Origin of the sequence: Streptomyces sp. NPDC026672, assembly GCF_040638185.1 — a bacterium.
In the GTDB taxonomy this organism is placed as follows: Bacteria; Actinomycetota; Actinomycetes; order Streptomycetales; family Streptomycetaceae; genus Streptomyces.
This window is the reverse complement of record NZ_JBEZXS010000049.1, coordinates 1-57257: the sequence shown is the minus strand read 5'-3', so window position 1 is coordinate 57257 and position 57257 is coordinate 1. Positions and strand designations below refer to the sequence as shown.

Annotated in this window: 48 protein-coding genes (1 of these 48 running past the window's edge); 29 read left to right on the top strand and 19 right to left on the bottom strand. The window is 73.0% G+C overall.

Annotated features, from left to right (window positions below; genetic code table 11):
- Positions 1–2162, bottom strand: partial view of an HAD-IC family P-type ATPase gene (locus AB0F77_RS36680; RefSeq protein ID WP_361956996.1) — the 5' portion only. The gene continues 235 nt to the left of window position 1, outside the view; 2162 of the gene's 2397 nt are visible here — the first part of the coding sequence; it begins with the start codon at positions 2160–2162; its stop codon lies off the left edge, out of view.
- Between the two features lie 53 nt (positions 2163–2215).
- A complete protein-coding gene (locus tag AB0F77_RS36675) occupies positions 2216–2482 on the bottom strand; it encodes a DUF2530 domain-containing protein (RefSeq protein ID WP_361956993.1) in 267 nt (88 codons plus the stop codon).
- 189 nt (positions 2483–2671) lie between these two features.
- On the opposite strand from AB0F77_RS36675, the gene AB0F77_RS36670 reads away from it, so the two are divergent.
- Positions 2672–4123: an NCS2 family permease gene (locus AB0F77_RS36670; protein ID WP_361956990.1), complete on the top strand. Its 1452-nt coding sequence runs from the start codon at positions 2672–2674 to the stop codon at positions 4121–4123.
- A 7-nt stretch (positions 4124–4130) separates the two neighbouring features.
- Here AB0F77_RS36670 and AB0F77_RS36665 read toward each other — a convergent pair whose 3' ends face one another.
- Positions 4131–4313, bottom strand: a complete 183-nt coding sequence (locus AB0F77_RS36665) for a ribbon-helix-helix protein, CopG family (RefSeq protein ID WP_361956987.1) — start codon at positions 4311–4313, stop codon at positions 4131–4133.
- A gap of 154 nt (positions 4314–4467) precedes the next feature.
- On the opposite strand from AB0F77_RS36665, the gene AB0F77_RS36660 reads away from it, so the two are divergent.
- The 3 genes from AB0F77_RS36660 to thpR all read left to right on the top strand — a co-directional run bounded on the left by AB0F77_RS36660 (position 4468) and on the right by thpR (position 7003).
- Complete coding sequence (locus AB0F77_RS36660; RefSeq protein WP_361956984.1) at positions 4468–4905, top strand: MarR family transcriptional regulator; 438 nt, start codon at positions 4468–4470, stop codon at positions 4903–4905.
- A gap of 212 nt (positions 4906–5117) precedes the next feature.
- The gene (locus AB0F77_RS36655) at positions 5118–6389 is read left to right on the top strand and encodes an MFS transporter (protein WP_361956981.1); all 1272 of its coding nucleotides are present in this window, start codon (positions 5118–5120) and stop codon (positions 6387–6389) included.
- 41 nt (positions 6390–6430) lie between these two features.
- A complete protein-coding gene (thpR, locus tag AB0F77_RS36650) occupies positions 6431–7003 on the top strand; it encodes an RNA 2',3'-cyclic phosphodiesterase (RefSeq protein WP_361956977.1) in 573 nt (190 codons plus the stop codon).
- Positions 7004–7133: 130 nt separating this feature from the next.
- Here thpR and AB0F77_RS36645 read toward each other — a convergent pair whose 3' ends face one another.
- The 3 genes from AB0F77_RS36645 to AB0F77_RS36635 form a co-directional block, all read right to left on the bottom strand.
- Positions 7134–8126 (bottom strand): aldo/keto reductase, encoded by a 993-nt coding sequence (locus AB0F77_RS36645; protein ID WP_361956974.1) that lies wholly within the window; start codon positions 8124–8126, stop codon positions 7134–7136.
- A gap of 224 nt (positions 8127–8350) precedes the next feature.
- Positions 8351–8944 carry a Uma2 family endonuclease gene (locus tag AB0F77_RS36640; protein WP_361956971.1) on the bottom strand — a complete coding sequence of 198 codons (594 nt, stop codon included), beginning with the start codon at positions 8942–8944 and terminating at the stop codon, positions 8351–8353.
- A gap of 88 nt (positions 8945–9032) precedes the next feature.
- Positions 9033–9716 (bottom strand): SGNH/GDSL hydrolase family protein, encoded by a 684-nt coding sequence (locus AB0F77_RS36635; protein ID WP_361956968.1) that lies wholly within the window; start codon positions 9714–9716, stop codon positions 9033–9035.
- 89 nt (positions 9717–9805) lie between these two features.
- Between AB0F77_RS36635 and AB0F77_RS36630 the strand changes: the two genes are divergently transcribed.
- Positions 9806–10786: a WD40 repeat domain-containing protein gene (locus tag AB0F77_RS36630; RefSeq protein ID WP_361956965.1), complete on the top strand. Its 981-nt coding sequence runs from the start codon at positions 9806–9808 to the stop codon at positions 10784–10786.
- Positions 10787–10871: 85 nt separating this feature from the next.
- Here the strand turns inward: AB0F77_RS36630 and serC are convergent, their stop codons facing one another.
- Positions 10872–11990, bottom strand: coding sequence for a phosphoserine transaminase (serC, locus tag AB0F77_RS36625; RefSeq protein ID WP_361956962.1), 1119 nt, complete (start codon positions 11988–11990; stop codon positions 10872–10874).
- 198 nt (positions 11991–12188) lie between these two features.
- Between serC and AB0F77_RS36620 the strand changes: the two genes are divergently transcribed.
- The 10 genes from AB0F77_RS36620 to AB0F77_RS36575 all read left to right on the top strand — a co-directional run bounded on the left by AB0F77_RS36620 (position 12189) and on the right by AB0F77_RS36575 (position 26644).
- Entirely contained in the window at positions 12189–15044 is a 2856-nt protein-coding gene (locus tag AB0F77_RS36620) for an FAD-binding and (Fe-S)-binding domain-containing protein (RefSeq protein WP_361956959.1), read from the top strand.
- 104 nt (positions 15045–15148) lie between these two features.
- Complete coding sequence (locus AB0F77_RS36615; RefSeq protein ID WP_361956956.1) at positions 15149–16114, top strand: EamA family transporter; 966 nt, start codon at positions 15149–15151, stop codon at positions 16112–16114.
- A gap of 456 nt (positions 16115–16570) precedes the next feature.
- Positions 16571–17365, top strand: a complete 795-nt coding sequence (locus tag AB0F77_RS36610; RefSeq protein WP_361956953.1) for a TIGR03084 family metal-binding protein — start codon at positions 16571–16573, stop codon at positions 17363–17365.
- Positions 17362–19053 (top strand): acyclic terpene utilization AtuA family protein, encoded by a 1692-nt coding sequence (locus AB0F77_RS36605; protein ID WP_361956950.1) that lies wholly within the window; start codon positions 17362–17364, stop codon positions 19051–19053. The genes AB0F77_RS36610 and AB0F77_RS36605 overlap by 4 nt, the downstream gene beginning before the upstream one ends.
- Positions 19050–20648: a carboxyl transferase domain-containing protein gene (locus AB0F77_RS36600; protein WP_361956947.1), complete on the top strand. Its 1599-nt coding sequence runs from the start codon at positions 19050–19052 to the stop codon at positions 20646–20648. Before AB0F77_RS36605 ends, AB0F77_RS36600 begins: the two co-directional genes overlap by 4 nt.
- 8 nt (positions 20649–20656) lie before the next feature.
- Positions 20657–22498 (top strand): biotin carboxylase N-terminal domain-containing protein, encoded by a 1842-nt coding sequence (locus tag AB0F77_RS36595; RefSeq protein ID WP_361956944.1) that lies wholly within the window; start codon positions 20657–20659, stop codon positions 22496–22498.
- A 54-nt stretch (positions 22499–22552) separates the two neighbouring features.
- Positions 22553–23716, top strand: a complete 1164-nt coding sequence (locus AB0F77_RS36590) for an acyl-CoA dehydrogenase family protein (protein WP_361956941.1) — start codon at positions 22553–22555, stop codon at positions 23714–23716.
- 38 nt (positions 23717–23754) lie between these two features.
- The gene (locus AB0F77_RS36585; protein WP_361956938.1) at positions 23755–25323 is read left to right on the top strand and encodes a 4-coumarate--CoA ligase family protein; all 1569 of its coding nucleotides are present in this window, start codon (positions 23755–23757) and stop codon (positions 25321–25323) included.
- The gene (locus AB0F77_RS36580; protein ID WP_361956935.1) at positions 25320–26054 is read left to right on the top strand and encodes an enoyl-CoA hydratase family protein; all 735 of its coding nucleotides are present in this window, start codon (positions 25320–25322) and stop codon (positions 26052–26054) included. The genes AB0F77_RS36585 and AB0F77_RS36580 overlap by 4 nt, the downstream gene beginning before the upstream one ends.
- Complete coding sequence (locus AB0F77_RS36575) at positions 26042–26644, top strand: TetR/AcrR family transcriptional regulator (RefSeq protein ID WP_361956932.1); 603 nt, start codon at positions 26042–26044, stop codon at positions 26642–26644. Before AB0F77_RS36580 ends, AB0F77_RS36575 begins: the two co-directional genes overlap by 13 nt.
- Before the next feature lie 81 nt (positions 26645–26725).
- Here AB0F77_RS36575 and AB0F77_RS36570 read toward each other — a convergent pair whose 3' ends face one another.
- Positions 26726–27826: a citrate synthase 2 gene (locus AB0F77_RS36570; protein WP_361956929.1), complete on the bottom strand. Its 1101-nt coding sequence runs from the start codon at positions 27824–27826 to the stop codon at positions 26726–26728.
- Between the two features lie 232 nt (positions 27827–28058).
- Here AB0F77_RS36570 and pdxH point away from each other — a divergent pair, with 232 nt between their 5' ends.
- Both pdxH and AB0F77_RS36560 read left to right on the top strand, forming a co-directional pair.
- Entirely contained in the window at positions 28059–28748 is a 690-nt protein-coding gene (gene pdxH / locus AB0F77_RS36565; RefSeq protein ID WP_361956926.1) for a pyridoxamine 5'-phosphate oxidase, read from the top strand.
- A 472-nt stretch (positions 28749–29220) separates the two neighbouring features.
- Positions 29221–30633, top strand: a complete 1413-nt coding sequence (locus AB0F77_RS36560) for a PAS domain-containing protein (RefSeq protein ID WP_361956923.1) — start codon at positions 29221–29223, stop codon at positions 30631–30633.
- A gap of 83 nt (positions 30634–30716) precedes the next feature.
- Here the strand turns inward: AB0F77_RS36560 and AB0F77_RS36555 are convergent, their stop codons facing one another.
- The gene (locus AB0F77_RS36555) at positions 30717–31472 is read right to left on the bottom strand and encodes an SIS domain-containing protein (protein ID WP_361956920.1); all 756 of its coding nucleotides are present in this window, start codon (positions 31470–31472) and stop codon (positions 30717–30719) included.
- Between the two features lie 221 nt (positions 31473–31693).
- Here AB0F77_RS36555 and AB0F77_RS36550 point away from each other — a divergent pair, with 221 nt between their 5' ends.
- Both AB0F77_RS36550 and AB0F77_RS36545 read left to right on the top strand, forming a co-directional pair.
- Positions 31694–32386: a metal-dependent transcriptional regulator gene (locus AB0F77_RS36550; protein WP_361956917.1), complete on the top strand. Its 693-nt coding sequence runs from the start codon at positions 31694–31696 to the stop codon at positions 32384–32386.
- Between the two features lie 454 nt (positions 32387–32840).
- Positions 32841–33695 carry an alpha/beta hydrolase gene (locus tag AB0F77_RS36545; protein WP_361956914.1) on the top strand — a complete coding sequence of 285 codons (855 nt, stop codon included), beginning with the start codon at positions 32841–32843 and terminating at the stop codon, positions 33693–33695.
- A 21-nt stretch (positions 33696–33716) separates the two neighbouring features.
- On the opposite strand, the gene AB0F77_RS36540 is transcribed toward AB0F77_RS36545, so the two are convergent.
- From AB0F77_RS36540 to AB0F77_RS36530, 3 genes are all read right to left on the bottom strand, one after another.
- On the bottom strand, positions 33717–35303 hold the full coding sequence (locus AB0F77_RS36540; RefSeq protein WP_361956911.1) for a transporter: 1587 nt from the start codon (positions 35301–35303) through the stop codon (positions 33717–33719).
- Entirely contained in the window at positions 35300–36088 is a 789-nt protein-coding gene (locus AB0F77_RS36535) for an ABC transporter ATP-binding protein (RefSeq protein WP_361956908.1), read from the bottom strand. The genes AB0F77_RS36540 and AB0F77_RS36535 overlap by 4 nt, the downstream gene beginning before the upstream one ends.
- A 226-nt stretch (positions 36089–36314) precedes the next feature.
- Positions 36315–36968, bottom strand: a complete 654-nt coding sequence (locus tag AB0F77_RS36530; protein ID WP_361956905.1) for a bifunctional DNA primase/polymerase — start codon at positions 36966–36968, stop codon at positions 36315–36317.
- A gap of 261 nt (positions 36969–37229) precedes the next feature.
- Between AB0F77_RS36530 and AB0F77_RS36525 the strand changes: the two genes are divergently transcribed.
- Both AB0F77_RS36525 and AB0F77_RS36520 read left to right on the top strand, forming a co-directional pair.
- Positions 37230–38615, top strand: coding sequence for a transcriptional regulator (locus tag AB0F77_RS36525; protein WP_361956902.1), 1386 nt, complete (start codon positions 37230–37232; stop codon positions 38613–38615).
- A gap of 201 nt (positions 38616–38816) precedes the next feature.
- A complete protein-coding gene (locus AB0F77_RS36520; RefSeq protein ID WP_361956899.1) occupies positions 38817–40334 on the top strand; it encodes a hypothetical protein in 1518 nt (505 codons plus the stop codon).
- Between the two features lie 74 nt (positions 40335–40408).
- On the opposite strand, the gene AB0F77_RS36515 is transcribed toward AB0F77_RS36520, so the two are convergent.
- Entirely contained in the window at positions 40409–41710 is a 1302-nt protein-coding gene (locus tag AB0F77_RS36515; protein WP_361956896.1) for an ABC transporter substrate-binding protein, read from the bottom strand.
- 117 nt (positions 41711–41827) lie between these two features.
- Here AB0F77_RS36515 and AB0F77_RS36510 point away from each other — a divergent pair, with 117 nt between their 5' ends.
- Complete coding sequence (locus AB0F77_RS36510; protein ID WP_361956893.1) at positions 41828–42328, top strand: hypothetical protein; 501 nt, start codon at positions 41828–41830, stop codon at positions 42326–42328.
- Positions 42329–42374: 46 nt separating this feature from the next.
- Complete coding sequence (gene purU, locus AB0F77_RS36505) at positions 42375–43250, top strand: formyltetrahydrofolate deformylase (RefSeq protein WP_361956890.1); 876 nt, start codon at positions 42375–42377, stop codon at positions 43248–43250.
- A gap of 31 nt (positions 43251–43281) precedes the next feature.
- Here the strand turns inward: purU and AB0F77_RS36500 are convergent, their stop codons facing one another.
- Both AB0F77_RS36500 and AB0F77_RS36495 read right to left on the bottom strand, forming a co-directional pair.
- Positions 43282–44622, bottom strand: coding sequence for a maleylpyruvate isomerase N-terminal domain-containing protein (locus AB0F77_RS36500; RefSeq protein ID WP_361956887.1), 1341 nt, complete (start codon positions 44620–44622; stop codon positions 43282–43284).
- Positions 44619–45230, bottom strand: coding sequence for a sigma-70 family RNA polymerase sigma factor (locus AB0F77_RS36495; RefSeq protein WP_361956884.1), 612 nt, complete (start codon positions 45228–45230; stop codon positions 44619–44621). The genes AB0F77_RS36500 and AB0F77_RS36495 overlap by 4 nt, the downstream gene beginning before the upstream one ends.
- Before the next feature lie 278 nt (positions 45231–45508).
- On the opposite strand from AB0F77_RS36495, the gene AB0F77_RS36490 reads away from it, so the two are divergent.
- The 3 genes from AB0F77_RS36490 to AB0F77_RS36480 all read left to right on the top strand — a co-directional run bounded on the left by AB0F77_RS36490 (position 45509) and on the right by AB0F77_RS36480 (position 47948).
- Positions 45509–45889 carry an STAS domain-containing protein gene (locus AB0F77_RS36490; RefSeq protein ID WP_361956881.1) on the top strand — a complete coding sequence of 127 codons (381 nt, stop codon included), beginning with the start codon at positions 45509–45511 and terminating at the stop codon, positions 45887–45889.
- A 164-nt stretch (positions 45890–46053) separates the two neighbouring features.
- A complete protein-coding gene (locus AB0F77_RS36485) occupies positions 46054–46566 on the top strand; it encodes an EF-hand domain-containing protein (protein ID WP_361956878.1) in 513 nt (170 codons plus the stop codon).
- Between the two features lie 917 nt (positions 46567–47483).
- Positions 47484–47948 carry an ATP-binding protein gene (locus tag AB0F77_RS36480; protein ID WP_361957005.1) on the top strand — a complete coding sequence of 155 codons (465 nt, stop codon included), beginning with the start codon at positions 47484–47486 and terminating at the stop codon, positions 47946–47948.
- Between the two features lie 375 nt (positions 47949–48323).
- On the opposite strand, the gene AB0F77_RS36475 is transcribed toward AB0F77_RS36480, so the two are convergent.
- On the bottom strand, positions 48324–49331 hold the full coding sequence (locus AB0F77_RS36475; RefSeq protein ID WP_361956875.1) for a helix-turn-helix domain-containing protein: 1008 nt from the start codon (positions 49329–49331) through the stop codon (positions 48324–48326).
- A gap of 197 nt (positions 49332–49528) precedes the next feature.
- Between AB0F77_RS36475 and AB0F77_RS36470 the strand changes: the two genes are divergently transcribed.
- Positions 49529–50776 carry an MFS transporter gene (locus AB0F77_RS36470; RefSeq protein ID WP_361957002.1) on the top strand — a complete coding sequence of 416 codons (1248 nt, stop codon included), beginning with the start codon at positions 49529–49531 and terminating at the stop codon, positions 50774–50776.
- A gap of 1 nt (position 50777) precedes the next feature.
- Here AB0F77_RS36470 and AB0F77_RS36465 read toward each other — a convergent pair whose 3' ends face one another.
- From AB0F77_RS36465 to AB0F77_RS36455, 3 genes are all read right to left on the bottom strand, one after another.
- The gene (locus tag AB0F77_RS36465; RefSeq protein ID WP_361956872.1) at positions 50778–51965 is read right to left on the bottom strand and encodes an NAD(P)/FAD-dependent oxidoreductase; all 1188 of its coding nucleotides are present in this window, start codon (positions 51963–51965) and stop codon (positions 50778–50780) included.
- 127 nt (positions 51966–52092) lie between these two features.
- A complete protein-coding gene (locus AB0F77_RS36460; protein ID WP_361956869.1) occupies positions 52093–52761 on the bottom strand; it encodes a pyridoxal 5'-phosphate synthase in 669 nt (222 codons plus the stop codon).
- A gap of 116 nt (positions 52762–52877) precedes the next feature.
- Entirely contained in the window at positions 52878–53525 is a 648-nt protein-coding gene (locus tag AB0F77_RS36455; protein ID WP_361956866.1) for a TetR family transcriptional regulator, read from the bottom strand.
- A 371-nt stretch (positions 53526–53896) separates the two neighbouring features.
- Here AB0F77_RS36455 and AB0F77_RS36450 point away from each other — a divergent pair, with 371 nt between their 5' ends.
- Together AB0F77_RS36450 and AB0F77_RS36445 are read left to right on the top strand one after the other, a co-directional pair.
- Complete coding sequence (locus tag AB0F77_RS36450) at positions 53897–54571, top strand: VOC family protein (protein WP_361956999.1); 675 nt, start codon at positions 53897–53899, stop codon at positions 54569–54571.
- Between the two features lie 167 nt (positions 54572–54738).
- Positions 54739–57114 carry a PQQ-binding-like beta-propeller repeat protein gene (locus AB0F77_RS36445; RefSeq protein ID WP_361956863.1) on the top strand — a complete coding sequence of 792 codons (2376 nt, stop codon included), beginning with the start codon at positions 54739–54741 and terminating at the stop codon, positions 57112–57114.
- Positions 57115–57257: the final 143 nt, after the last annotated feature.

Genomic DNA, 57257 nt, shown 5'->3' with positions numbered 1-57257 from the left:
ATCAGGAACAGCGTCAGCGTGGCCGCGCTGGTCTCCGCGTCCAGCGCGCCGGGTCCGGTGTAGTAGTGCCGGGCCGCCAGGTACGTCACGAACGTCGCGACGCCGGCCACCACCCCGCCCGGGATCGAGTACCGCATCACCCGCCGTACGAAGTGCGGTCTCGCCCGCTCCTTGTTGGGCGCGAGCGCGAGGAAGAACGCCGGGATGCCGATGGTGAGCGTGGACAGCAGGGTCAGATGCCGCGGCAGGAACGGGTACTCGACCTGCCAGCACACCACCAGCACGGCCAGCAGCACCGAGTACACGGTCTTGACCAGGAACAGCGTGGCCACCCGGGTGATGTTCCCGATGACCCGGCGCCCCTCCGCCACCACCGAGGGCAGGGCGGCGAAGCTGTTGTCGAGCAGCACGATCTGCGCCACCGCCCGGGTCGCCTCCGACCCCGAGCCCATCGCGACGCCGATGTCGGCGTCCTTGAGGGCCAGCACGTCGTTCACACCGTCCCCGGTCATCGCGACCGTGTGCCCGTGCGACTGGAGCGCGCCGACCATGTCCCGCTTCTGCTGCGGGGTGACCCGGCCGAAGACCGTGCCCCCGTCCAACGCGTCCGCCATCCCGTCCCGGTCGGAGGGCAGCCGCCGCGCGTCCACCGTCGTACCGCTGAGCCCCAGCTTCGCGGCGACCGCGCCGACGGACACCGCGTTGTCACCGGAGATGACCTTCGCGCGGACGTTCTGCTCGGCGAAGTAGCGCAGGGTGTCGGCGGCGTCGGCGCGCAGCCGCTGCTCCAGGACGACGAGGGCGGCGGGCCGGGCGCCCCGCGCCGGCTCGGTGTCGTCCAGGTCGCGCGCGGAGCGGGCCAGCAGCAGCACGCGCAGGCCCCGCTCGTTGAGGCGCTCGGTCTCGGCCAGGGCCGCGTCCCCGTCGCCGAGCAGCACGTCCGGGGCGCCGAGCAGCCAGGTGCTGGTCTCGCCGTCGCCCTCGCTGAAGGTGGCGCCGCTGTACTTGCGCGCGGAGGAGAACGGCAGCGACTCGACGCAGCGCCACTCCTCGCTGTCCGGGTAGGCGTCGATGACGGCCTGGAGGGAGGCGTTGGGGCGCGGGTCCGACTCGCCGAGCGCGCCGAGCACCTGCCGTACGTACGACTCGTCGCTCCCGTTGAGCGGCCGCAGCTCGGTGACGTCCATGCCGCCCTCGGTGAGGGTGCCCGTCTTGTCCAGGCAGACCGTGTCGACGCGGGCCAGCCCCTCGATCGCGGGGAGCTCCTGGACGAGGCACTGCTTGCGGCCCAGCCGGATCACGCCGATCGCGAAGGCGACCGAGGTCAGCAGCACCAGGCCCTCCGGGACCATCGGCACGATGCCGCCGACCGTGCGGGCGACGGCGTCCTTGAGGTTGTCGTTCTTGACCACGAGCTGGGTGATCACCAGGCCGATCGCGGCCGGGACCATCATCCAGGTCACGTACTTCAGGATGGTCGAGATGCCGGTGCGCAGCTCGGAGTGGACCAGGGTGAAGCGGGACGCCTCCTCGGCGAGCTGGGCGGCGTACGCCTCGCGGCCGACCCGGGTGGCGGTGAAGGCGCCGGAGCCCGCGACGACGAAGCTGCCGGACAGCACGGGGTCGCCGGGGCGTTTGACGACGGGGTCGGCCTCGCCGGTGAGCAGGGACTCGTCGATCTCCAGACCGTCGGCCTCGGCGCAGACGCCGTCCACGACGGCCTTGTCGCCGGGGCCGATCTCCAGGAGGTCCGCGAGGACGATCTCATGGGTGGCGACCTGTACGGCGGTGCCGTCGCGTCTGACGGTGGGATGGGCCTCGCCGATCACCGCGAGCGAGTCGAGGGTCTGCTTCGCGCGCCACTCCTGGACGATGCCGATGCCGGTGTTGGCGAGGATCACGAAGCCGAACAGGCTGTCCTGGATGGGCGCGACGAACAGCATGACCAGCCAGAGGACGCCGATGATCGCGTTGAAGCGGGTGAAGACGTTGGCGCGGACGATCTCGGCGAGACCGCGGCTGGAGCGGACCGGGACGTCGTTGACGTCGCCCCGGGCGACCCGCTCCGCGACCTCGGCGGTGGTCAGGCCGGCGGCGGGGGTCGACGGCACGGGGGCCGGGTGCACGGGGTCGAGTCCGGCGCCGGCGTCGAGATGGGTCATGCATTCGACGGTACGTGCGGATTTGAGCCCTCACCCGCCGAACCCCCGTCATTTCATTCCGGCGACGGGAGTCCGGAAGCCGCCGCTCGCCTGATCGCCTCGTCACGGCGGCGGACGTACCAGATGCCCAGCAGGCCCAGGCCGCCGCCGGCCAGACAGGTCCACAGCCACCAGGTGTGGCCGTGGTCGGAGAACCAGCCGTAGAACGGGAGCTGTGCCACGAAGAGGACGAACCACACGATCGTGCCGCCGGTGATGGTGGCGACCACAGGCCCCTCCAGGGGCTCCGGCGCCTCGTGCTTGGGGGTCCACTTCGTCATGCGCACAGCTTACGAGGCCCCCAGCCCGCCCTCACCGGCCCCCGCGCCCCTGTGCTGACACCCGGATCTACGCGCGGAGATAGCGAACCGCCCTTCATGTGTTCATACTGAAGCCGTTTGTCTTTGGCCACTTCCGTTCGTATGAAACTCCAACGGCGCCCGGGGGATCCGTTGGTGATGAGGTCCCGCATGTCCACCTCGGCACCCGCCAAGGTCCCCGTCCCGGAGCAGCCGGGCGGCACGCCCCCCGTCGGCGCGCTCGACCGTTTCTTCAGGATCTCCGAGCGGGGCAGCACCCTGCCCCGGGAGATCCGTGGCGGTTTCGCCACGTTCTTCGCGATGGCCTACATCATCGTGCTCAACCCGATCATCCTCGGCAGCGCCAAGGACATGTACGGGCACCAGCTCGACAACGGGCAGCTGGTCACGGCCACCGCCGTGACCGCCGCCTTCACGACCCTCCTGATGGGCGTCATCGGCAACGTCCCGATCGCCCTGGCCGCGGGCCTCGGCGTGAACTCGGTCGTCGCGCTCCAGCTTGCCCCCCGCATGGCGTGGCCGGACGCGATGGGCATGGTCGTCCTGGCCGGCCTGATCGTGATGCTGCTCGTCGCGACGGGTCTGCGCGAGCGGGTCATGAACGCGGTGCCGTACTCCCTGCGCAAGGCGATCTCCATCGGCATCGGCCTGTTCATCATGCTGATCGGCCTCGTGGACTCGGGCTTCGTCACCCGCATCCCGGACGTCGCCCAGACCACCGTCCCGCTCCAGCTCGGTGTCGACGGTCACCTGGTCGGCTGGCCGGTTCTCGTCTTCGTCCTGGGCACCCTGCTGACCCTCGCCCTGATCATGCGCAAGGTCTCCGGCGCCATCCTCATCTCGATCGTGACGATGACCGTGCTCGCGGTGATCGTCGACGCGGTCGCCAAGGTCCCGTCCTGGGGCCTCACCACCCCGAAGTGGCCCGGCAACCCCTTCTCCACCCCGGACTTCGGGCTGATCGGCAAGGTCAGCCTCTTCGGCGGCTTCGGCAAGGTCGGCGTCCTGACCGGCATCCTGTTCGTCTTCACGGTCCTGCTGTCCTGCTTCTTCGACGCCATGGGCACGATCATGGGCGTCAGCGACGAGGCCAGGCTGACCGACGCCGAGGGCCAGATGCCCGGCATCAACAAGGTGCTCTTCGTCGACGGCATCGCCGTCGCGGCCGGCGGCGTCAGCTCCTCCTCGGCCACCACCTGCTTCGTCGAGTCGACGGCCGGTGTGGGCGAGGGGGCCCGCACGGGCTTCGCCAACGTCGTCACGGGCGCCCTGTTCGCCGTCGCGCTGTTCCTGACGCCCGTCGCCACCATGGTCCCGTCCCAGGCGGCGACCCCCGCGCTGATCGCGGTCGGCTTCCTGATCCTGGCCGGCTCGGTCAAGGAGATCGACTGGAGCGACTACACCCTGGCGATGCCGGCCTTCGTCACGATGGTGATGATGCCGTTCACCTACTCGATCACCAACGGCATCGGCATGGGCTTCATCACCTTCGTGGTGCTGCGCCTGGCGGCCGGCCGCGGCCGGGAGGTCCCCGTGCCGATGTACGTCGTCTCGGCGGTCTTCGCCTTCTACTACCTGATGCCCGCGCTGGGTCTGACGTGAGCCGTGCTCACGTGACCCCGTAGAACTTCTCCGTCTCCTCGACGGCGGTGTGGAACCGCTCGTCGAAGTCGTCCCGAATGAGCGTCCGGACCACGTAGTCCTGGACGCTCATTCCCCTTTTCGCCGCGTGGTGCCGGAGCCGTTCGAGCAGCTCCCCATCTATCCGCAGGCTGAGCACACTGGTCCCCATGCGTACGAGGGTCGCCACATCTCACCGTCCAGGGTGTCACTTTCCGGATACGACTCACTCGTACGGGTGACGAAAGGGTTCAGTGTCCGGACTCACGGGCATCCGGCGTGTCCGCATTGGTCTTTAGCGAGAGTAATGAGTTACGCTAAGGAACATGCCGGACCTCACCCATGGCGACGACGCCGCCGCCGTGAACGCCCTCCGCTCCGCCGTGATGCGGCTCTCCCGTCGGCTCAAGCACCAGCGGGTCGACGAGTCGCTGAGCCCCACCGAGATGTCGGTGCTGGGCACCCTGTCCAACTGCGGACAGGCCACCCCGGGGGAGCTGGCCCGCAAGGAGCACGTCCAGCCCCCCTCGATGACCCGCATCGTGGCGCTGCTGGAGGCCAAGGGCCTGGTCCGGCTGGAGCCGCACCCCGAGGACCGGCGCCAGAAGGTCGTCACCAGGACCGAACAGGCCGAGACGATGCTCGAGGAGAGCCGCCGCCGGCGCAACGCGTTCCTGGCCGGCCTGGTCGACGGCCTCGACGAGGACGAGTGGGCGAAGCTCCGCGCCGCCGCCCCGGTCCTGGAGAAGCTGGCCCACCTGTAGCACCACCCCCCCCACGAACCACCCGCGCGTTTCGCGCAGCGAGCGGGTCCTGGGGCGCCCTGCGCCCCGAGGGCCCGTGAGCAACGGAAAGACAGAAAGAGAAAGAGGAGGCGAACCCTTTGAGTTCGGGATCCGGAGCAGCTTCCGCCCCCGCACCTGGTACTCCTACCCCCCCGATCACTCCTACCCCCCCGATTCCCCGCAGGTCCTCGATGTTCAGCTCCCTGAGGATCCGCAACTACCGCCTCTTCTTCGCGGGCCAGGTCGTCTCCAACACCGGCACGTGGATGCAGCGCATCGCCCAGGACTGGCTGGTCCTCAGCCTCACCGGCTCCTCCACCGCCGTCGGCGTCACGACGGCGCTCCAGTTCCTGCCGATGCTGCTGTTCGGCCTCTACGGCGGAGTCCTCGTCGACCGCCTCCCCAAGCGCCCCACCCTGCTCGTCACGCAGACCGCGATGGCCGTCACCGGACTGCTGCTCGCCGCGCTCACCCTGACCGGTCACGTCCAGGTGTGGCACGTCTACGTCGCCGCCTTCGCGACGGGCCTCGCCACGGTGGTCGACAACCCGGCCCGGCAGTCCTTCGTCTCCGAGATGGTCGGCCCCGCCCAGCTCCAGAACGCGGTCAGCCTGAACTCCGCGAACTTCCAGTCCGCCCGCCTCGTCGGCCCCGCCGTCGCCGGTGTGCTGATCACCGGCGTGGGCACCGGCTGGGCGTTCCTGTTCAACGGCCTGTCCTTCGTCGCCCCCATCACCGGGCTGCTGCTGATGCGCGCCCGTGAGCTGCACGTCGTCGACCGGGCGCCGCGTGGCAAGGGTCAGTTGCGCGAGGGACTGCGGTACGTCGCCGGCCGGCCCGATCTGATCTGGCCGATCGTCCTCGTCGGCTTCATCGGCACCTTCGGCTTCAACTTCGCGGTGTGGCTGTCGGCGTACGCGGACGACGTCTTCCACGCCGGCGCCGGCGCGTACAGCCTCTTCAACACGATGATGGCGGTCGGCTCCCTCATCGGCGCCCTGCTCGCCGCCCGGCGCGGCACGGCACGGCTGCGGGTGCTGATCGCGGCGGCGGTGGCCTTCGGCGCGCTGGAGGTCGTGACCGCGTTCGCCCCGTCGTACTGGCTGTTCGCGCTGCTCATGGTGCCCATAGGCATCTGCGGCATGACCACCAACGTCACCGCGAACACCTCGGTGCAGATGACCACCGACCCCGCCATGCGCGGCCGGGTGATGTCGCTGTTCATGATGGTCTTCATGGGCGGTACGCCGCTGGGCGCGCCGATCGTCGGCTGGGTCACCGACGCCTGGGGACCCCAGGTCGGCTTCGTCCTCGGCGGTGCCGTCTCCGCCGCCGCGGCCGCCGTCGTCGGTCTGGTCCTCGTCAGGGTCGGCGGACTGCGGGTGTCGGTGGGCTGGTACCGCGGCCATCCGACGGTCCGCTTCGTGCCCCGCGAACACGAACGCCTGGCGACCGCCGTCTGACCGGCACCACGGCCGGCCCGCGGACCTGGGAAGGTGGGCGCATGAGACTCTTCGCCGCCGTGCTGCCGCCCCACGACGTGGTGGGTGAACTCGCCGTCGAGGTGGACGAGTTGAAGAAGCTTCCCGGGGCCGACGGGCTGCGCTGGACCGGCCGGCCCGGCTGGCACTTCACGCTCGCCTTCTACGGCGAGGTCGACGACGCGCTCCTGCCCGAGCTGTCGGAGCGGCTGGCCCGCGCGGCGCACCGCACCGCCCCCTTCCCGCTCGCGGTCGGCGGCGGCGGGCAGTTCGGGCACGGCCGGGCCCTGTGGGCGGGTGCCGAGGGCGACCTGGACACCCTGGGGCTGCTCGCGGACCGGGCGGAGGCGGCGGCCCGGAAGGCGGGCGTGCCGATGGGGGAGCACCGGCGCTACCGGGCCCACCTCACGGTGGCGCGCGCCCGGGACGCGGTGGACGTCCGGCCGTACGTCACGGCCCTGGCCGACTTCACCGGCCGCACCTGGACCGTCGCCGACCTCGCGCTGGTGCGCAGCAACCTGCCGGGGTCCGGGACGCCCGGTGAGCAGCCCCGGTACGAGACGGTCGCCCGCTGGGCGCTCGGCGGGGCCCGTTAGGCTCGACGCGTGGACCCGAAAACCCGGAACCGGATCATGGCCGGTGCGCTCGTGCTGTTGTTCGTCGTCGTCGCGATCGCGGCGGCGGTCGGAAGGTAGCCCGGCCGCCGCCGTCACCGTCGGCGCGGTCCTACCAGGCGAACGCCTCGGGGGAGGGGCCCGGGCCCGGGAAGACCTCGTCCAGGCCGGCCAGCAGCTCCTCGCTCAGCTCCAGCTCGACGGCCCGCAGCGCGGACTCCAGCTGTTCGGCGGTGCGCGGACCCACGATCGGGCCGGTCACGCCGGGCCGGGTCAGCAGCCAGGCCAGCGCGGCTTCGCCGGGCTCCACGCCGTGCTTGCCGAGCAGGTCCTCGTACGCCTGGATCTGCGCGCGGGCGGTGGGGTCGGCGAGGGTGTCGGCGGCCCGGCCGGAGGCGCGGCGCCCGCCCTGGACCTCCTTCTTGATCACACCGCCGAGCAGACCGCCGTGGAGCGGGGACCAGGGGATGACACCGAGGCCGTAGTCCTGCGCGGCCGGGATCACCTCCATCTCGGCGCGGCGCTCGGCCAGGTTGTAGAGGCACTGCTCGCTGACGAGGCCGATGGTGCCGCCGCGGCGGGCCGCGATCTCGTTGGCCTGGGCGATCTTGTAGCCGGGGAAGTTGGAGGAGCCGGCGTAGAGGATCTTGCCCTGCTGGACCAGGACGTCGATCGCCTGCCAGATCTCGTCGAAGGGGGTGCTGCGGTCGATGTGGTGGAACTGGTACAGGTCGATGTAGTCCGTCTGGAGCCGCTTGAGGCTGGCGTCCACGGCGCGGCGGATGTTCAGCGCCGAGAGCTTGTCGTGGTTGGGCCAGGCCGCGCCGTCGCCGGCCATGTTGCCGTGCACCTTGGTGGCGAGGACGACCTTGTCGCGACGGTCACCGCCCTTCGCGAACCAGTTGCCGATGATCTCCTCGGTACGGCCCTTGTTCTCGCCCCAGCCGTATACGTTCGCGGTGTCGAAGAAGTTGATGCCGGCGGCCAGCGCCGTGTCCATGATGGCGTGGCTGTCGGCCTCGTCGGTCTGCGGACCGAAGTTCATGGTCCCGAGAACGAGCCTGCTGACCTTGAGTCCCGTGCGTCCGAGCTGCGTGTACTTCATGGACACCAAGCCAACGCGCTGGAGTGCGCTCCAGGCAAGCGCGGTCGGCTAGGGCGTGTTTCGAAAGTGGCGCCGTCCGCCCGGAGGGCGGGGCCCGCGGCGTCTGGTGCGTGCAATCGCAAGGCGGAGGATCGCCCTCGTACTGGATGTACTTGGGCGTTCCGACAACGCAGCGAGTGTGCGTGCCAGGCGTCGCGGGCCAGGCGGGACTTCCGAAACACGCCCTAGTCGCGCGGGAAGTCGTCGGTCCTGAGTACGAGGTCGACCACGGTGCCGGTCAGGTCGACGTCGGTGCCGAAGTCCTCCACCGACCTGTTCTCGTAGTCGCCGTCCTTCGGATCGGTGTAGACGAAGCACCGGCCCTGGTAGGGGTCGGCGACGATGTAGAGGGGGACTCCGGCCTCCGCGTAGGCGGTCTTCTTCGGGCCGTAGTCGTTCGCGGCGGTTCCCTTGGAGATGACCTCGGCGACGAACTCGACGTCCTCGTACCGCCAGTGGCCCGTGTCGTCCTTCTTCGCCGATTCCCTGAGCATGGCGACGTCCGGGCAGAAGCCGTTCTCGTGGCCCGGGAAGTCGATCCGGACGTCCGAGAACACCTTCGTCCCCCTTCCGAGCTTGTTCCTGAGTGCCTGAGCGATCTCGAAAATGATCTCCCAGTGTGTGTCCCGCTGCGGTGTCATGAAGACGCTGCCCCCGACGATCTCGACCCTGAATCCTTCGGGGACGGGCATCCGCTCAAGGCGCTCGAACCATTCGTCCAAGCGCTCGGTGTTGGCGTCGGCGTCGGCCATCTCGATCCTGTCTTCCAAGACGGTCATCGTGGCGCTCCTCCCCGGCCGCCCCACGGACGGGTGCGACCGCGCGGTACAACGATACGCACCGTGACGAGGAGACGCCGGAAATCGGTCAGCTTGTTCCGGCCGCGTACGGGTGACCGATTCCCCAGGCCTCCCACATGGCGCTCGCGAACGCCTCCGCGAGCAGGTGTTCGCCGCTCGCGTTGGGGTGGGTGCCGTCGTAGGTGTCGGCGTGGACGTCGTACGACTCCGGGACCGAGGCCAGCAGCAGGGAGGAGGCCGGCTCGTCGAGGTCCGCGACCGCCTTCGCCAGCAGTTCGTTGAAGCGGGCGACCTGGGCGGCGAAGGGGGCGTCGGTCGTCGCGCGGACATTGGGGATCACCGGCAGGAAGACCATGCCGATCCGCGGGTTGGCCGCCCTTGCCCCGGTGATGAACGCGCGGGCGTTGTCGGCCGTCTGCTCCGCGTCGGTGTAGAAGCCGAGGTCGATCAGGCCGAGGGAGACCAGCAGGACGTCGGCGCGGCAGGTGCGCACCGCCTCGCCGATCAGCGGGGCCATGTGCAGCCAGCCCTCGCCCCACCCGGCGAGGTGGGCCCGGGGGAAGCCGGGGTCGGCGTACTCGTAGGAGACGGGGGCGTCGGCGGCCTTGTCGTACAGCGTCTCGCGCGGGCCGACCAGCTTGAACGGGCCCCCGTACGTCGCGCACAGGTGCTGCCACATCCGGTAGCGCCACGTGTGTTCGCCCGCGCTCCCGATCGTCATGGAGTCACCGACGGGCATGAACCTGAGCATCCGCTCATGATGGACGATCACGGCGGCGGACGGGGTGTGAGGCCCACCACGTCCGGCCAACGCCCGCCCGGGATGGCAGGCTTGGGGGCATGCGTCGACCGGTCGCCCTGCTTGCCGGGGTTCTGCTCATGGGCGCCCTCGCGCTGCCCGCCTCCGCCGCCGACGGTGACGAGGGGTTCACCATCAAGGACCCGAGGATCACCGAGTCCAGCGGCCTGGCCGCCTCCCGGCAGCATCCGGGGATCTACTGGACGCACAACGACAGCGACGACGGGCCGTACATCTACGCCGTCGACAGCGCCACGGGCGCCACGGTCGCCACCGTCACCCTGAGCGGCGTCGGCACCCCGCGGGACGTCGAGGCCATCTCCATCGGCCCCGACAACCAGATCTACGTCGGGGACATCGGCGACAACCTCGGCGGCACCTGGCCCTACGTGTGGATCTACCGGCTGCCCGAGCCCAAGGTCCTGGAGAACCGGACGATCAGGGCGACGCAGTACGTCGTGAAGTACTCCGACGGCCCCCGCGACGCCGAGTCCCTCGTGGTCGACCCGAAGACCGGCCGGGTCTACATCATCGACAAGAAGGAGGACGGCGGGCACCTGTTCGAGGGACCGGAGCGGCTGTCCACGTCCGGCGCCAACGTCTTCCGGCCCATCGCCCCCGTCGACCTGTGGGCCACGGACGCCGCCCTCTCGCCCGACGGCCGCAGGCTCGCCGTGCGCGGCTACTTCGGCGGCATCTCCTACGACTGGAACGGCGGCCGCATCGAGCGCAAGGGGCGGCTCGATGTGCCGTTGCAGGGCCAGGGGGAGTCCGTCAGCTTCTCCGCCGACGGCACCCGGCTCCTGTACGGCAGCGAGGGCGCCGACAGCTCCGTGCGGGCCGAGGACGCGCCGGGCGGTGGCGGCCGGGACGCCTCCGGCTCGCCGTCCGCGGGCGGGAGCCCGGCGGCCGGACCTGGCGGCGGCGGCACGGGCGGGCGGGTCGGGATCGGCGGCGCCGTCGCCGTGGCCGCGGTCGCCCTCGCCTTCTTCGGACTGCGCCGGCTACGGCGGCGGGAGTGACCGCCGACTCCACCCGAACGAGTGAGGGGCGTCCGGTGGTGACCACCGGACGCCCCTCACGCCGTGCACGGGAGACCGCGGGGGATCAGAGCTTCTCGATCACGTGGTCGACGCACTTGGTGAGCGCCTCGACGTCCGCCGGGTCGATCGCCGGGAACATCGCGACGCGCAGCTGGTTGCGGCCGAGCTTGCGGTACGGCTCGGTGTCCACGACGCCGTTGGCGCGCAGCACCTTGGCGACGGCGGCCGCGTCGATCTCGTCGGAGAAGTCGATCGTGCCGATGACCTGCGAGCGCTTGGCCGGGTCGGTGACGAACGGCGTGGCGTACTTGGACTCCTCCGCCCAGGAGTACAGACGGGTCGAGGAGTCCTTCGTGCGGGAGGTGGCGAAGTCCAGACCGCCCTGGCCGTTCAGCCACTCCAGCTGCTGGTTCAGCAGGAACAGCGTGGCGAGCGCCGGGGTGTTGTACGTCTGGTTCTTGAGCGAGTTGTCGATTGCCGTCGGCAGCGAGAAGAACTCCGGGACGTGCCGGCCGGAGGCGTGGACGCGCTGGGCGCGCTCCAGGGCGGCCGGGGAGAAGACGCCGATCCACAGACCGCCGTCGGAGGCGAAGGACTTCTGCGGGGCGAAGTAGTAGACGTCGGTCTCGGCGACGTCGACCGGGAGGCCGCCCGCGCCGGAGGTGGCGTCCACCAGGACCAGCGCGCCCTCGTCGGCACCGGCCACGCGCTCGATCGGCATGGCGACACCAGTGGAGGTCTCGTTGTGGGTGAAGGCGTACACGTCGACGCCCTCCTCCGCCCGCGCCTGCGGGTGGGAGCCCGGGTCGGCGGTGATGACGGTGGGCTCGGCCAGCCAGGGGGCGAGCTTCGCGGCCTTGGCGAACTTCGAGGAGAACTCGCCGAAGCTGAGGTGCTGGGACTTGTTCTCGATCAGGCCGTGGGTGGCGATGTCCCAGAACGCGGTCGAGCCGCCGTTGCCGAGGATCACCTCGTAGCCGTCGGGAAGCCGGAACAGGTCGGAGATGCCCTCGCGGACCTGGCCGACCAGGTTCTTGACGGGGGCCTGGCGGTGAGAGGTGCCCATCAGGGACGTGCCGCTGGCGGCGAGGGCGTCCAGCGCCTCCGTCCGCACCTTGGAGGGACCCGCGCCGAACCGGCCGTCCGCGGGCTTGATGTCGTCGGGAATCTGGATCTCAGCCACGACGGGAGACTAGCCGCTGGGGGAAATCCGGGCGAAACCTGGTCCGGCCGGTGAGACGGAGTCGGTGTGACCGTTCCGGGGGCTGCCGCCCCCGGGCCCCCGCTTCGGCCTGAACGGCCTCGTCCTCGATCGCCGGACGGGCTGTTGGATGTCGGTCGGCGTTTGAAGGTGACCGTGGGTGGGCTGTTGAGTGGACGTATGCCGGAACTTGCTGCTGAACTGCGCGCGGCCGTCCGGGGCGACGTCGGGTTCGACGTCACCTCCCGGGCGCTGGTGACCATGGACGCGTCCAACTACCGGCGGGTTCCGGTGGGGGTGGTCGCGCCGCGGGACGCCGACGACGTCGCCGCCGTACTGGAAGTCTGCCGCGGACACGGCGTGCCGGTGGTGGCGCGGGGCGGCGGGACGTCGATCGCCGGGCAGGCGACCGGCACGGGGGTGGTGCTCGACTTCACGCGGCACATGAACCGGCTCCTGGAGATCGATCCCGGCACGCGTACGGCGGTCGTCCAGCCCGGACTCGTCCTCGACCGGCTCCAGGAGGCCGCCGCCCCGCACGGCCTGCGCTTCGGCCCGGACCCCTCCACCCACGGCCGCTGCACCCTCGGCGGGATGATCGGCAACAACTCCTGCGGCTCCCACTCGGTGGCCTGGGGCACCACCGCGGACAGCGTGCGCGAGCTGTCCGTGCTCACCGCGCGCGGTGAGCGGCTGCGGCCGGGACAGGGCTTGGCGGGGGCGCCGGAGGGGCTGCGGGCGCTGGTGGAGGGCGAGTTGGCGCTGCTGCGCACCGGCTTCCCGGAGCTGCCCCGCCGTATCTCCGGATACGCGCTCGACGCGCTGCTGCCCGAGCGCGGCGGCGACGTCGCCCGCGCCTTCTGCGGCTCCGAGGGCACGCTCGGCGTACTGACGGAGGCGGTCGTACGGCTCGTGGAGGCGCCGCGCGCCCGCGCCCTCGCCGTGCTCGGGTACGCCGACGAGGGCGCCGCCGCGGACGCCGCCGCCGGGCTGCTGCCGCACCGGCCGCTCACGGTCGAGGGCATGGCGGCCGACCTGGTGCCGTCCGCCGCCGCGCTGCCCCGGGGCGGCGCCTGGCTGTTCGTGGAGACCGGCGGGGACACGGCCGACGAGGCGCGGGCGCGGGCGGAGACGATCGTGCGCGCGGCCGATGTGGTGGACGCCTCGGTGGTCACCGACCCGGCGGCCCAGCGCGCCCTGTGGCGGATCCGCGAGGACGCGAGCGGCACGGCCACCCGGATGCCGGACGGCAGCGAGGCGTGGCCCGGCTGGGAGGACTGCGCGGTGCCGCCGGCCCGGCTCGGCGCGTATCTGCGGGACTTCCGGGGGCTGCTCGCGGCGCACGGGCTGCACGGCACGCCCTACGGCCACTTCGGCGACGGCTGCGTCCACGTCCGCATCGACTTCGACCTGCTGACCGGGGCGGGGACGGCGCGCTTCCGGCGCTTCTCGGAGGAGCTGGCCGACCTGGTCGTGGCGCACGGCGGTTCGCTGTCCGGGGAGCACGGCGACGGCCAGGCGCGCGCCGAACTGCTGCCGCGGATGTACGGCGAGCCGATGACGGCCCTGTTCGAGCGGGCCAAGGCCGTGTGGGACCCGGACGACCTGCTCAACCCGGGGATGCTGGTCCGCCCCGCCCCGCTCGACACGAACCTCCGCTTCGCCGTCCTGCCCCGCGAGCCCGTGCCGGTCGCCTTCGGCTACCCGGCCGACGGCGGCGACTTCTCGGCGGCGGTGCGCCGCTGCGTGGGGGTCGCCAAGTGCCGTACGACGACGGTGTCCGGCGCGTCCGTGATGTGCCCGTCGTTCCGGGCGACCGGCGAGGAGGAGCACTCCACGCGCGGCCGGGCCCGGCTGCTGCACGAGATGCTCGCCGGTGAACTGGTCACGGACGGCTGGCGCTCGGCCGAGGTCCACGACGCGCTCGACCTGTGCCTGTCCTGCAAGGGCTGCCGCAGCGACTGCCCGGTCGGCGTCGACATGGCCACCTACAAGGCGGAGTTCCTGCACCACCACTACGCGGACCGGCGCCGGCCCGCCGCGCACCACGTCATGGGGCGGCTGCCCGAATGGCTGCGGTGGGTCTCCCGGCTGCGGCTCGCCCGGCCGCTCAACTCCCTCGCCGCCGTGGGACCGTTGGCGCGCACGGCGAAGCGGCTCGGCGGGATCGCGCCCGAGCGGGAGCTGCCGCGCCTGGCCCTGCGGACGTTCAGCCGCTGGTGGCGCGGGCACCGGCCGGCCACCACGGGCGAACTGGTCGTGCTGTGGCCGGACACCTTCACCGAGCACCTCTCGCCCTCGGTCGGACGGGCCGCCGTACGCGTCCTGGAGGCCGCGGGGCTCACGGTGGCGCTGCCGCCGACGCTGCGCCTCACGGCGCCGCCGGTCGGCGCCGGCCGCTCGGCCCGGAAGGACCCGCCGTGGTCGCTCGGCCGCCGGGAGCGGGTCTGCTGCGGGCTGACGTACGTCTCCACCGGGCAGCTGGACCGGGCCCGTGCGGTGCTGCGGCGCACGCTCGACCTGATGGAACCGGTGCTGGCCGCCGGGGCGCCGGTCGTCGTCCTGGAGCCGAGCTGCGCGGCGGCCCTGCGCTCCGACCTGCCCGAGCTGCTGCACGACGACCCGCGCGCGGCCCGGCTCGCCGCGGCCGTCGTCACCTTCGCGGAGGCCCTGGAGCGGTACGCGCCCGAGTGGCGGCCGCCCGTGGTGGACCGTCCCGTCACCGGGCAGACCCACTGCCACCAGCACGCCGTCCTGGGCGACGGACCCGACCGGCGGCTGCGCGCGGCGGCGGGCCTGACCGGCGACCTGGTGGGCGGCTGCTGCGGCCTCGCGGGCGACTTCGGCTTCACGAAGGGGCACCACGGGGTCTCGGTGGCCTGCGCGGAGGACCAGTTGCTGCCGGCCGTGCGCGCGGCTCCCGAGGGCGCGGTGGTGCTGGCGGACGGGTTCTCCTGCCGCACCCAGCTGGAGCAGCTGGCCGGGGTGCGCGGACGGCATCTGGCGGAGGTGTTGGCGCAGGGTCTGGAGGGGTGACGGAGGTCAGTCGCGTCAAGGGTTCACACCCCTGTCGGAGTCCATTACCCTGGACCTGCTAGTACATCGAGATGAACGCATTCGACCCGAGCACTGGACCGCCCGTGACCACCCGCAGCGCCGCCACTTCGTCGTCCTCCGCAGCGTCTCCCGCAGCAGCGCCGGCCCGGCCGGTACCCGGCTCCGCGTCGGATGGCGGGGGCCGGTTCGGTTCGCTCGGTCCGGTCGGGCTTGTGCTGGCCGGCGGGATCTCGGTCCAGTTCGGCGGGGCGCTCGCCGTGACACTGATGCCCCGCGCGGGCGCGCTCGGCGTGGTGTGCCTGCGGCTGCTGGCGGCGGCGGTGATCCTGCTGGTGGTCTGCCGGCCGAGGTTGCGCGGGCACTCGCGGGCCGACTGGGGCACGGTCGTCGTCTTCGGCATGACGATGGGCGCGATGAACGGCCTCTTCTACGAGTCGGTGGCCCGCATCCCGCTCGGCCCGGCCGTGACGCTGGAGGTGCTGGGCCCGCTCACCCTCTCCGTCCTCGCCTCCCGCCGCGCGGTCAACGCGGTCTGGGCGGCGCTGGCCCTCGCGGGCGTCTTCCTGCTCGGCGGCGGGGACTTCGGCGACCTGGACCCGGTGGGTGTCGGCTTCGCCCTGGGCGCGGGCGCCATGTGGGCGGCGTACATCCTGTTCAGCGCCCGCACCGGACGGCGCTTCCCGCAGGCCGACGGGCTGGCGCTCGCCATGGGGGTGGCGGCGCTGCTGTTCCTGCCGCTCGGTGTCGTCGGTGCGGGCGGTCGGCTCCTCGACCCCACCACCCTGGCCCTCGGCTCCTCGATCGCCCTGCTCTCCTCGGTGCTGCCCTACACCCTCGAACTCCTCGCGCTGCGCCGCCTGCCCGCGTCCACCTTCGCCGTCCTGATGAGCCTGGAACCGGCGATCGCGGCCACGGCGGGCTTCCTCATCCTCGACCAGACCCTCTCCGCCACCCAGGCGGCGGCGATCGCCCTGGTCGTAGGCGCCAGCATGGGCGCGGTACGCACCCAGGTGGGCCGAGGAAAACCGACCCCCGTCGAGGCGCCGTGACACACCGACCGTAAGGACGCGAACCGCGCCGGGACGGCAAAGACCCGCCACCCCGATCCACACAAGCGCCCCGACGGTCCGCGCGGGCGACCCTCGGCACGCCCCTGCGCACCACGTCCGGCACCCACCTCGCGCGGACGGTCCCGGGGTGGCGAACGTCCGCCGCTTCGATCCGTGCGGTGTGTCGGCGGGGCGGGCGTGCGGTCCTCGTCATGGCCCTGCGCGTCGATGGGTCTGGCGCTCGCCTCGTGCGGGCGGTCCCGGGGTGGTGGGCGTTTGTTGCTTTGATTCGTGCGGTGTGCTGGCGGGGCGGGCGAGCTGCCCTCGTTGTGGCCCTGCGTGCCGTCGGGGCCGGTGACGGCCTCGCGTGAGTCTCGCCGGGGTGGCGGAAGCCCGTCGTTTCGATTCATGCAAGCGTGCTTGATTGTTTAGTGGGGCGCTGCCATGCTCCCCTCCATGGCCGACCCGACGCCCGTTCTCGACGACCTGCGTGCCGAAGGTGAGCAACTCGACGCGCTCGTCGCGGAGTTGAGTCCCGAGCGCTGGAGGACGCCCACGCCCGCCCCCGGTTGGACCGTGGCCCACCAGATCGCCCACCTCGCCTGGACCGACCACTCCTCCCTCGCCGCCGTCACCGACCATGACGCCTTCCGGGAGCTGACCGACCAGGCCCTCGCCCGGCCCGACGGCTACGTCGACGACGGCGCCGAGGAAGGCGCCCGGCAGACGCCCGCCGAACTCCTGGCGCGCTGGCGGGCCGGGCGCACCGCCCTCGACACGGCCCTGCGCGCCGCCGGACCCGGCACCCGCCTCCCCTGGTACGGCCCCTCGATGTCCACCGCGTCCATGGCCACCGCCCGGCTGATGGAGACCTGGGCCCACGGACTCGACGTCGCCGCGGCCCTCGGCACCGTGCCGGAGCCCACCGACCGCATCCGGCACATCGCCTGGCTCGGCGTCCGCACCCGCGACTTCGCCTTCGGCATGCACGGACTGCCGGCCCCCGGCGAGCCCTTCCGCGTCGAACTCACAGGCCCGCACGGGCAGTCGTGGACATACGGGCCCGAGGACGCCGCCCAGCGCGTCACCGGCCCCGCGCTCGACTTCTGCCTCCTCGCCACCCAGCGCGCCCACCGCGCCGACCTGGCCCTGGTCGCCGAGGGCCCCGACGCCGACCGCTGGCTCGACCTCGCCCAGGCGTTCGCCGGACCGCCCGGCGCCGGCCGCCCCGCACGGGGAGCCGCCTCGTGACCGCCCCCCTGCGCGTCGGCAACGCCTCCGGCTTCTACGGCGACCGCTTCGACGCCGTCCGCGAGATGCTCACCGGCGGCGAACTCGACGTCCTCACCGGCGACTACCTCGCCGAACTCACCATGCTGATCCTCGGCCGCGACCGCCTGAAGGACCCCTCCGCCGGATACGCCCGCACCTTCCTGCGCCAGCTGGAGGACTGCCTCGGCCTCGCCCACGAACGGGGCGTGCGGATCGTGACCAACGCCGGAGGGCTGAACCCCGCCGGACTCGCCGCCCGAATACGGCAGTTGGCGGACCGGCTCGGCATACCGGTGCGCGTCGCCCACGTCGAGGGCGACGACCTCACGGCCACCCTCCCCGTCGGCGCCCTCGCCGCTCACGCCTACCTCGGCGGATTCGGGATCGCCCGGTGCCTGACCGAGGGCGCCGACCTCGTGGTCACCGGACGCGTGACCGACGCGGCCCTCGTCACCGGGCCCGCCGCCGCCCACTTCGGCTGGGGGCCGGAGGACCACGACCGGCTCGCCGGGGCCGTCGCCGCCGGGCACGTACTGGAGTGCGGCACCCAGGCCACCGGCGGCAACTACGCCTTCTTCACCGAGCACCCCCTCGAACGCCTGCGCCGCCCCGGCTTCCCCCTCGCCGAGATCCACGCCGACGGCTCCTGCGTCGTCACCAAACACCCCGGCACCGGCGGCCTCGTCGACACCGGCACCGTCACCGCGCAGCTCCTGTACGAGACGGGCGGCGCCCGCTACGCAGGGCCCGACGTCACCGCCCGCCTCGACACCGTGCGGCTCACCCAGGAGGCACCCGACCGGGTGCGGATCGACGGCGTGCGCGGCGAGGCCCCGCCGCCCACCCTCAAGGTCGGCGTCAACCGCCTGGGCGGATTCCGCAACGAGGTCGCCTTCGTCCTCACCGGCCTCGACATCGAGGCCAAGGCCGCGTTCGTACGGGACCAGTTGGGCGACGCGCTCGCCAAGTCACCGCCCGCCGAGGTGTGCTGGGACCTGGTCCGCACCGACCGGCCCGACGCGGACACCGAGGAGACGGCGAGCGCGCTGCTGCGGCTCGTCGTGCGCGACCCCGACCAGGCGAAGGCGGGCCGCGCCCTGAGCGAGGCCGCCGTCGAACTCGCCCTCGCCGGCTACCCCGGCTTCCACGTCCTCGCCCCGCCGGGGAAGGGCGCCCCCTACGGGGTCTTCGAGGCCCTGTACGTCCCCCAGGACACCGTCGCCCACACGGCCGTCCTGCACGACGGCCGCCGCGTCCCCGTCGCCCCGCCGGAGCACACCCGCGCCCTCGCCGCCGTACCCGGGCCGCCGCTCCCGGAGCCGCCGCCGCCCGGCCCCACCCGCTCCGCGCCCCTCGGGCGGATCGCCGGGGCCCGCAGCGGCGACAAGGGGGGCAACGCCAACGTCGGCGTCTGGGTGCGGACCGACGAGGCGTGGCGGTGGCTGGCCCACACGCTGACCGTCGAACGCCTGCGCCACCTCCTGCCGGAGACACGGGAGCTGACCGTCACCCGGCACGCACTGCCCGGACTGCGGGCCCTCAACTTCGTCGTCGAGGGCATCCTCGGCGAGGGCGTCGCCGCCCAGCACCGCTTCGACCCGCAGGCCAAGGCGCTCGGCGAATGGCTGCGCTCCCGTCACCTGGACATCCCGGAGGCCCTGCTGTGACGCTCCTTCCCACCGCCCTGGACACCGCGGGCCAGGACTACCGGGCCAACCGCGAGGCCATGCTCACCAAGCTCGCCGACCTGGACGCCGAGCACGCCAAGGCCCTCGCGGGCGGCGGCGAGAAGTACGTCCGGCGCCACCGCGAACGCGGCAAGCTGCTCGCCCGCGAACGCATCGAACTCCTGCTGGACCCGGACACCCCCTTCCTGGAGCTGTCCCCGCTGGCCGCCTGGGGCAGCGAGTACGCCGTGGGCGCCGCGCTCGTCACCGGCATCGGCGTCGTCGAGGGCGTCGAGTGCCTGATCACCGCCAACGACCCGACCGTGCGCGGCGGCGCCAGCAACCCCTGGAGCCTCAGGAAGGCCCTGCGCGCCAACGACATCGCGCTCGCCAACCGGCTGCCCTGCATTAGCCTCGTCGAGTCCGGCGGCGCCGACCTGCCCTCCCAGAAGGAGATCTTCATCCCCGGCGGCGCCGTCTTCCGGGACCTGACCCGGCTCTCCGCCGCCGGCATCCCCACGATCGCCGTCGTCTTCGGGAACTCCACCGCGGGCGGCGCCTACATCCCCGGCATGTCCGACCACGTGATCATGGTCAAGGAACGCGCCAAGGTGTTCCTCGGCGGACCGCCCCTCGTGAAGATGGCCACCGGCGAGGAGAGCGACGACGAGTCCCTGGGCGGCGCCGAGATGCACGCCCGCGTCTCCGGTCTCGCCGACCACTTCGCCGTCGACGAGCACGACGCGCTGCGCCAGGCCCGGCGCGTGGTCGCCCGCCTCAACCACCGCAAGGCGTACGGCGATCCGGGCCCGGCCGCACCCCCGAAGCACGACCCGGAGGAACTGCTCGGCATCGTCCCCGGCGACCTCAAGGTCCCCTTCGACCCGCGCGAGGTCGTCGCCCGGGTCGTCGACGCCTCCGACTTCGACGAGTTCAAGCCGCTGTACGGGACCAGCCTCGTCACCGGCTGGGCCACCCTGCACGGCTATCCCGTCGGCGTCCTCGCCAACGCCCAGGGCGTGCTGTTCAGCGAGGAGTCCCAGAAGGCCGCCCAGTTCATCCAGCTCGCCAACCAGCGCGACATCCCCCTGGTGTTCCTGCACAACACCACCGGGTACATGGTCGGCAAGGAGTACGAGCAGGGCGGGATCATCAAGCACGGCGCGATGATGATCAACGCGGTCAGCAACAGCCGCGTCCCCCACCTCTCCGTCCTCATGGGCGCCTCCTACGGCGCCGGCCACTACGGCATGTGCGGCCGGGCCTACGACCCCCGCTTCCTGTTCGCCTGGCCCAGCGCCAAGTCCGCCGTCATGGGTCCCCAGCAGCTCGCCGGCGTGCTGTCGATCGTCGCGCGCCAGTCGGCCGCCGCGAAGGGACAGCCGTACGACGAGGACGCGGACGCCGCGCTGCGCGCCATGGTCGAGCAGCAGATCGAGTCCGAGTCGCTGCCGATGTTCCTGTCCGGGCGGCTCCACGACGACGGCGTCATCGACCCCCGCGACACCCGCACCGTGCTCGGCCTGTGCCTGTCCGCCGTCCACACCGCCCCCTACGAGGGCGCCCGCGGCGGCTTCGGCGTCTTCCGGATGTGAGGGACCACATGATCTCGACGCTGCTCGTCGCCAACCGGGGCGAGATCGCCTGCCGGATCTTCCGCACCTGCGCCGACCTGGGCATCCGTACCGTCGCCGTGCACTCCGACGCCGACGCGGACGCGCTGCACACCCGCACGGCCGACACGGCGGTACGGCTGCCGGGCGCGACACCCGCCGAGACGTATCTGCGCGGCGACCTGATCGTGAAGGCCGCCCTCGCCGCGGGCGCCGACGCCGTGCACCCCGGCTACGGATTCCTGTCCGAGAACGCCGGCTTCGCACGTGCCATCCTCGACGCCGGCCTGGTCTGGATCGGGCCGCCCCCCGGGGCGATCGAGGCCATGGCGTCCAAGACGCGCGCCAAGGGCCTCATGGGCCTCGCACCCCTCGCCGAGGTCACCGAGGCCGACCTGCCCGTGCTGGTCAAGGCCGCCGCGGGCGGCGGCGGACGCGGCATGCGGATCGTGCGCCGGCTCGGCGAACTGGCCGACGCCCTGGAGGGCGCGCGGGCCGAGGCCGCCGCCGCGTTCGGGGACGGCGAGGTCTTCGTCGAGCCCTACGTCGAACACGGCCGCCACGTCGAGGTGCAGATCCTCGCCGACACCCACGGCACCGTGTGGACGCTCGGCACCCGCGACTGCTCCCTCCAGCGCCGCCACCAGAAGGTGATCGAGGAGGCCCCCGCACCCGGCCTGGACGCCCGCCTCACCGACGAACTGCGCACCATGGCCGAGCGCGCCGCCCGCGCCGTCGACTACACCGGCGCGGGCACCGTCGAGTTCCTCGTCGCCGACGGCCGCGCCCACTTCCTGGAGATGAACACCCGCCTCCAGGTCGAACACCCCGTCACCGAGGCCGTGTTCGGGACCGACCTGGTCGCCCTCCAGATCCGCGTCGCCGAGGGCCACGCCCTCGAAGGGGACGTCCCCGAGGCGCACGGCCACGCCGTCGAGGCCCGTCTCTACGCCGAGGACCCCGCCCACGACTGGGCCCCGCAGACCGGCACCCTGCACCACCTCGCCGTACCGGACGGCGTCCGCCTCGACACCGGCTACACCGACGGCGACACCATCGGCGTCCATTACGACCCGATGCTCGCCAAGGTGATCGCCCACGCCCCCACCCGCGCGGAGGCGGTCCGCAGGCTGTCCGGAGCCCTGGAACGGGCGGCGGTCCACGGCCCGGTCACCAACCGCGACCTGCTCGTACGCTCCCTGCGCCACCCGGAGTTCACGGCCGCCCGCATGGACACCGGCTTCTACGACCGCCACCTCGCCGACCTGACCGCGTCCGTCCCGGACCCGTACGCCCCGCTGGCCGCGGCCCTCGCGGACGCACACGGCCGCTCCCGCTTCGGCGGCTGGCGCAGCCTCCCGTCCCAGCCGCAGGTCAAGCGGTACGCGAGCGCGGACGGGGAGCACGAGGTCCACTACCGGCACACCCGGAACGGGCTGGGCGCGGACGGCGTACACGTCGTGCACGCCGACGCGCGTCTCGTCGTACTCGAAGTGGACGGCGTACGGCGCAGGTTCGAGGTGGCGCGGTACGGCGACCGGGTGTACGTCAACACGACCGCCCTCACCGCCCTGCCCCGCTTCCCCGACCCGGCCGCACAACTCGCCCCCGGCTCCCTGCTCGCCCCGATGCCCGGCACGGTCGTACGCGTCGCCGAGGGCCTCGCCGAGGGGGCCACCGTCACGGCGGGCCAGCCCCTGATCTGGCTGGAGGCGATGAAGATGCAGCACCGGATCGCGGCCCCGACGACCGGCACACTCACCGCCCTCCACGCGAAGCCGGGCCAGCAGGTCGAGCCGGGCATGTTGCTGGCGGTTGTGCAGGAGACCTGAGGGGCGCGGGGAACTGCGCGAGCAACCACATACGGCCCGCACTCGGAGGACTGCATGACCCCCCAGATCGAATCGGACGACCACAAGGCACTCCGCGCAGCGGTATCGGCCCTCGGCAACCGCTACGGCCGCGACTACCTCGTACGGGCCGTGGCCGAGAACAAACCCCCCACCGAACTCTGGGCGGAGGCAGGCGAACTGGGCTACCTGGGCGTCAACCTCCCGGAGGAATTCGGAGGCGGAGGCGCAGGCATCGCGGAGCTCGCCATCGTCCTCGAAGAGCTCGGCGCCGCCGGCTGCCCCCTGCTCATGCTCGTCGTCTCCCCGGCCATCTGCGGCACCGTCATCGCCCGCTTCGGCACCGAGGCACAGAAGCGCGCCTGGCTCCCCGGCATCGCCGACGGTTCCCGCCTCATGGCCTTCGGCATCACCGAGCCCGACGCCGGCTCCAACAGCCATCGCATCACCACCACGGCCCGCCGCGACGGCGCGGACTGGCTGCTCACCGGCCGCAAGGTCTTCATCTCCGGCGTCGACCTGGCCGACGCGGTGCTGATCGTCGGCCGCACCGAGGACGCCCGCACCGGCCGCCTCAAGCCCTGTCTGTTCATCGTCCCGACGGACGCGCCCGGCTTCCACAAGCACCTCATCGACATGGAACTCGGCGCCGCGGAGAAGCAGTTCGAGCTGGTCCTCGACGACGTACGGCTGCCCGCGGACGCGCTCGTCGGGGAGGAGGAGGACGCCGGTCTGCTGCACCTGTTCGCCGGACTCAACCCCGAACGGATCATGACCGCCGCGTTCGCCATCGGCATGGGCCGCCACGCCCTCGCCCGCGCCGTCGACTACGCCCGCGAACGCACCGTCTGGCAGACCCCCATCGGCGCCCACCAGGCGATAGCCCACCCCCTCGCCCAGGCCCACATCGACCTCGAACTCGCCCGCCTGATGATGCAGAAGGCCGCCCACCTCTACGACGCCGGCGACGACGTGGGCGCGGGCGAGGCCGCCAACATGGCCAAGTACGCGGCCGGCGAAGCCTGCGTCAAGGCCGTCGACCAGGCCGTGCACACCCTCGGCGGCAACGGCCTCACCCGCGAGTTCGGCCTCGCCTCCCTCGTCACCGCCTCCCGCGTGGCCCGTATCGCGCCGGTCAGCAGGGAGATGATCCTCAACTACGTCTCCCACCAGACCCTGGGCCTGCCCAAGTCGTACTGAGCCGCATCCCGCACCCGCCACCGCGCGAGGAGGAACCCGTGTTCCGCAGCGAGTACGCAGACGTCCCACCCGTCGAACTCCCCATCCACGACGCCGTCCTGGGCCACGCCGCCGACTTCGGCGACCGGCCCGCCCTCGTGGACGGCACCGACGGCACCACCCTCGGCCACGCCCAGGTGGACCGCTTCCACCGCCGCATCGCCGCCGCCCTCGCCGACGCCGGGGTCACCAAGGGCGACGTCCTGGCCCTGCACAGCCCCAACAGCATCGCCTTCCCCCTCGCCTTCTACGCCGCCACCCGCGCGGGAGCCGCCGTCACCACCGTCCACCCGCTCGCCACGCCCGACGAGTTCGCCGGGCAGTTGCGCGACAGCGCCGCCCGCTGGATCGTCACCGTCTCCCCGCTGCTCGACACCGCCCGCCGGGCCGCCGAACTCGCGGGCGGCGTACGGGAGATCTTCGTCTGCGACAGCGCGCCGGGACACCGCTCCCTCGGGGACATGCTGACCTCCACCGCGCCCGAACCACGGGTGACGATCGACCCGGCCGAGGACGTCGCCGCGCTGCCGTACTCCTCCGGCACCACCGGCACCCCCAAGGGCGTGATGCTCACCCACCGCCAGATCGCCACCAACCTGGCCCAGCTCGACCCGCTCGTCCCGACCGCGCCCGGCGAACGCATCCTCGCGGTCCTGCCGTTCTTCCACATCTACGGCCTGACCGCCCTGATGAACGCGCCCCTGCGCAAGGGCGCCACCGTCGTCGTCCTGCCCCGCTTCGACCTGGAGACCTTCCTCACGGCCATCGAGACCCACCGCATCACCGGCCTCTACGTCGCCCCGCCGATCGTCCTCGCCCTCGCCAAGCACCCGGCCGTCGCCCAGCACGACCTGTCGTCGCTGCGCTACGTCATCAGCGCCGCCGCGCCCCTCGACGCCGGACTCGCCGCCGCCTGCGCCGCGCGCCTCGGCCTGCCCCCGCTCGGCCAGGCGTACGGCATGACCGAACTCTCGCCCGGCACCCACATCGTCCCCCTCGACGCCATGGAACAGGCCCCGCCCGGCACCGTCGGCAAGCTGATCGCGGGCACCGAGATGCGCGTCGTCTCCCTCGACGACCCCGCCAAGGACCTCGGCCCAGGCGAGCGCGGCGAGATCCTCATCCGCGGCCCCCAGGTGATGAAGGGCTACCTCGGCCGCCCCGACGCCACCGCCGCGCTGATCGACCCCGACGGCTGGCTGCACACCGGGGACGTCGGACACGTCGACGACGACGGCTGGCTGTTCGTCGTCGACCGGGTCAAGGAACTCATCAAGTACAAGGGCTACCAGGTGGCCCCCGCCGAACTGGAGGCCCTGCTGCTCACCCACCCCGGCATCGCCGACGCCGCCGTCGTCGGCGTCTACGACGAGGACACCAACGAGGTCCCGCACGCCCACGTCGTCCGCCGCCCCACGGCCCCCGGCCTCACCGCCGAGGAGGTCATGGCGTACGTCGCCGAACGCGTCGCCCCCTACAAGCGCGTCCGCCGTGTCACCTTCGTCACCGCGGTGCCCCGCGCCGCCACCGGGAAGATCCTGCGCCGCGAACTCAGGAAGCGCCCATGACCCTCGTCGCCCGCACCCGCGTCCGCGGTGTCGAGAGCCTCAGCCTCGACGCCGTCGACACCCGCAACGCCCTGTCCGCCGCGCTCGTCGCCGAACTCGCCGCGGCCCTCGCCGACTGCGGCACGGACCCCGGCGTACGGGCCGTCGTCCTCACCCACACCGGCACCACCTTCTGCGCCGGGGCCGACCTGCGCGACCCGCCCCCCGCGGACGCGCTCGTCGCCCTGCTCCGGCAGATCGTGGAACTGCCCAGACCCCTCGTCGCCCGCGTCACCGGACACGTCCGCGCCGGCGGCCTCGGCCTGCTCGCCGCCTGCGACATCGCCGCCGCCGCCCACACCGCCACCTTCGCCTTCACCGAAGTGCGCATCGGCGTCGCCCCTGCGGTGATCTCCCTGCCGGTCCTCCCGCGCGCCGACCCCCGCGCCCTGGCCCGTTACTGCCTCACCGGCGAACGCTTCGACGCCGCGGAGGCCGTCCGCACCGGCCTGCTGACCGTAGCCGGTGACGACGTCGACACGGCCCTCGCCCCGATCCTCGACGGACTGCGCGGCTCCTCGCCCCAGGGGCTGGCCGAGACCAAGGCGCTGCTCACGGCTAGGGTGCTGCATGCCTTCGAACGGGACGCGGCGAGCCTGACCGCGCTCTCGTCCCGGCTGTTCTCCTCCGCCGAGGCCCGCGAGGGGATGACGGCCTTCCTCGAACGACGGGACCCCTCATGGGCGTTGTGACCGCGGCCGACCGACTGCCCAAGCAGGACCGCAGCCGGGCCACCCGGCAGCGGCTCCTGGAGGCCGCCGTGGCCTGCCTCGCCGAGCACGGCTGGGCGGGCTCCACGGTCTCCGTCGTCGCCGAACGCGCCGGCGTCTCCCGCGGCGCCGCCCAGCACCACTTCCGCACCCGCGAGGACCTGTTCACCGCCGCCGTCGAGTACGTCGCCGAGGAGCGCTCCACCGCCCTGCGCGCCCTCTTCCCGGACGGCCCCGCGGGCGACCGCGGAGCCGTCGTCGCCGCCCTCGTCGACCTCTACACCGGCCCCCTGTTCCGCGCCGCCCTCCATCTGTGGGTCGCCGCGTCCGACGAGGACCAACTGCGCCCCCGCGTCACCGAACTGGAGGCCCGCGTCGGCCGCGAGACTCACCGCATCGCCGTGGAACTCCTCGGCGCCGACGAGTCCCGCCCCGGCGTCCGCGAAACCGTCCAGGGCGTCCTGGACATGGCCCGCGGACTGGGCCTGGCCAACCTCCTCACCGACGACACGGAACGCCGCGACCGAGTGGTGACCCAGTGGGCGCAACTGCTCGACCGGACCCTGAGCTGAACAAGCGCCCCAAAGGGGCGCGAGGAACGGCGCGAGCAACCACAACGCACCCGCAGCCGCCCGTGCCCGTCGGCCTCCTGCTCAGTGGGCGATGTCCTCGTACCCCACGACATCCCGAGGACTGCGAACCCCGGGCCCCACATACCGGGCTGAAGGCCGCACCAGGCGCCCCGTCCGCTTCTGCTCCAGCACGTGCGCCGACCACCCCGCCGTCCGCGCACACGTGAACATCGAGGTGAACATGTGCGCCGGCACCTCGGCGAAGTCCAGCATGATCGCCGCCCAGAACTCCACGTTCGTCGCCAGCACCCGATCGGGACGACGGTTGTGCAGCTCCTCCAGCGCCGCCTTCTCCAGCGCCTCCGCGATCTCGTACCGCGGCGCCCCCAGCTCCCGGGCGGTCCGCCGCAGCACCCGCGCCCGCGGGTCCTCGGCCCGGTACACCCGGTGCCCGAAGCCCATCAGCCGCTCACCGCGGTCCAGGGCCTGCTTGACGTACGCCTCCGCGTCGCCCGTCCGCTCGATCTCCTCGATCATGTGCAGCACCCGAGAGGGGGCGCCCCCGTGCAGCGGACCGGACATCGCGCCGACGGCACCCGACAGCGCCGCCGCCACGTCCGCGCCGGTCGAGGCGATCACCCGGGCCGTGAACGTGGACGCGTTCATGCCGTGCTCGGCGGCCGACGTCCAGTACGCGTCCACCGCTGCCACGTGCTTGGGGTCCGGCTCGCCCCGCCAGCGGATCATGAACCGCTCGACGACCGAGTTCGCCTTGTCGATCTCCCGTTGCGGCACCATCGGCCGGCCCTGCCCGCGCGCGGACTGGGCGACGTACGACAGCGCCATGACGGCCGCCCGCGCGAGGTCCTCGCGGGCCTGCTCCTCGGTGATGTCCAGGAGCGGTTTCAGACCCCACACCGGGGCGAGCATGGCCAGCGCGGACTGGACGTCCACCCGGATGTCGCCGGAGTGGACGGGGATGGGGAAGGGCTCGGCGGGCGGCAGGCCGGGGTTGAACGCGCCGTCGACGAGCAGTCCCCACACATTGCCGAAGGAGACGTGACCCACCAGCTCCTCGATGTCGACGCCCCGGTACCGCAGGGCCCCGCCCTCCTTGTCAGGTTCGGCGATCTCCGTCTCGAACGCGACGACTCCTTCGAGCCCGGGTACGAAGTCGGACATCAGGCGGCTCCTAATGAATGAGTGCGGCGAATGCCAGGACGCGGAGCTGATCCGCCGCGATTCCACGGTCGCTCTCAGGACTCGCGGTCCACGGCGGTCACCCCGGTGATGCCCACGACGGCCGGTGGTCACCCAACCGCCGGGTCAACAGCACCATATCTCCGAGTGCCACCTTTGGGGAGAGTGCGCGGCACTCAGTGCCACACGCTGCGCTCGCGCGGCTCGTACACGCATGCGGCAAGATGACCGGGTGAGCGACCTCGACCCCATCCTCGACCCGGCCTCGATGCGCAAGCACTACCGCGTCGAAGGCGTCGACGAGGCCGACCTGGCCGGCAGCCCGATGGACCAGTTCGCCCGCTGGTTCGACCAGGCGGCGCTGGCCGCGGCGCACGGCACGCTCTACGAACCCAACGCCATGGTCCTGTCCACGGTCGACGCCGAGGGCCGCCCCAGCTCCCGCACGGTCCTGATGAAGCGGTACGACGAGCAGGGCTTCGTCTTCTACACCAACTACGACTCCCGCAAGGCCCAGGACCTGGCCGCGAACCCGTACGTCTCGCTGCTGTTCCCCTGGCACCCGCTGGCCCGGCAGGTCGTCGTCACCGGCGTCGCCCGCCGCACCGGCCGCGACGAGACCGCCGCGTACTTTCGCACCCGGCCGCACGGCTCCCAGCTCGGCGCGTGGGCCAGCCCCCAGTCGTCGGTGATCACCCGCGCCGAGCTCGACGCCCACTACGCGGAGCTGAGCGCCCGCTACCCCGAGGGCGAGCAGGTTCCGGTGCCGCCGAACTGGGGCGGTTTCCGGGTGGCGCCGCGGACGGTGGAGTTCTGGCAGGGCCGCGAGAACCGCCTGCACGACCGCCTGCGGTACACGGCGGAACCGGACGGCACCTGGCGTGTCGACCGCCTGGCCCCCTGACGCCGTGGACGCAGGCCCCACGAACGCGGACCCCGTGAACGCAGACGACCCGTGAGCTCGGTCCCTCCGGCGGAGCCGGAGGAGCCGGCCGGACACACCGGCGAGCTCACGGGTCGGGCGACTGCGTTGGATTGGCCGGCTGCGTGTGCGTGCACACGCGGGTCCGGCACCGCACTGAACGGGGTGGCGGACGCTAGCCCGCGGTCACCTCTTCTGTCCGGTATGAATACATCTGCCGAACCACCTCCTTTCCGAAGTAACAGCAACCTTAAGAACCTCGCGGCGGAGGCTCAACCGTTTTTTCGAGAAGTTGGGGGAGGGACCTGCCCGACCGGGGCGCGAGATGCCGGACGTGCAACGATTCCCTCAATCTTGTGGGAACTCGGTGTGGGCTGCATCACGTTCGAGTTGAATGAAGGCCAGTGAGTGAATCCGCGCCGCACACACGGGCGCGAGCCGGCAGGGGGTCCAGGTGAGTGCTTCCCGGCATAGTGGGACCACCGACGAACTGGGGCCGGACGAGCCCGAGCGGGCGGGCGGTCACGAGGAGACGGGCGGAGCCGATCTGCTCGCCGCGCTCCTCGACGGCATGGACGCCGCGCTGTGCGCCTTCGACGCCGACGGGGTCGTGACGCACTGGAACCGCGAGGCCGAGCGCATCCTGGGCTGGACCGCCGAGGAGGCCGTGGGCCGGCAGGGGCTCGCGGGATGGGCGGTGCGCAGCGCCGACGCCGACGAGGTGGAGGGCCGGCTGCTGTCCGTGATGCACGCGCCGGGGCGGCAGGTGCACGAGTTCGCGCTGCTCACCAAGGACGGCGGCCGGGTGCTCGTGCGGACCCAGTCGGCGGCGGTGCGCGGCCCCGACGGCGGACCGGCGGGGGTGTACTGCGCGTTCAGCGAGGTCCACGCCCAGATCGACCTGGAGCGGTCCATCGCGCTCAGCGAGGCCCTGTTCGAGGACGCGGCGTGGGGTGTCGTCCTGGTCGACGCGGACCTGCGGCCTGCCGTGGTCAACGCCCACGCGGCGCGGGCGCTGGGCATAGGGCGGACGTCCGTGCTGGGCCGCCCGCTCGGCGATCTGCTCGCGCAGGGCGTGGAGGAGCTGGAGAGCGCGCTCACCCATGTGCTGGCCGAGGGCGCGCCGCCCGCGCCGGCGGAGATGTGGGTGAGCGTGCGCGACCCCGAGGGCGAGAAGCGGCGCTGCTGGCGCAGCGGGTTCCTGCGGCTGGCGTCGCCGCTCGCGGAGGAGCCGGTGCCGCTCGGGGTGGGCTGGCTGTTCCAGGACGTGACCGAGGCCAAGCTGGGGGAGCAGGAGGCGGCGCTGCTGCGGTTCCGCGCGAGCCAGCTGCACCGGGCGGCGCGGGCGGCGGCCGAGTGCGAGGACCCGGCGGAGGCGGCGACCGTCCATCTGGACTTCGCGCTGGCCGGGTTCGCCGACCACGCGCTGATCGACCGGGTGGCGGGTGGTTCCCTGGCGGAGGGCGCGACGGGTCCGGTGCGGCTGGTGCGGGTCGCCGCGACCCCCGCCGGTGCGCCGGGGCCGAGTCTGCTGACCGGGGCGGCGGGGCTGCCCGTGCGGTACGAGGAGGGGCATCCGGCGCTCCAGTGCGTGGAGCGGACGGGCACGGTGCGGGCGGACGCCGGCGCGGTGCCCGTGGAGCACGCCCGCACCTGGGCGCTGTCCCGCCGGTGGCCCGCCGACTCGGTGCACGCCCTGTGCGCGGTCCTGCGCAGCCGCGGGCGCACGCTGGGCGTGGTGACGTTCCTCCGCGGCCCGTCCCGCAACCGCTTCGAACGCTCCGACGCGACCTACGCCGAGGACGTCGCGGTCCGCATCGCCACGGCCCTGGACCTGGCGGCGACAACGAACCGCCTCCCGGACTGACCGCCCCTTGGGGACGGCCGCCCCGCCGGCGGGTGGTTTCCCGGTGGCGGCGCGGCGAGTCCGGTGGGTCGGCCTTCACCCCGTCACTGCTGGTAGAAGATGCGGTCCCGGTACTCGGTGAAGACGCGGTTGTTCCATTCGGGGCCGCCGTCGACGTTGCCCGAGCGCAGGAGCGGGGGTTCGATGCCGCGGGCGGCGAGGGTGGTGGCCGTGGTCGCCATGACCGCGTGCAGGAGCGCCGAGGTGACGACCGTGGACGCGGGCGCGAACGGCGCCGGGATCGTGTCGTGGGTGAGTTCCGCGTCGCCGATCGAGATCTTCGAGTCCAGGACGACGTCGCAGTGGTCCTTGAGGAACGTCCCGGAGGAGTGCCGCGACGTCGTCTCCGAGGCGTACGCCACCGACGTCACGCCGATCACCTTCACCCCGAGGTCGCGGGCGCTCATCGCCATCTCCACGGGCAGCGCGTTGCGCCCGGACAGCGAGATGATCACAAGTGCGTCGCCCGCCCGCAGCGGCGAGGTCCGCAGCACGACCGTGGCGAGCCCGTCGACCCGTTCGAGGGCGGAGCCCAGCGTGGCCGGCATGACGTCGACGCCGACCGCCCCGGGCACCGCGAGCAGGTTCACCAGCGCCAGACTGCCCGCCCGGTACACGAGGTCCTGCGCGGCCAGCGACGAGTGTCCGGCCCCGAACGCGAACAGCCGCCCGCCCGCCGCCACGGTGTCCGCGAGCAGCGTGGCGGCCGCCGTGACCGCCTCCGCCTCCTCGTCGCGCACCCGCCGCAGCAGCCCCACGGCCGCGTCGAAGAACTGGTCGGCCGGCGTCCCGTCGCTCATGCGGGTCCCTTCGCAGCGTCTGTGTCGCGGATCACCGTGCGGTCTGGACCAGTGCGCTGTCAATACGGAACACCCGCGCGCGGACCCCGTACGGACACGCGCGCGGGGCCCGGTGTCTCCGCGCACGGCACGGTTGTCGGTGCCATCCGGCAGAATTGAGTCCAGGGCCAGCGCACGCGCCGAAGCGGCGAGCTTCCGGCAGAGGTAATCGAGGGGCACGTATGTCCGGACTGATCGACACCACGGAGATGTATCTCCGCACCATCCTCGAGCTCGAAGAGGAAGGCGTGGTCCCGATGCGCGCCCGCATCGCGGAGCGGCTCGACCAGAGCGGGCCGACGGTGAGCCAGACGGTGGCGCGGATGGAGCGGGACGGCCTCGTGTCGGTGGCCAGCGACCGTCATCTGGAGCTGACCGACGAGGGCCGCCGCCTGGCCACGCGCGTGATGCGCAAGCACCGTCTGGCGGAGTGCCTGCTGGTCGACGTGATCGGCCTGGAGTGGGAGCAGGTGCACGCGGAGGCGTGCCGCTGGGAGCACGTGATGAGCGAGGCGGTGGAGCGCCGCGTGCTGGAGCTGCTGCGCCACCCGACCGAGTCGCCGTACGGCAACCCGATCCCGGGCCTGGAGGAGCTGGGCGAGAAGGACGGCGCGGACCCGTTCCTGGACGAGGGCATGGTGTCGCTGGCCGACCTCGCCCCGGGCTCGGACAGCAAGACGGTCGTGGTGCGCCGGATCGGCGAGCCGATCCAGACGGACGCGCAGCTGATGTACACGCTGCGCCGGGCGGGCGTGCAGCCCGGTTCGGTGGTGAGCGTGACGGAGTCGGCGGGCGGGGTGCTGGTGGGCAGCGGCGGTGAGGCGGCCGAGCTGGAGGCGGACATCGCCTCGCACGTGTTCGTCGCCAAGCGCTGACGGCCGTACGGCGGGGCACTGACGGGCGCCGTCGGGGCACGCGCCGATTCCAAGATCCAGTGTGCCGAATCGCAGCGGCCCGGGATTTCCCGTGCGAGGCTGTTGCGAGAGGCATATGACCTGAGGGGGGCGGGGAGAATGTGCCGCAGACACGTGGAGGGCCCCGGCGCCTCGCGGCGCCGGGGCCTGTCCTCCCCCATGCTGACCCGGAGCCCCGAGCTCCCAGGGTCATCCCCTTCGGACCGACTTCCCCGAGTGGTCCGCCTCCCGCGTAAGACCTCCCCCCGGTGGCGGCGATCATGCTTGGCGGAGGGTCACTCGTACGAGGGGTGTTGGTCGCGGGGAGGGGTTTTTCGAATAAGGGTTCGATAATCTGGGTGGGAGCAACGGCACGGCAGGAGCACGACGGCAGGACAGCGTACGGTCCGAGCGGAGCTAGGGGGGTGCCAGGCCCATGGCACGGCGCATCGGCGTGACGGGAGCGGGCGGCGTGAGCCTCGCCGCCTGGGAGTTCGCGGACCCGCCCAGGACGGACCCGGAGAACGACCCCGGGGTGCTGTTACTGCACGGCCTGATGGGACGCGCCTCGCACTGGGCGCCCACCGCCCGCTGGCTCTCCGAGCGGTACCGCGCGATCGCGCTCGACCAACGGGGCCACGGCCAGAGCGAGAAGCCCCAGGGGGCCGTCTACACCCGTGAGGCGTACGTCGAGGACGCGGAGGCCGCCCTCGAACAGCTCGGCCTCGCCCCCGCCGTCCTCATCGGCCACGCCATGGGCGCGCTGACCGCCTGGCAGCTCGCCGCCAAACGTCCCGACCTGGTGCGCGGACTGATCGTCTCCGACATGCGGGCCTCCGCCCTCGGCACGGCCTCGCAGCGCGACTGGGCCGACTGGTTCAAGTCCTGGCCCGTCCCCTTCGCCACGCTCGGCGACGTCCGCAAGTGGTTCGGCGAGGACGACCCCTGGGTGGAGCGCCCCCACCCGGCCCGCGGCGCCTTCTACGCCGAGGTGATGCACGAGTGCGCCGACGGCTGGCGCCCCGTCTTCGACCCGGAGCAGATGCTCAAGTCCCGCGAGACCTGGGTGTACGAGGCGCACTGGGAGGAGCTGGCCCAGGTCCGCTGCCCCGCGCTCGTGGTGCGCGGCCTCGACGGTGAGCTGGGGCGGGCGGAGGCGCAGGAGATGGTGCGGGTGCTGCCGCGGGGCAAGTACGCCGAGGTGGTCGACGCGGGGCATCTTGTGCACTACGACCAGCCGGAGGCCTGGCGGGGGGTCGTCGAGCCGTTTCTTGATGGGCTGGGCGAGTGAGTCGCCTCCTCGGAGGTCCCCTCACCCCCTGCTCACCGCCGTCAGGATCTCCGGCAGGTGGGTCGCCGTCCTGGGGGCCGCCAGGCGCAGGCCCAGCAGGGTGATCGTCGTTCCGTAGGCGGCGCCGACCGGCAGCAGCAGCCAGATCCAGGCGTCGCCGCCCGCGCTGACGTTCAGCCAGATGGCGAGGACGATGACGGGCGCGCACAGCAGGGCCGCCGCGACCATGCCCCCGAAGATCGCGATCCAGGCGAGCCCCGCCTGACCGGGGGCCACGTTCTTGTAGCCCTCCTGCGGGATGGAGTACGGGAAGCGGGCCGAGGTCCACGCGCCCGTCGCCAGCATCGCCCCGAGCAGCGCGAACGACAGCCCCAGCACCTCCGGCAGCCGCGGCCAGTCGCCGAGCAGCGCCGTCGTCAGGACGGTCACGAGCGTCGCGTACGGCAGGGTGATCACCAGCAGCGCCAGCGCCCGGCCGCGCAGTTCGACGTAGGCGTCCCGGCCGGAGGAGATGCTCAGGGCCACCATCCAGAACGCGGACGTGTCCTGCCCGAACTGGTTGTACATCTGGATGCCGAGCATCCCGGACGCGAAGCACGCGAAGTAGAGGGACCCGGTGCCCTGCACCGCGTTGAACACCGGAACGATCAGACCGATGGCGAGCGAGGTCACCCACGCCGACTTGGTCTTCGGATCGCGCCAGACGTAGCGCAGCGAGCGTTCCATCACCGTGCCGGTGCGGCCCCCGGGCAGCAGCCGGGCGAGCCCCGTCGAGGAGCGCCCGCGGACCTCGGCGTCGGCCGGCTGGAGGGTGGAGCCGTCGGGCGTGGTCATCAGCCGGGTCAGACTGCGCGCCCACGCCGCGATCAGCGCCGTCAACGCGGCTGCCGAGAGCGCCAGTTGGGCCACCGCCCGGCCGTACGCCCCCTCGCTCACGGAGTGCACCGCGGCCACCGCCGACGCCGGCGGCAGCCAGCCCACCACGTCGGCCGCCGGCGCGAGCCGGCCGAGGCCGGCCGAACCGAGGCGCTGCGCGCCGAAGTTGACCACCTGGGCGCCGATCGCGACGACCAGCCCGCTCAGCACGGCCAGGTCGCGGCCCTTGCGGCTGGTCAGCAGCCGGACGTTGGCGGCGGCCACGGCCCGCGCGAGCGCCACGCACACCAGCAGCCCGAGGACGACGGCGAGGACCGCGACGACGTACGCCGCCGTCCCGTGCGCCACCGCCAGCACACAGCCGAGCAGCAGGAGCAGGGTGAACAGCGGGCCGATCCCGACCAGCGAGGCCGCCAGCAGGGCCCGGACGAGCGGCCGGGGCCGCAGCGGCAGCATCACCAGACGGGTCGGGTCCAGGGTCTCGTCGCCGCTCGGGAAGAACAGCGGCATCACCGCCCAGCCCAGCGCCAGCACGGCCGCCCCGAGCACCGCGACCGCCTCGATGTGCGCGTGCCCGCGCAGCGCGACCATGCCGAGCAGTTGCAGCACGGCGAAGAGCAGCGCCACCACGGCGGACGCGACGAACACCGCGCGCCGCCCGCCGGACTGCCGCAGCCCGTTGCGCAGCAGGGACAGCTTCAGCCGTACGACGGTGGGCGTCACGCCGCTCACCGGCCGCCGCCCAGCCAGTCGAGGTCCGAGGCGGCGTCGCGCTCCCGCGCCCCCACGAGTTCCAGGAATGCTCCCTGAAGGGTGGTGTGCGCCCCGCGCACGTCGGCCAGCGGCCCGGTCGCCCGGATGCGCCCGGCGGCCATCACGGCCACCCAGTCGCACAGCGACTCGACGAGCTCCATGACGTGGGAGGAGAAGACGACGGTCGCTCCGGAGCCGGTGTAGCGCTCCAGGACGCCGCGGATGGTCTGCGCGGAGACCGGGTCGACGCCCTCGAACGGCTCGTCGAGGAAGAGGACCTCGGGATTGTGGAGGAGCGCGGCCGCGAGCCCGATCTTCTTGCGCATGCCGGTCGAGTAGTCGACCACCAGTTTGTGCTGTGCCCCGGCCAGGTCGAGCACGTCGAGCAGCTGGGTGGCCCGCTTGTCCACCTCGGCGCCGGGCAGCCCGCGCAACCGCCCGGAGTAGCCCAGCAGTTCACGCCCCGACAACCGCTCGAACAGCCGCAGCCCCTCCGGCAGCACCCCGATCCGGGCCTTGACCGCGACCGGGTCCCGCCACACGTCGTGCCCGACGACCTCGACGGACCCCTGATCGGGCCGCAGCAGACCGGTCACCATGGAGAGCGTGGTGGTCTTCCCGGCCCCGTTCGGCCCGACGAGCCCGACGAACTTCCCCGCAGGCAGCTCCAGATCGACCCCGGCGACGGCGACCTGCTGCCCGAACCGCTTCCACAGCCCCCGCACCCGTACGGCGGCGGTACCAGAGCCGGTGTTCTCCGTCATGGGCTGAACCCTACGGTCGTTCGGGCCGCCCCCACAGGGGCGACCCACGCCTAGGGCGTGTTTCGGAAGTCCCGCCTGGCCCGCGACGCCTGGCACGCACACTCGCTGCGTTGTCGGAACGCCCGAGTACATCCAGTACGAGGGCGATCCTCCGCCTTGCGATTGCACGCACCAGACGCCGCGGGCCCCGCCCTCCGGGCGGACGGCGCTACTTTCGAAACACGCCCTAGCGGTCCCTTCCGCACGCGTACGCGAGGGACGAGACCAGTTCCTCCGCGTCCGGCAGCCACCGGTTCACCGCGTTCGGCCGGCACACCCACTGCACGGCCCCCCGCGACCCGACCCGCGTGGGCGGCGCCGCCACGTACGTCCCGTCGCCCAGCGCCGTGAGGTCCAGCACCTCCGGCGACCAGCCGATCCCGCGCAGCAGGTCGGACACCTTCGCCGCCGCCCCCGGCAGCACGAAGAAGTGCATCCGGCGGTCCGGTGTCAGCGTCACCGGACCCGGGGTCAGCTCCATCCGCTCCAGCCGCGCCAGCGCGAGGAACCCGGCGCTCTCCGGGACGGACAGCGTGTCGAACGTACGTCCCGTCGGCAGCAGGATCGACGCCGCCGGCTGCTTCTGCCACATCCGCCGCGTCACGGTCGGGCTGCCGGTCGCCTGCTCCGCCCAGTCGGCGCGCGCCGGGTGCGCGCCGGGCACGGGACAGCGGTCGTCGCCGCACGAGCACCGGTGCGCCCCTTCGGCGGCCTCCAGCCAGGTGCCGGGGAACACGTCCCAGTGACGCTCCGCGGCGTACCGGACGGCGGTCTCCAGCAGGGAGTCCCCGCGCTGCTTCGGGATCTGCCCGGTGTCGGCACCCGTGATCGTCTCTTCCACGCCCCACTCAACTCCCGCACCCACCCGGGGTTACGGCCGGTACCGCGCGCGGGGGAGGGGCATCGATTCGGCAATCGGGGCGCATGGATGCATGGGCGGGGGCGCGCGGGAGGAAGCGGGGCGGGGACGGGGTAGCCACGAAGGGGGTCGGCATCCGCCTTTACCCCGGCAATCCTCGCATGTCCCGCATTGTCGACCGTGATGCGGGGCATCGATCTTCACTGCCGGATCTTTTGTCCAGGGGCTCGCAGGGGGTAACACATGGCCGCACGGCCTCTCGTCGCGCGACAGCCGAACGAACGGCTTCAGGCGCTCATCCAGGAGGCGGGGTGCTCCAACGCCGGGCTCGCCCGCCGCGTCAACATGTGCGGCGCCGAGCACGGTCTCGATCTGCGGTACGACAAGACGTCGGTGGCCCGTTGGCTGCGCGGCCAGCAGCCGCGGGGCCGCGCCCCGGCGATCATCGCCGAGGCGCTGGGCCGCAAGCTGGGCCGTACGGTCACGATCGACGAGATCGGGATGGCCAACGGCAAGAACCTCGCCTCGGGCGTGGGCCTCCAGTTCTCGCCGACGGTGCTGGGGGCCATCGAGCAGGTCTGCGAGCTGTGGCGCAGCGACGTGGGCCGGCGGGACTTCCTGTCCGGTTCGACGGTCGCCGCGTCCGCGCTGGTCGAGCCCAGCCGCGACTGGCTGATCTCGGCGCCGGACGCGCAGGTCGCCCGGCAGGCGGGGCCGCGCGTGGGCCAGTCCGACGTGGCGGCGGTGCGCGCGATGACCCAGGCGCTGACCGACCTCGACCACCAGTACGGCAGCGGGCATGTGCGCCCCGTCGTCGTGCACTACCTCAACAGCGTCGTCTCCGGGCTGCTCGCCGGCTCCTACCGGGAGGCGGTCGGCCGCGACCTGTTCGCCGCGGTGGCCCGACTCACCGAACTCGCCGGGTACATGGCGGTCGACACCGGCCAACCCGGCCTCGCCCAGCGGTACTACATCCAGTCGCTGCGGCTCGCACAGGCCGCGGGCGACCGGGGATACGGCGGTTACGTCCTCGCCGCGTCCATGAGCCACCTCGCCGCACAGCTCGGGAACCCGCGTGAGATCGCGCAGTTGGCGCGGGCGGCGCAGGAGGGCGCGCGCGGGCGGGTGACACCGCGCGCGGAGGCGATGTTCTTCGCGGCCGAGGCGCGCGGGCACGCCCTGATGGGCGACGCGCGGGCGGCCGAGGACGCCTCCGGGCGGGCGGTCACGGCGATGGAGGGCGCCGACGCGGAGTCCGGGGACGACCCGGTGTGGATCGCGCACTTCGACGAGGCGTACCTGGCCGACGAGTTGGCGCACTGCCACCGCGACCTGGGCCAGGCCGAGGCGGCGGCGCGGGCGGCGGAGCGCTCGCTGGCCGGGCACCCGGCGAACAGGGCGCGCCGGCGGGCGATCGGATATGTGTTGCTCGCCACGGCCCAGGTGCAGCAGCGGGAGGTCGAACAGGGCTGCCACACCGGTCTGAAGGCGGTCGAACTGCTGGGGACCCTCCGCTCCAACCGGGGCGCCGAGTACCTGGAGGACTTCCAGCAGCGGCTGGAGCCGTACCGGGACGAGCCGGTGGTGAGGGAGTTCGGGGCCCGGCTGGACCTCCAGCAGGCCGCGTGAACGAAAGCCCTGTCCGGGTGTGAACACGGGGGAAACGAGCCGCGGGCGCGCGGGAGGTGCCGTGAACAGCGTGCCGCGGCTCGGTTTTGTTACCGCCGTCACAGGGCAGAAGATCACGCCCTGAGCTGCGTGGCACCCGGCTCGGGGGACCCGGTAGCGTGAGCCGTTGATTCCGAAGGTCCCCCATTCGTAGGAGTCCCGGTGACGCAGAGTGGACAGGGCGAGCCCGCGCGCGAAGGCATCGTGCTGCCCTCCGACGGTGGCGAGCCCCTGTTGCCGGGTGCGGCGGGCGGCCCGGCCGCCCCGCTCCCGGCGGCCCCGAGCGGCCACGGCCCGGCCTCGGCCCCGCCCGGCGGCCAGGCGTGGGGTCAGCCGTGGGGCCCAGGGCAGGAGCAGCAGCAGCCGCAGATCGGCCAGGGCTGGTCCCAGGCCGCCGACCAGTGGGGCACGGAACAGCCCGCCGCGTGGAACGCCGGCCAGGGCGCGGGCCCGCTGCCCGCGGAGGGCGCCCCGGCCCCGTCGTACGACCAGGGCGGTTATCCCGGCTCGTACGGGCAGGGCGCCGACGGGGCCCGGCAGGCGTACGGCCAGGGACCCGACGCGGCCCACGCCGGGTACGGACAGCCGTACGCGGCGAACGGCGCCGACGGCTACGGCGCCCCCGGCGGCGCTGCCCTTCCCCAGGCCCACCAGGCGGCGGAGAACGCGACCCAGTACCTGCCGCCGGTGGCGAACACCCCCGTGGACGAGGGCGCGACCCAGTTCATACCGCCCGTCCCCGCCGCTCCGGTGGACGAGGGGGCGACGCAGTACATACCGCCGGTCGGTCCCGGGGCGATGCCGCACGCGGAGGCGGCCACCCAGTACATCCCGCCGGTGCCCGGCGGTTACGGCGAGGAGCGCCAGCCGCCCGCCGAGTTCGACAACCTCTTCCGCGACGGCTCCGAGGGCCAGGCCCCGTCCACCCAGCAACTCCCGCGCTTCGAGCAGCCGCAGGCCCCCTACGGAGGCCGGCCGCAGCAGTCGTACGGCGGCCCGCAGGAGCAGGGTGCGGGCGGCGGCCGGCGCGGCGCCCAGGCGGACGAGGGGGGCCGCGGCGGACGCTCGCGCGTGCCGCTGATCGCCGCCGTGGGCGTCGGCATCGCCGTCCTCGGCATCGGCGCCGGCGCGCTGCTCAGCGGCGGCGGGGACGGCGACCAGGACACCGACAACGCGCCCGTGGCCGCCTCGGCCCCCGCGGCCGACGGCTCCCCGGGCGCCGACCCGGCCCAGCAGCAGGCCGCGGAGCTGGACAAGCTGCTCGCCGACAGCGGCAGCAGCCGCGCCTCGGTGATCAAGGCGGTCGCCGACGTGAAGTCCTGCGACAACCTGGACGGCGCCGCCGCGGACCTGCGGGACGCGGCCAAGCAGCGGGCCGAGCTGGTCACCCGGCTGTCGAAGCTGTCCGTGGACAAGCTGCCCGAGAACGCCGCGCTGACCGACGCGCTCACCAAGGCGTGGCAGGCGTCCGCGTCCGCCGACAACCACTACGCGGCCTGGGCCGACCAGACCGCGGCCAAGCACGGCTGCCGCAAGGGCCAGGCCCGTTCGACCGCCCAGACCCAGGAGGGCAACCGGGCGAGCGGCACGGCCAGCACCGAGAAGTCCAAGGCGGCCGGCCTGTGGAACACGATCGCCGAGAAGTACGGCCTGACCGAGCGCCAGCCCACCCAGCTGTGAGCGGACCCGGGCGACGGGACACGGTGCAGTGGGACACGGTGCGGCGGCGCACGCGGCGTACGCCGCCGCCCGGGTCAGTCGATGTCCGCGTTCTCCAGGGTGCCGGTCACGTCCATGACCCCGCCGTCGCGGGCGGCCTCGAGCCGGCCGCCCTTGACCACCTGGAGGGTCACGTCCGCGTTCACCAGCCGCGAGAAGCCGACCGAGGCGAGCTTGCCCTGGTAGGGCCACTTCAGGGTGGGCGTGAGGCCGCCCGTGGCCACCTGGAAGCCGTCGTCGAGGACCTGGCGCACGTTGCGGGAGGTCACGTCACCGTCGCCGATCTTCTCCAGGACGGCCTTCAGCACGGTGTACGCGATCCACGTGGTCTGCACTCCGGCGTCCGCGGGGTCGATGCGGTTGTCGCCGAACGCCTCCTCGTTGATGACCTTCTTCATCGGGTTCCAGCGCGCGTCGGAGACCACCGGGTACCAGCCCGTGATGTAGGCGCCCTCGTACGGCCCGTTCGCACCGCCCGTCGAGTTGATCACCGTCTGGTCGACGCTGCCGAGCACGGTGGCCGTGCGCACGTCCGGGAAGTCCTCCCGCACGCGTCGGAAGGAGTCCATGAAGGTGTCCGTGCGGTCGCCGAGCGCGGGCACCACGCAGCCCTTCTTCGCAGGGTCCCCGGTCGCCGAGGTCAGCGCGCGCTCGGACTGCTTGGTGTACTCGGTGGCGACCTCGGCCGCGAGCTGGTCGGTCGCCGCGTCGTGCCGGCCGGCGACGAGGCCCGAGTCGAGCAGCGCGGGCAGTTCGTCGCCGGCGATGCTGTCGGGGCGGACCAGGGTGACGGGGCCGCAGCCGCCGGCCAGTGCCTTGCCGAGGCCGGCCAGGAGGGTGGGCTGCCCGCCGTTGACCGGGTAGGACATGGAGCTGGTGAACTCCTCGTTGGTGACGCCGTACCCGCCGATGTAGGGGATGCCGGCGCCTTCCAGCGGGGCGAAGTAGGAGTCGCCGAACTGGCTGTAGGAGCCGACGACGGCGATGACGTCCTCGTCGGCGGCCTTGCGGGCGCACTTGGCGGCGCCCACGCTGTCGTTGTGGTCGTTGCAGGTCAGGACTTCGAGCTTGCGCCCGTTGATGCCGCCGTGGGAGTTGATCCAGCGGGAGTAGGCGACCGCCATGGCCGGCATGCCCGGCTTGTTGGTGGCCTCCGTGTCCTGCGGGGCCCAGGTCATGACCCTGATGGGGTCGTCGCCGGAACCGCCGGGCAGGACGCCGCAGCCGGCCACGAGGGACGCGCAGGCCACCAGGGCTCCCGCGGACAGAACGGTGGCTCTGCCGGGCCTGGTGGTGAAGGGGCGGATGGTAGTGCGGATACGTAGCCTGCGGGTCATGGTTCCGCACGATTCCGCCACACCGCTAACCGGTGAGTGACCTTTGGTCAATGATGGGTGACATGCAGGTGAATTGCGGGGGCCGGTGAGGAGCCGGGTGAGAGGAACGTACGATCGATGACCGTGCAAGGTTCGGAGAACACTTCCCGTCGCGGCCGTCGCTCCTCCACCATGGGCGGCATGCCACTCAACGACATGCCCTGGTGGCGCTGGCGCAGCAATGTGCGTTCCGCGCTGCACATGCTCTCCGACCAGACGTTCCAGCGGGACGTCTGGCTCGCGGGCGTCGACGGGTACGGCGACGTCACGGACGCCGTCTACCGGCTCGTCGAGGACACCTGGCTGGACAACTGGTCCGCCGAGAAGTACGTCGGCACGATCTTCCGGGACTCGCAGGAGGCGGCGCTCGTCGACACCGCCGTGCTGCGGGTGCTGCGGATCATGCACCAGGTGGGACCGGACGCGCCCGTGCAGACGTACCTCGACCACCACGCCTGGCCGGAGGCCGTGCGGGCGGCGCGGGACGCGCACGTGCGGATGTCGGCGAGCGACGGGGAGGACCCGGACACGCCGCCGCGGAGCCTCGAGGTGCTGCACCTCATGACGCGGTCCGCGTAGCGGACGGCCGCCCGCCGGACGGGGGCGGTGTGGGACCCTGTTCCGCATGACAGACCAGTCCGTCCCGGCCAGGGCCGACCAGTACGTTCTCACCGTGACCTGCCCCGACAAGCAGGGCATCGTGCACGCCGTGTCGAGCTATCTGTTCATGACCGGCTGCAACATCGAGGACAGCCAGCAGTTCGGCGACCACGACACGGGGCTGTTCTTCATGCGCGTCCACTTCTCGGCGGAGCCGCCGGTGACGCTGGAGAAGCTGCGGGCGAGCTTCGCGGCGATCGGCGACTCCTTCCACATGGACTGGCAGATCGACGAGGCCGACCGGAAGATGCGGATCGTCCTGATGGTCAGCAAGTTCGGGCACTGCCTGAACGACCTGCTGTTCCGGACGCGGATCGGGGCGCTGCCGGTGGAGATCGCGGCGGTGGTGTCCAACCACACCGAGTTCGCCGAGCTGGTGGAGTCGTACCACGTTCCCTTCCACCACATCCCGGTGACGACGGACAACAAGGCGCAGGCCGAGGCGCGGCTGCTGGAGCTGGTGCGCGAGCTGGACGTCGAGCTGGTGGTGCTGGCCCGGTACATGCAGGTCCTCTCGGACGACCTGTGCAAGCAGCTCAGCGGGCGGATCATCAACATCCACCACTCGTTCCTGCCGAGCTTCAAGGGCGCGAAGCCGTACCACCAGGCGCACGCGCGGGGCGTGAAACTGATCGGCGCGACCGCGCACTACGTCACGGCCGACCTCGACGAGGGCCCGATCATCGAGCAGGAGGTCGAGCGCGTCGGCCACGGCGTCACCCCCGACCAACTGGTCGCCATCGGCCGCGACGTGGAGTGCCAGGCCCTGGCCCGCGCGGTCAAGTGGCACGCGGAGCACCGCATCCTGCTCAACGGTACCCGCACGGTGGTCTTCGCGTAGCCCCCTCCGCGGGGGCCGGGCCACGGCGGGGCTACATGCGGCTCAGGGCCGCCGTCGCCGTCAGGACCTCCCCGATGGCCGTGCGGTCGCCCTCCTGGCCCGTGGCCGCCTCCTGCGGGGTCACGTGGCCCGCGGCGAGACGGCAGAACTCGACGCCGTCCAGGACGACATGGGCCACCTCGTCCGGGGCGGAGCCCACCGCGTCCGGCGGATCGAGCGGGATCAGCCACTCGCCGCCGCCCAGCCCCTCCACCTCCAGCCGCAGGCTGCGGCCCGGCGCCCCCGCCGTCACGAGGCGCGGAGCGGACAGCCCGGCCCGCCGCCGGGCCGCCAGCGCGGTCGGCAGCATCCGCGCGGCCAGGTCGATCATGCCGTGCAGATGCCGGGGGGAGGGCGGCGCGTACGGGTAGTCCACCGCGTCCGCGATGTCCTCCGCGTGCACCCAGCACTCGAAGGCCCGCTCCACCATCGCGTCGTGCAGCGGCAGCGCGAAGTCGCCGTACGACACCCCGAGCTTCCCGGCGTCGCCGCCCGTGAAGGACACGGTCCGCACCAGGTCGTGGCTCTGCTCCCGCCACGGCGCCCGCACCGCGCGGGTCGGCGGCAGGCGCGAGGCCCGCCAGTACGCCTCGGTGCGCGCGGCGGGTCCCACGGACGTCCGCGCGTCCCCCTCGGCCAGCGGGTCGTCCAGCCCGAGCGCGACCGCCACCAGCCCGTCCACGGACAGCAGATGGGCGATCACCCCGGCCACCGTCGTACGGCGGCCGACCGGACCGTCCTCGCCGAACCACCGCAACCGCACCGGTGCGTGCCACTCCGCGTCCCCGATGTCCTGCAACAGCGCGTCGAGCCGCGCGGTCTCGGCGTCGTACGGCGCCGCCCACTCCGGTACGGGGACGCGCGGCGGCCGGCGTTCCAGACAGCTCTCCAGGACCCGCCTGCGCAGGCCCGGGTCCAGGTCGAGGTTCTCCGGCTGGTGCAGCAGGCCCACGGCGTCGCGCAGCCGCACGGCCTCGTCCGCGCAGGCCCCGCACGCGCCGAGGTGCTCCTCGACGGCGGCGCTCTCCGCGGCCGAGCAGGCGGCCAGCGCCCAGGCGCCCAGCAGGGAGCGCAGCACCTCGTGCGCCAGCACGAGCGGCGCGGCCGGCATCACGTCCTCCGGCGGCGGCAACGGCCGCCCGCCGTCCTCGACGGACACCCGGGGCAGCGGTATCCGAGGCGTCCGCCCGGGCCCCGGCCACTCCTCCCGGCTCCCACCACGGCCCCCAGGCCCTCGTCCCCCCGGTCCGGAGTCACCCGGCCCGCTCTCCTCCGCGTCCCGGCCGTCCCCGTAAGGCTCCTCGTGGGCGCCCCGGCCCTCGGCGCCGCTCACTGCGCACCTCCGTGTCCCGGCGGTGTCCCCGCGTCATGGGCGGTGGACAGCAACTGGAGGCCGAGACGGAGCCTCCGGCGGGCCTCGTCCTCGGTGACGCCCAGGTCGGCCGCGGTCTGCCGGTAGTCGCGCCGCTGGACGTAGGCCAGCTCCAGGGCGATCCGCAGCGGGGCCGGCATGGAGTGCACGATGTAGTCCGCGCGGGCGGCGATCGAGGCGCTGCGCACCTTCAGCTCCAGGTTCCGCTCGACCTCCGCCGGGTTTGTGCCGGCCGCCCCGTCCGCCCCCTTTGGGCCGTGGCCCTGTGCGAGCGCCGCGGTCTCGGTCGCCCGCAGCCGCTGCACGGCCAGCCGGTGGGTGAGCTCGGCGATCCAGGAGCGCAGCGGTCCCCCCTGCGGGTCGTACGCCTCCGGGTGTTCCCAGACATGGGCGAAGACCTCGCGGGTGATCGTGTCGGCGGCGCGCTCGTCGTCGAGGACGCGGTGCGCGAGTCCGTGCACGAGCGAGGCGAACCGGTCGTAGAGCTCGCCGAGGGCCGCCGCCTCACCGCGGGTGAGCCGCTGCTGCATCCTGCGGTCCCAGCGGGGCGGTGTGTCCTTCCTCGCCATGCGGCCCCCTCCCGATGCCCGTGGCCGATGTGTGTCCACCGTCTCCTCGAATGTAGTCGGCACGCTCGACGGCGCCCCTCTTACCTGATTGATCTTCTCCACTCAAGCCCGCATCTGATCGAACAGGATTGAAGTCGACTAAAACAAGCCTCTTATGACTGCTTTCCGTTTTCGTCTTGGTGTTTCAGGGAACGGCCGGTGGGCAGCCGCGCTCCAGAGAAGCGTAAGAAATGCTTCCGTTTCCGGCTGGTTCCGGGACGTGACGGCGAGCGAAAGGCGTGGTGGTGGCGCTCAACGTGATCGAAGGCGAGCGCGGCGGCTGGGCCGTGCTCCAGGTGTCGGGAGAACTGGACCTGGTGACCTCGCCGGTGCTGCGCCAGCGGGTGCACCACGCGGTGGCCGACGGCCACCGGAGTCTTGTCGTCGACCTCTCCGAGGTCTTCTTCTGCGACTCCAGCGGGGTGGGCGTGCTCATAGCCTCCCGTCGGCTGATCCGCTCCTGCCAGGGCCGGTTGCGGCTGATCCTGCCGGCCCGGGGCGCGGAGGACGGCTCGCACGTCAACCGTGTCCTCGGCGCGCTCGGCGTACGGCGGCTGTTCGACATCCACCCCGACGTCGAGGCGGCCACCGACGACGAGGCCGGCCCCCTCTCGGCGTGACGTGACCCCCTCCCGTGTGACCCGTCTCACTCCCGGTGCGGCGCCGTTGTCCCGGAATTCCCCCGGTCTTGGCACAAGCGCCGTTTTCCCGCTCCCGGACCGCCCCTGACGTCGTACGCTCCGTGCGAGACGCACCCACGTGAGGTAAGGCGGCCCGAAAAGACATGGTCAGCACCGAGTACGAGCGCAGGATCGCGGCCCGGTTCGCCACGTTCGACCAGGACGGCAACGGCTACATCGACCGCGAGGACTTCAGCGGCGCGGCCAAGGCGCTGCTAGCCGAGTTCGGGACGGCGGCCCGCTCCGACAAGGGGCAGGCGCTGTACGCCGGGGCCGAGGCGTTCTGGCAGGGCATGGCCGGCATAGCGGACCGGGACGGCGACCAGCGCATCACCCGCGACGAGTTCGTGGGCGGAGCCGTCAAGCGGCTGCGCGACAACCCCGACCGGTTCGCGGAGATCGCCCGCCCCTTCCTGCACGCCGCCCTCGCCCTCGCGGACCCCGACGCCACCGGCTCGGCCACGGTGGCGGACACCGTGCGCGTGCTGCGCATCCTCGGCGTCCCGACGGAACTCGCCGGGCCGGCCGCCGCCGCGCTGGACACCGACGGTGACGGGCGGGTGCGCGAGGAGGAGATCGTGCCCGCGTTCGCCCGGTACTTCACCGTCCCCGAGTAGCGGCCGGCCGCCCCGCGGCAACTCCACCACCCCTGCGGCAACTCCACCGCCCGCGGCGGCCGTTCCCGCCCGCCCCCGCGTCCCCGCTCGACCGGGGCACGCAACACGCCCGGACGAGAAAGCAGTTCGGGCGCTCCCGTGAACCTTCCCGGACGGCCGCCCCGACACGCGGGCGGCCGTCCGGGCCCCGATGCCGGCTCGTACGACGATCCGCGCGGCCGACCGGCCGGCGGTGTCCGCGTCCCGCCCCCGCGCCCCCGGCCCGCGCCCCGCCGCGGTGGCCGGCGCCGGCGGCTCCACCTGCGGATCCGGTCGCGGTCCTCTTCCTCGGCGCGACCATCCGGTCACACAGGGTGAGGAGTTGTGCGCCCCGAACTGGTCGCCTCGGTCATCGGAATTCGCGCCGGCCTGCGCAATCGACGGACCGCTCACGGGAGATGTCGCGGATCGTGGCATACCGGAATCACGGAGCGTTGATATCGGGTTGTGTCCAATGCGTGACTCGTCACGGCCCGGAGTCGGCTGTCCGCTCCGGTACCTTCTGTGAAATGCGAGTGGTTCCGAGCACGAGCCAGGCCGACGGCGCTCCCGAAAGGGCTCCGGTTCCGGCGTCATGTGCCCCTGCTCGCAAGGTGGCCAGGGCTTTTGTCCCCACCCGTTCGACTCCCCGCCGCGAGCGTCGCACAGTATGCCGCACGCGTACTCCTTCGCGCTGGAATATGCCCGAAGCGCTTGTTGGGGTGACTGTACGTCAACCATGCTGTCTCGTAAGGGAATCACGTTCCGTGACCCTTGCTCTGGCCGTTGTTCTGGCCATGCAGAAAATGGCTACGATCGTGGCCTTCGTCGTGCCGTGCGCGCGACGCGGGTTCATGTGTCCGCCGGTTCGGATGGTGTGAGCGGTGCAGGTGCTTCAAGTGCAGCTGGAGATCCGGCCCGACCCCGCGGAGGTGGGGCGGGCGAGGAGGTGGGCGCGCTCGCGCCTCGCCGGGTCGGGCATAGCGGCCGACGAACCGCTGGCCGAGACCCTGATCCTGCTGGTCTCCGAGCTGGTCACCAACGCGGTGGTGCACACCGGTTGCCCCGCCGTGCTGCGGCTGTGCCTGCCCCGCGCGGAGGAGGAGGCGGCCCCCGTGCGGCTGGAGGTGGCCGACAGCAGCACCCGCGCGCCGGTGCCGCGCTGCGCGGACGGCACGGCGACCGGCGGCCGGGGCCTCGCCCTCGTCGACGGCCTCGCCGACCGCTGGGGCTGGAGTCCCGAGGGGGCGGGCAAGCGCATCTGGTGCGAACTCGACCGCTGCGAACGGACCGGGTCGGCCGCGGCGACGGCGTTCACGGGCGCCCTCCCGACGTACGAGGGCCTGGCGTTCGAGGCCGTGTAGGGCCCTCGGCCGCTGCGCGTCCGGGCGCCGCGGGCCCCGGCCCCGGGCATCCCGGTCGCAGGGGCGCGGGAAGCCGTCGTGCGACCCCCGCGTGCGGTGAGCGGTGCGCCGGGGTGTGCCTCCGTGCGCACCCATCGGAAAACGGGCGTACGTCACAAAGCTCCGCAGACGTGTTGACGCCGCGTGATCGTGTGATCACGCTGGGGAGGACGATTCGCCGCGAGGGGACGGTGAGGGCCCCGGTGACGGGGGCCCTCACCGAGAGCGGGTCGAACCGAACGGCGGCGTCGCGTCCGGCGCACCGGCGCGCGCCGCCACCCCCCGTCCCGATGTTCCCCACCTTTTCTCCACAACCTGTGGACAACTTCCGGCGCGTCAGTCGGGCACCCCGTCCGGGACGCCCGTGCGGAAGGTCCTGCGATAGGCCGTGGGTGTGACGCCGAGGCTCGACTGGAGGTGCTGACGCATGGACTGGGCCGTGCCGAAGCCCGCCTCCCGCGCCACCCGGTCGACCGAGAGGTCCGTGGACTCCAGCAGATGGCGGGCGCGCTCCACCCGCTGCCGGGTGAGCCACTGCCCCGGGCTGACGCCGACCTCCTCGCGGAAGCGGCGGGTGAAGGTGCGCACCGACATGGCCTCCCGCCCGGCCATGTCGCGCAGCTGGATCGGCTCGTGCAGCCGGGCCAGCGCCCAGGCGCGGGCGACCGACGTCGTGGCCACCTGCGGGTCGGGCACCGGGCGGTGGATGTACTGCGCCTGACCGCCGTCGCGGTAGGGCGGGACGACCGTGCGGCGGGCCACCTCGTTGGCGACCGCCGTGCCGTGGTCGCGGCGCACGATGTGCAGGCACAGGTCGATGCCGGCGGCGACCCCGGCCGAGGTCAGCACGTCGCCGTCGTCGACGAACAGCACGTCCGCGTCCACCCTGACCCGCGGGAACAGCCGCTGGAAGTGGTCCGCGTCGGCCCAGTGCGTGGTCGCCGGGCGCCCGTCCAGCAGCCCCGCGGCGGCGAGGACGTAACCGCCGGTGCAGATGGCGGCGAGCCGGGTGCCGGGGCGGATCCGGGCCAGCGCCGCGGCCAGCTCGTCCGTCAGCCTGCCCTCCTCGAACACCGGCCCGAGCGCGTACGACGCCGGGACCACGACCGTGTCCGCGGCGGCCAGGGTCTCCGGGCCGTGCCGTACGTCGATGGAGAAGTCGGCCTCCGTCTCGACCGGGCCGGGCGGACGGACCGAGCAGGTGACGACCTCGTACAGCAGGCGGCCCCGCGCGTCCTTCGGGCGGCCGAAGATGCGGTGCGGGATGCCCAGTTCGAAGGGGAGCAGACCGTCCAGGGCGAGGACGGCCACACGATGCGGGCGGAACTCCGGCTCACCGTTCATGGCCCGATCCTAGTGAATGCTGTCCTTCGGGCCACTCGTCGCGGTACGCCTGATTCCGGATGCTCGATCCCGTGACCCAGACCCACCCGACGGAAGCCGCCGACGAGCCCACCACCGCACCGACCACCGAACTCACCACCACCGCTCCCACCGGCGGGTCCGCTGCCGGGTCCGCCCCGGCGCGGCGGACCCGGCGGGTGCACCGGGCCTGGTTCGTGGCCGCGGTCACCTTCGTCACGATCATCGGCGCCGCCGCCTTCCGCTCCCTGCCCGGACTGCTCATCGACCCGCTGCACGACGAGTTCGGCTGGTCGCGGGGCACGATCGGCGCCGCCGTCTCCGTCAACCTCGCGCTCTACGGGCTCACCGCCCCGTTCGCCGCCGCGCTGATGGACCGCTTCGGCATCCGCAAGGTGGTCGCGGTCGCCCTCACCGTGATCGCCGTCGGCTCCGGGCTGACCGTGTGGATGACAACGGCCTGGCAGCTGATGCTGTGCTGGGGCCTGCTCGTCGGCCTCGGCTCCGGCTCCATGGCCCTGGCGTTCGCCGCGACCGTCACCAACCGCTGGTTCACCACCCACCGCGGACTGGTCAGCGGCATCCTGACCGCCGCCTCCGCCTCCGGCCAGCTGATCTTCCTGCCGCTGCTGTCCTGGATGGTCGAGGCCCACGACTGGCGCCCCGCCGCCGTCACCGTCGCCCTGGCCGCCCTCGCCGTCGTGCCCTTCGTGTGGCTGCTGCTGCGCGACCACCCGGCCGACGTGGGCGAGCGGCCGTACGGCGCCGAGGAGTTCGTCCCCAAGCCCGCCCCGGTCACCGGCGCCGCCCGCCGTGCGCTCGGGGTCCTGTTCTCCGCCGTGCGCACCGGGCCCTTCTGGCTGCTCGCCGGCACCTTCGCGATATGCGGCGCCTCCACCAACGGCCTCGTCCAGACCCACTTCGTGCCCGCCGCCCACGACCACGGCCTGCCCGTCACCACGGCGGCCTCGCTGCTCGCGGTGATCGGCGTCTTCGACGTGGTCGGCACCATCACCTCCGGCTGGTTCACCGACCGCTTCGAACCGCGCCGGCTGCTCGCCGTCTACTACGCCCTGCGCGGCCTCTCGCTGCTGTTCCTGCCGATGCTGCTCGGCCCGGCCGTCCACCCGCCGATGATCTTCTTCATCGTCTTCTACGGACTCGACTGGGTCGCCACCGTGCCGCCCACCCTGGCCCTGTGCCGCGAGCAGTTCGGCGAGGACAGCGCCATCGTCTTCGGCTGGGTCCTGGCCTCGCACCAGGTCGGCGCGGCCCTCGTCGCCTTCCTCGGCGGGGTCGCCCGCGACGTCTTCGGGACGTACGACATGGTCTGGTACGCCTCCGGGGCGCTGTGCGCGGCGGCGGCCCTGATGGCGCTGGTCATCCGGCGCCGTCCCGCCCCCGCCGCCGTTCCCGCCCTCGGCTGAGTCACCCCGGCAGCCGGGACAGCTCCGCGCCCCCGCGCCGCGCGACCGCCCTCGCGATCTTCTCGGCGTCCCTGGCCAGCTCGCGCAGCGTGCCGCTGATCGGGGTGGTGAAGCCGGTGAAGTACAGGCCGGGGGAGCCGTCGGCGGTGCGGGCGCCGTGGACGGCGGGCAGGCCGCGCCCGTCGAGCACACCGAGGTGTCCGACCAGGCCCTCCAGGGCGCGCACGTACCCGGTCGCGGCGATCACCGCGTCCGGCGAGAGCGGGCCGCCGTCGGCGAGGACGACCTTCCCGTCCTCGAAGGACTCGACGGCGGCGACCACCTCCACCGTCCCCTTGCGCACCGCCTCGACCAGACCGACGTCCTGGACCGGGATCGCGCCCTGCCGCACCCGGCTGTAGAGCCCGGTGTCCGGCCGGGGCAGCCCCTGCGCGGACAGGTCGGGCAGGCTCAGCCGGGCCATCGGCCGGGCGAGCCGGTCGACGAGCCGCACGGGCAGCCGTCGCACCAGCACGGCCGTGTACTGGGCGGGCCACCCGGCGGTGGAGCGCCGCACGATGTGCGGCACCGTGCGCACGGCCAGCCGTACCCGGGAGGCGCCGCCCTCCACCAGGTCCACGGCGATCTCCGCGCCCGTGTTGCCCGCGCCGACGACCAGGACGTCCCGGCCGGCGTAGGGCCCGGGGCCGCGGTAGGCGGAGGCGTGCAGGAACTCGCCGGTGTACGCGTCCCGCCCGGCCCAGCCCGGGACGTACGGGGTGTGGTTGTAGCCGGTGGCCACGACCACCGCGCCGCCGGTCAGCTCCCGGCCGCCGGTGGCGCGCAGCAGCCAGCCGCCGTCGGCGGCGCGCTCGACGCGGGAGACCTCCACGCCGGTGACGATCTCCAGTTCGTGGACCTCGGCGTACTTCTCCAGGTAGCGCACCATGTCGTCGCGGGACGTCCAGCGGCCGAAGCGGCGCGGCAGCGCCAGTCCGGGCAGGCTCGACATGCGGCGGGTGGTGTGCAGGTGCAGGCGGTCGTAGTGGCGCCGCCAGGAGTCGCCGACGGCGGCCTTCTCCAGGACCACGGCCCGTATCCCCCGGGCGCGCAGCGCGTACGCGACGGCGAGGCCGCCGGGGCCGGCTCCGATCACGTAGACGGGGTGGTCGGCGGGGCTGGGGGTCGGGGACACAGTGGAGTCGGCCATGAGCGGGAGCGTAATCCCATGCCAGGTTGATGGGTCTCGGTCAAGCCCGGAATTGGTTGCGGATCGATCACGCCTGTGGGGAAGTCGGGTGGACCTCGTGACGTACGGCACCCGGAGGGCCCCGGACCTAGGGCCAGAGGAGTTCCCGGCGCCAGCCGCTCTCCTCGCGGTGGTAGGCGAGCCGTACGTGGCGGCGGGCGGCGTCCCCCTGGAAGAACTCGACCTCCTCCGGGGCCAGCCGGTACAGCGTCCAGGTGGGGGAGACGGCCGCCGGGTCCGTCCGTGCCCGTTCCCACGCCTCCTCGGAGGCCCGGGCCAGCTCCCCGGCCGAACCCAGGACCTCGCTCTGCCGTCCGGTCAGCGCCGCCGCCAGCGCCCCGGTCGAGCGGGCCCGCAGATCGGCCAGGCCCTCCTCCGGCGCGGCCGGCGCGACCGGGCCCCGCACCCGCACCTGGCGGCCGAGCACGGGCCAGTAGAACGCCAGCGCCGCGTACGGCCGTTCGGCCAGCTGCCGACCCTTGCGGCTGGTCGTGTGCGTGGCGAACGACCAGCCCGCCTCGTCCGCCCCGTGCAGCATCACGATCCGTACGTCCGCCCGGCCCTCGGCGTCGGTCGTCGCCAGCGACATCGTGTGCGGCTCGACCTGGCCCGCCGCCACCGCCTCCGCGAACCACCGGGCGAACAGGGGGAGCGGCCCGTCGGGTGCCGTGTCCGGGTCGAAGGGCCGCAGCTCGGTCACCTCCGGTGCCCACACCCGCAGTGACCTCATCAACTCGTCGAGCTCCGTCGCAGCCATGACCCGAGTATGACCCCGGCACAGGCCAAGGGCGCCGGGACAGCGCGACGGGCGGTCGTTCACCGTGATGAACGACCGCCCGTCAGACAGGACTTGTGGGCTGGAAACGGCGCGGGCTACCTCGTGGGCTTCCTGCCCGTCACGCCGAGGTGCACCAACAGCGCCAGGTTCGGCCTGAGTTCGGCCTGCTTGACGCCCCAGCTCTGGAAGCCCTTCTGGTGCGCGGCCACCGCGGCGAGCATCGCGACCAGCGAGCCCGCGACCGCGGCGGGGTTCACGTCCTTGTCTACCTTGCCCCTGGACTGGAGTTCGGCGACGGACTCGGACAGGGAGCCGTTCACCGAGTTCAGGATCTTCATCCTGATCTTGTAGAACCGTTTATCCCCTTCGGCCGCACCGAGATCGACGACGCGCAGGATCGCGTCGTTGCGGCGCCAGAACTCCAGGAACCCGTCCACGAGTTCCTGTGCGGCCTGCCAGCCGGACTTGCCCACCCAGGAGCGTCCCGCGACCAGTTGGGTCAGCCCCGCGCTCTCCGCGGCCATGTGCTCGGCGAGCTCCAGCACGGCGCCCTCGACGTCCGGGAAGTACTGGTAGAAGGTCGCGGGCGACGTTCCCGCCTTCCGGGCGACATCGATGACCTTGACGTCCCGGTAGGGGGAGGAGCTGAGCATCTCGCTGAGGCAGTCGAGCAGCTTCTGCCGGGTCGCCTGCCCACGCCGACCGGCCACGCGGCCGTCGACGGTACGCACTTGTCCTGTCATGCCGTCAGCTTACCGACGGGTGATCGGAGCGCGATTCGGCCGACTGCAAATGGGGTGCAGGGGGGTGGACGGCGTGGTGTGCCTGGTCTGCGGGCTGCGCGCCGCGCGGTTACTTTGGCGGCATGGCCGAAAACAGGGCATCCGCGAACGAAGAGGCGAACGAAGAAGCGGACGAACAGGCGCACGAAAAGGCGGACGAAAAGGCTGACGAGCGGACGGGCGGACCTGCGGCCGAACGGGGCGCCGGACAGTCCGACGACGACCGGCCGGACGAGCGGGCGGGAGCGTCCGAAGGGTCGTCCGTCGGGCCGCCCGAAGGGGAGCCCGGGCTTCCGGTCGAGGAGGTGTACGGGGAGGGTGTGCCGTGCTGGGTGGACGCGCAGTTGCCCGACGTCGCCGCGGGTGAGCGCTTCTACGGTGAGCTCTTCGGGTGGACCTTCGAGGAGGCGTACGGCTCCTCGGTGTGGGCGTACCACGACGGCGCCCCCGTCGCCGCGCTCGCGCACAAGACGGACGGACGCATGCCCACCGTCTGGACCGTGTACTTCGCGACGCCGGACGCGCGGGAGCTGTGCCGGCGGATCGCCGCGGCGGGCGGCCAGGTGGTGATCGCGCCGGTGCCCGTGGGCGAGCTGGGCACGACCGCCCTCGCCACCGACCCCGAGGGTGCCGTCTTCGGGCTGTGGCAGGCCGGCGGCCACCGGGGGTTCGGACGCCGGCACGAGGTGGGCACGTTCGGGTGGGCGCAGCTCTACGCGCGCAGCACCGACGCCGTCAACTCCTTCTACGGTTACCTCTTCCACGAGGCCCTGTTCGGGGCCGGCGCCGAGCCCGACTTCGGGCGCGCGCCCGTCTCCGACGTCTTCCCGGCCGAGATGCCGCCGCACTTCCTCGTCCACTTCCGGGTGGCGGACGTGGACGCCTCCCTCGCGGCGGTGCTGCGGCTCGGCGGGCGCGTCCAGGCGCCCCCCTTCGACGCGTCGTACGGGCGGGTGGCCGTCGTGACCGACAATCAGGGGGCGTCCTTCGCGCTGCTCCAACGCTGATATGTCTTGCTTGTCATGAGACACCCCTGATGTCGCCGGGTTCGCAACCTGTGCTCGGGACAGGAAGAATCAGGGTGCGTGCCGCCACAGCGGTGCGGTGGTGAGACGCTGCACGGGGTCGCGTACATATGTGGGTGGCGCGGCTCGTACGGGGAGGTGGCAGGCAAGTGGTGGATCAGCTGACGCAGCACGATCCGCGGCGGATCGGGCCGTTCGAGGTGCTGGGGCGCCTCGGTGCCGGCGGCATGGGGCTGGTCTATCTCGCGCGCTCGGCGTCCGGCCGGCGCGTGGCGATCAAGACCGTCCGCACCGAGCTCGCCGAGGACCAGCTGTTCCGCGTCCGCTTCACGCGCGAGGTGGAGGCGGCCCGCGCGGTCTCCGGGTTCTACACGGCGGCCGTCGTCGACGCCGACCCGCGCGCCGCGGTGCCGTGGCTGGCCACCGCGTACGTTCCCGCGCCCTCCCTGGAAGAGATAGTGAACGAGTGCGGGCCGCTGCCGGCCCAGGCGGTGCGCTGGCTCGCGGCCGGCGTGGCCGAGGCGCTCCAGTCCATCCACGGCGCCGGTCTGGTCCACCGCGACCTCAAGCCGTCCAACGTGCTCGTCGTCGAGGACGGTCCCCGGGTCATCGACTTCGGCATCGCCTCCGGTGTTTCGAACACCCGTTTGACGATGACGAACGTCGCCGTCGGCACCCCCGCCTACATGTCGCCCGAGCAGGCGAAGGACTCCCGCAGCGTGACCGGCGCGAGCGACGTCTTCTCCCTCGGTTCGATGCTCGTCTTCGCCGCCACCGGACACCCGCCCTTCCACGGCGCCAACCCGGTCGAGACCGTCTTCATGCTGCTGCGCGAGGGCCCGGACCTCGAAGGTCTCCCGGACGAACTGCGCCCGCTCATCGAGTCCTGCATGCAGATGGAGGCCACCGGCCGCCCCAACCCGGCCGACCTCCAGGCCCAGCTCGCCCCGCACCTGTTCGGCTCCGGCTCCGACGACAGCGGTACGGCGTCCGCCTGGCTGCCCGAGAAGGCGGTCGCCCTCATCGAGTCCCGGCGCGGCGGCAGACCCGCGCCGGCGCCCGCCCCCGCGGCCGGCGGCCGGGGCGGCGGCCGGCCCGCCGTGCCCCCGCCGCCGTCGTACGACCCCGTCGTCCCCACCGCCCCGGGTCCGGCCCGCCCGCCCGTGTCCGCGCCGCCCGCGGCCGTCGGGGCGCCCGACACCGGTCCGGTCCGGCTGGCCGGCGCCCAGGTGCCGATCGGGCCGGGACCGCGGGTCTCCGACACCCGCGCCGCCGCCGTCAAGGCGCCTCCTCCGGAGGCCGGACTCGTCGCCAACTGGGCCCGGCCGCGCCCCGGCGTCAACGGCGCCGACCCCGCCGTACCCGCCGTTCCGGCCGCGCTCCCGGAGGCCGCCGCGGGCTGGCGTCCCTGGCGCTTCCGCATGTCCAACGACGTCTGGGGCACACCGTCCGTCGACGGCGACCTCGTCTACGTGACCTCCTTCGAGGTGCACGCGCTCGACGTCGCCACCGGCCGCCGCCGCTTCAAGACCCGGGACGTCGCCTGGTCGATGGCGGTCGCGGACGGCCGTATCCACGCCTCCGACGGACCCACCCTCTTCGCGCTCGACGCCCGCGAGGGCGGTGACCTGTGGCGGCTGTCCACCGACGCGTGGGTGTACTCCCTCAAGGCCGACCGGGGCACCGTCGTCACCGGCACGCGCGGCGGGGGAGCGCAGGCGTGGGAGGCGGCCGGCGGGCAGAAGCTGTGGGAGATCGGCGGCTGCCAGACCGACTTCGAGTCGCCCGAGGCGGGACCCGTCGTCCACGACGGCACCGTGTACGTCTGGCAGGACGCCCGGCTGCGCGCCCTCGACGCCCGCACCGGCGAGGAGCGCTGGTCGTACCCCATCGGCGACGCGGCCTCCTGCGGCGGCGTCCCGGTCCGGCTCTCGCCCGGACCCGACGGCCATGTGTACGTGTCGGCCGGCAGCCGGGTCCTCGCCGTCGACGTGGCGAGCGGGCGGGTGCGGTGGCACTTCGAGGCGCCGGCGGTGTTCCTGTGCCCGCCGACGTTCGTGCCGGGGCCTGCGGTGACCGGCGGCGGGGTCTACCTCGCCGACTACCTGGGCACGGTGTACGCGCTGGACGCGGCCGACGGGCGGGACCGGTGGCGCATCGCCACGGAGGCGCGGTCCTCCGTGGAGCCGGTGCTGGTGGCCGCGGGGCACGTCCACGTCGGCAGCGGCAAGGGGCTGTACACGCTGGACGCGGTCACCGGCACGCCCAAGTGGCGCTTCCAGGCGGGCGGCGACATCGTGGGGGCGCCCGCGGTGGCCGAGGGCCGCATCCACTTCGGCTCCACCGACCACCTGCTCTACACCCTGAAGGCCGACGACGGCCGCCTGCGCTGGAAACTCGCGACGGGCGGCGAGATCACGGGCTCGCCCGTGGTGAAGGACGGCGTGGTGTACGCGTGCAGCAAGGACCGCTGCGTCTACGCCCTGGACGCGGAGAAGGGCACGGGAACGGCCCGCACGACCTGACCGCCCCCGCCGCCACCCGCACACGGAACGACGCGGTGGACCGGGGCCCGGCCCCCCCGCACCCCCCGGCGCATACCGGTGGGGGGGATGTTAAGGCGCGGGGGGGGGCGCCCCCGGGGCCCCGCCCCCGGCGGGCGCCCCGC

What these genes read in the sequence shown, in the direction of transcription:
- AB0F77_RS36495 (WP_361956884.1), bottom strand. Translation starts at nt 45,230, where the DNA reads ATGGCGAGGAAGGACACACCGCCCCGCTGGGACCGCAGGATGCAGCAG.
- AB0F77_RS36655 (WP_361956981.1), top strand. Translation starts at nt 5,118, where the DNA reads ATGTTCAGCTCCCTGAGGATCCGCAACTACCGCCTCTTCTTCGCGGGC.
- pdxH (WP_361956926.1), top strand. Translation starts at nt 28,059, where the DNA reads ATGCGGCAAGATGACCGGGTGAGCGACCTCGACCCCATCCTCGACCCG.
- AB0F77_RS36460 (WP_361956869.1), bottom strand. Translation starts at nt 52,761, where the DNA reads ATGGCTGCGACGGAGCTCGACGAGTTGATGAGGTCACTGCGGGTGTGG.
- AB0F77_RS36665 (WP_361956987.1), bottom strand. Translation starts at nt 4,313, where the DNA reads ATGGGGACCAGTGTGCTCAGCCTGCGGATAGATGGGGAGCTGCTCGAA.
- AB0F77_RS36575 (WP_361956932.1), top strand. Translation starts at nt 26,042, where the DNA reads ATGGGCGTTGTGACCGCGGCCGACCGACTGCCCAAGCAGGACCGCAGC.
- AB0F77_RS36550 (WP_361956917.1), top strand. Translation starts at nt 31,694, where the DNA reads ATGTCCGGACTGATCGACACCACGGAGATGTATCTCCGCACCATCCTC.
- AB0F77_RS36535 (WP_361956908.1), bottom strand. Translation starts at nt 36,088, where the DNA reads ATGACGGAGAACACCGGCTCTGGTACCGCCGCCGTACGGGTGCGGGGG.
- AB0F77_RS36660 (WP_361956984.1), top strand. Translation starts at nt 4,468, where the DNA reads ATGCCGGACCTCACCCATGGCGACGACGCCGCCGCCGTGAACGCCCTC.
- AB0F77_RS36595 (WP_361956944.1), top strand. Translation starts at nt 20,657, where the DNA reads ATGATCTCGACGCTGCTCGTCGCCAACCGGGGCGAGATCGCCTGCCGG.
- AB0F77_RS36485 (WP_361956878.1), top strand. Translation starts at nt 46,054, where the DNA reads ATGGTCAGCACCGAGTACGAGCGCAGGATCGCGGCCCGGTTCGCCACG.
- thpR (WP_361956977.1), top strand. Translation starts at nt 6,431, where the DNA reads ATGAGACTCTTCGCCGCCGTGCTGCCGCCCCACGACGTGGTGGGTGAA.
- AB0F77_RS36475 (WP_361956875.1), bottom strand. Translation starts at nt 49,331, where the DNA reads ATGAACGGTGAGCCGGAGTTCCGCCCGCATCGTGTGGCCGTCCTCGCC.
- AB0F77_RS36640 (WP_361956971.1), bottom strand. Translation starts at nt 8,944, where the DNA reads ATGACCGTCTTGGAAGACAGGATCGAGATGGCCGACGCCGACGCCAAC.
- AB0F77_RS36515 (WP_361956896.1), bottom strand. Translation starts at nt 41,710, where the DNA reads ATGACCCGCAGGCTACGTATCCGCACTACCATCCGCCCCTTCACCACC.
- AB0F77_RS36545 (WP_361956914.1), top strand. Translation starts at nt 32,841, where the DNA reads ATGGCACGGCGCATCGGCGTGACGGGAGCGGGCGGCGTGAGCCTCGCC.
- AB0F77_RS36525 (WP_361956902.1), top strand. Translation starts at nt 37,230, where the DNA reads ATGGCCGCACGGCCTCTCGTCGCGCGACAGCCGAACGAACGGCTTCAG.
- AB0F77_RS36610 (WP_361956953.1), top strand. Translation starts at nt 16,571, where the DNA reads ATGGCCGACCCGACGCCCGTTCTCGACGACCTGCGTGCCGAAGGTGAG.
- AB0F77_RS36465 (WP_361956872.1), bottom strand. Translation starts at nt 51,965, where the DNA reads ATGGCCGACTCCACTGTGTCCCCGACCCCCAGCCCCGCCGACCACCCC.
- AB0F77_RS36455 (WP_361956866.1), bottom strand. Translation starts at nt 53,525, where the DNA reads ATGACAGGACAAGTGCGTACCGTCGACGGCCGCGTGGCCGGTCGGCGT.
- AB0F77_RS36670 (WP_361956990.1), top strand. Translation starts at nt 2,672, where the DNA reads ATGTCCACCTCGGCACCCGCCAAGGTCCCCGTCCCGGAGCAGCCGGGC.
- AB0F77_RS36630 (WP_361956965.1), top strand. Translation starts at nt 9,806, where the DNA reads ATGCGTCGACCGGTCGCCCTGCTTGCCGGGGTTCTGCTCATGGGCGCC.
- AB0F77_RS36675 (WP_361956993.1), bottom strand. Translation starts at nt 2,482, where the DNA reads ATGACGAAGTGGACCCCCAAGCACGAGGCGCCGGAGCCCCTGGAGGGG.
- AB0F77_RS36620 (WP_361956959.1), top strand. Translation starts at nt 12,189, where the DNA reads ATGCCGGAACTTGCTGCTGAACTGCGCGCGGCCGTCCGGGGCGACGTC.
- AB0F77_RS36580 (WP_361956935.1), top strand. Translation starts at nt 25,320, where the DNA reads ATGACCCTCGTCGCCCGCACCCGCGTCCGCGGTGTCGAGAGCCTCAGC.
- AB0F77_RS36510 (WP_361956893.1), top strand. Translation starts at nt 41,828, where the DNA reads ATGACCGTGCAAGGTTCGGAGAACACTTCCCGTCGCGGCCGTCGCTCC.
- AB0F77_RS36635 (WP_361956968.1), bottom strand. Translation starts at nt 9,716, where the DNA reads ATGCTCAGGTTCATGCCCGTCGGTGACTCCATGACGATCGGGAGCGCG.
- AB0F77_RS36570 (WP_361956929.1), bottom strand. Translation starts at nt 27,826, where the DNA reads ATGTCCGACTTCGTACCCGGGCTCGAAGGAGTCGTCGCGTTCGAGACG.
- AB0F77_RS36590 (WP_361956941.1), top strand. Translation starts at nt 22,553, where the DNA reads ATGACCCCCCAGATCGAATCGGACGACCACAAGGCACTCCGCGCAGCG.
- purU (WP_361956890.1), top strand. Translation starts at nt 42,375, where the DNA reads ATGACAGACCAGTCCGTCCCGGCCAGGGCCGACCAGTACGTTCTCACC.
- AB0F77_RS36645 (WP_361956974.1), bottom strand. Translation starts at nt 8,126, where the DNA reads ATGAAGTACACGCAGCTCGGACGCACGGGACTCAAGGTCAGCAGGCTC.
- AB0F77_RS36555 (WP_361956920.1), bottom strand. Translation starts at nt 31,472, where the DNA reads ATGAGCGACGGGACGCCGGCCGACCAGTTCTTCGACGCGGCCGTGGGG.